The organism is Trichocoleus sp. Lan (genome assembly GCF_039961855.1).
In the GTDB taxonomy this organism is placed as follows: Bacteria; Cyanobacteriota; Cyanobacteriia; order Cyanobacteriales; family FACHB-T130; genus FACHB-T130.
Genome location: NZ_JAMPKA010000017.1, coordinates 1 through 57,671, shown reverse-complemented (window position 1 = coordinate 57,671; position 57,671 = coordinate 1). Strand labels below are relative to the sequence as shown.

At 47.6% G+C, this 57,671-nt stretch carries 44 protein-coding genes and 2 pseudogenes (1 of these 46 running past the window's edge); 25 read left to right on the top strand and 21 right to left on the bottom strand.

Annotated features, from left to right (window positions below):
* Positions 1-1,089, top strand: partial view of a bifunctional aconitate hydratase 2/2-methylisocitrate dehydratase gene (gene acnB, locus NDA03_RS16205; protein WP_348238587.1) — the end only. The gene continues 1,521 nt to the left of window position 1, outside the view; the window shows 1,089 of its 2,610 coding nt (coding positions 1,522-2,610); its start codon lies beyond the left edge, outside the window; its stop codon occupies positions 1,087-1,089.
* A 66-nt stretch (positions 1,090-1,155) separates the two neighbouring features.
* Positions 1,156-1,803, top strand: a complete 648-nt coding sequence (locus tag NDA03_RS16200; RefSeq protein WP_348238586.1) for a Uma2 family endonuclease — start codon at positions 1,156-1,158, stop codon at positions 1,801-1,803.
* A 377-nt stretch (positions 1,804-2,180) separates the two neighbouring features.
* On the opposite strand, the gene NDA03_RS16195 is transcribed toward NDA03_RS16200, so the two are convergent.
* Complete coding sequence (locus NDA03_RS16195; protein ID WP_190413787.1) at positions 2,181-2,510, bottom strand: phosphomannose isomerase type II C-terminal cupin domain; 330 nt, start codon at positions 2,508-2,510, stop codon at positions 2,181-2,183.
* A gap of 277 nt (positions 2,511-2,787) precedes the next feature.
* On the opposite strand from NDA03_RS16195, the gene NDA03_RS16190 reads away from it, so the two are divergent.
* Both NDA03_RS16190 and NDA03_RS16185 read left to right on the top strand, forming a co-directional pair.
* Positions 2,788-3,219 (top strand): nuclear transport factor 2 family protein, encoded by a 432-nt coding sequence (locus NDA03_RS16190; RefSeq protein ID WP_348238585.1) that lies wholly within the window; start codon positions 2,788-2,790, stop codon positions 3,217-3,219.
* A gap of 161 nt (positions 3,220-3,380) precedes the next feature.
* Positions 3,381-3,599 carry a hypothetical protein gene (locus tag NDA03_RS16185; RefSeq protein ID WP_190536968.1) on the top strand — a complete coding sequence of 73 codons (219 nt, stop codon included), beginning with the start codon at positions 3,381-3,383 and terminating at the stop codon, positions 3,597-3,599.
* Between the two features lie 451 nt (positions 3,600-4,050).
* Here NDA03_RS16185 and NDA03_RS16180 read toward each other — a convergent pair whose 3' ends face one another.
* Positions 4,051-4,584, bottom strand: coding sequence for a hypothetical protein (locus tag NDA03_RS16180; protein ID WP_348238584.1), 534 nt, complete (start codon positions 4,582-4,584; stop codon positions 4,051-4,053).
* Between the two features lie 95 nt (positions 4,585-4,679).
* On the opposite strand from NDA03_RS16180, the gene NDA03_RS16175 reads away from it, so the two are divergent.
* Together NDA03_RS16175 and NDA03_RS16170 are read left to right on the top strand one after the other, a co-directional pair.
* Positions 4,680-4,913: a Nif11-like leader peptide family natural product precursor gene (locus tag NDA03_RS16175; protein ID WP_190413669.1), complete on the top strand. Its 234-nt coding sequence runs from the start codon at positions 4,680-4,682 to the stop codon at positions 4,911-4,913.
* Between the two features lie 450 nt (positions 4,914-5,363).
* The gene (locus NDA03_RS16170; RefSeq protein WP_190413671.1) at positions 5,364-5,687 is read left to right on the top strand and encodes a hypothetical protein; all 324 of its coding nucleotides are present in this window, start codon (positions 5,364-5,366) and stop codon (positions 5,685-5,687) included.
* 356 nt (positions 5,688-6,043) lie between these two features.
* On the opposite strand, the gene NDA03_RS16165 is transcribed toward NDA03_RS16170, so the two are convergent.
* Positions 6,044-6,928: a tetratricopeptide repeat protein gene (locus NDA03_RS16165; RefSeq protein ID WP_348238583.1), complete on the bottom strand. Its 885-nt coding sequence runs from the start codon at positions 6,926-6,928 to the stop codon at positions 6,044-6,046.
* 314 nt (positions 6,929-7,242) lie between these two features.
* Between NDA03_RS16165 and NDA03_RS16160 the strand changes: the two genes are divergently transcribed.
* The 3 genes from NDA03_RS16160 to NDA03_RS16150 all read left to right on the top strand — a co-directional run bounded on the left by NDA03_RS16160 (position 7,243) and on the right by NDA03_RS16150 (position 10,974).
* Positions 7,243-8,829 (top strand): efflux RND transporter periplasmic adaptor subunit, encoded by a 1,587-nt coding sequence (locus NDA03_RS16160; protein ID WP_348238582.1) that lies wholly within the window; start codon positions 7,243-7,245, stop codon positions 8,827-8,829.
* A gap of 87 nt (positions 8,830-8,916) precedes the next feature.
* The gene (locus NDA03_RS16155; protein WP_190413675.1) at positions 8,917-10,134 is read left to right on the top strand and encodes an ABC transporter permease; all 1,218 of its coding nucleotides are present in this window, start codon (positions 8,917-8,919) and stop codon (positions 10,132-10,134) included.
* 75 nt (positions 10,135-10,209) lie between these two features.
* Positions 10,210-10,974, top strand: a complete 765-nt coding sequence (locus NDA03_RS16150) for an ABC transporter ATP-binding protein (protein WP_348238581.1) — start codon at positions 10,210-10,212, stop codon at positions 10,972-10,974.
* A gap of 108 nt (positions 10,975-11,082) precedes the next feature.
* On the opposite strand, the gene NDA03_RS16145 is transcribed toward NDA03_RS16150, so the two are convergent.
* Complete coding sequence (locus NDA03_RS16145) at positions 11,083-11,604, bottom strand: orange carotenoid protein N-terminal domain-containing protein (protein ID WP_348238580.1); 522 nt, start codon at positions 11,602-11,604, stop codon at positions 11,083-11,085.
* Positions 11,605-11,811: 207 nt separating this feature from the next.
* Between NDA03_RS16145 and NDA03_RS16140 the strand changes: the two genes are divergently transcribed.
* Together NDA03_RS16140 and aspS are read left to right on the top strand one after the other, a co-directional pair.
* Positions 11,812-12,117: a hypothetical protein gene (locus NDA03_RS16140; RefSeq protein ID WP_348238579.1), complete on the top strand. Its 306-nt coding sequence runs from the start codon at positions 11,812-11,814 to the stop codon at positions 12,115-12,117.
* Positions 12,118-12,491: 374 nt separating this feature from the next.
* Positions 12,492-14,297 (top strand): aspartate--tRNA ligase, encoded by a 1,806-nt coding sequence (gene aspS / locus NDA03_RS16135; protein ID WP_348238578.1) that lies wholly within the window; start codon positions 12,492-12,494, stop codon positions 14,295-14,297.
* A 134-nt stretch (positions 14,298-14,431) separates the two neighbouring features.
* Here the strand turns inward: aspS and NDA03_RS16130 are convergent, their stop codons facing one another.
* Positions 14,432-14,734: a Dabb family protein gene (locus tag NDA03_RS16130; protein ID WP_348238577.1), complete on the bottom strand. Its 303-nt coding sequence runs from the start codon at positions 14,732-14,734 to the stop codon at positions 14,432-14,434.
* A 382-nt stretch (positions 14,735-15,116) separates the two neighbouring features.
* On the opposite strand from NDA03_RS16130, the gene NDA03_RS16125 reads away from it, so the two are divergent.
* Positions 15,117-16,766 (top strand): alpha/beta hydrolase, encoded by a 1,650-nt coding sequence (locus NDA03_RS16125; protein WP_348238576.1) that lies wholly within the window; start codon positions 15,117-15,119, stop codon positions 16,764-16,766.
* 75 nt (positions 16,767-16,841) lie between these two features.
* Here the strand turns inward: NDA03_RS16125 and NDA03_RS16120 are convergent, their stop codons facing one another.
* Positions 16,842-18,404: a hypothetical protein gene (locus NDA03_RS16120; protein ID WP_348238575.1), complete on the bottom strand. Its 1,563-nt coding sequence runs from the start codon at positions 18,402-18,404 to the stop codon at positions 16,842-16,844.
* Positions 18,405-18,923: 519 nt separating this feature from the next.
* Between NDA03_RS16120 and NDA03_RS16115 the strand changes: the two genes are divergently transcribed.
* The 4 genes from NDA03_RS16115 (at position 18,924) to NDA03_RS16100 (ending at position 22,609) form a co-directional block, all read left to right on the top strand.
* Positions 18,924-19,607 (top strand): general stress protein, encoded by a 684-nt coding sequence (locus NDA03_RS16115; protein WP_242028870.1) that lies wholly within the window; start codon positions 18,924-18,926, stop codon positions 19,605-19,607.
* A 78-nt stretch (positions 19,608-19,685) separates the two neighbouring features.
* Complete coding sequence (locus tag NDA03_RS16110; RefSeq protein WP_348238574.1) at positions 19,686-20,204, top strand: BON domain-containing protein; 519 nt, start codon at positions 19,686-19,688, stop codon at positions 20,202-20,204.
* A 248-nt stretch (positions 20,205-20,452) separates the two neighbouring features.
* Positions 20,453-21,013, top strand: a complete 561-nt coding sequence (locus NDA03_RS16105) for a DUF1269 domain-containing protein (RefSeq protein WP_348238573.1) — start codon at positions 20,453-20,455, stop codon at positions 21,011-21,013.
* A gap of 198 nt (positions 21,014-21,211) precedes the next feature.
* Positions 21,212-22,609, top strand: coding sequence for a TldD/PmbA family protein (locus NDA03_RS16100; protein ID WP_190434077.1), 1,398 nt, complete (start codon positions 21,212-21,214; stop codon positions 22,607-22,609).
* 142 nt (positions 22,610-22,751) lie between these two features.
* On the opposite strand, the gene coaE is transcribed toward NDA03_RS16100, so the two are convergent.
* The 7 genes and pseudogenes from coaE to NDA03_RS16065 all read right to left on the bottom strand — a co-directional run bounded on the left by coaE (position 22,752) and on the right by NDA03_RS16065 (position 35,363).
* Entirely contained in the window at positions 22,752-23,342 is a 591-nt protein-coding gene (gene coaE, locus NDA03_RS16095) for a dephospho-CoA kinase (RefSeq protein WP_348238572.1), read from the bottom strand.
* Positions 23,339-25,540 carry an EAL domain-containing protein gene (locus NDA03_RS16090; protein WP_190425933.1) on the bottom strand — a complete coding sequence of 734 codons (2,202 nt, stop codon included), beginning with the start codon at positions 25,538-25,540 and terminating at the stop codon, positions 23,339-23,341. The genes coaE and NDA03_RS16090 overlap by 4 nt, the downstream gene beginning before the upstream one ends.
* A 140-nt stretch (positions 25,541-25,680) precedes the next feature.
* Positions 25,681-26,124 (bottom strand): response regulator, encoded by a 444-nt coding sequence (locus tag NDA03_RS16085; RefSeq protein WP_190683236.1) that lies wholly within the window; start codon positions 26,122-26,124, stop codon positions 25,681-25,683.
* The gene (locus tag NDA03_RS16080) at positions 26,117-30,109 is read right to left on the bottom strand and encodes a PAS domain S-box protein (RefSeq protein WP_348238571.1); all 3,993 of its coding nucleotides are present in this window, start codon (positions 30,107-30,109) and stop codon (positions 26,117-26,119) included. Before NDA03_RS16080 ends, NDA03_RS16085 begins: the two co-directional genes overlap by 8 nt.
* Before the next feature lie 942 nt (positions 30,110-31,051).
* Positions 31,052-31,945 (bottom strand): annotated as a pseudogene (locus NDA03_RS16075) (glycosyltransferase family A protein); the annotation flags it as partial.
* A 175-nt stretch (positions 31,946-32,120) separates the two neighbouring features.
* Complete coding sequence (locus tag NDA03_RS16070; protein ID WP_190434088.1) at positions 32,121-33,641, bottom strand: carotenoid oxygenase family protein; 1,521 nt, start codon at positions 33,639-33,641, stop codon at positions 32,121-32,123.
* A 273-nt stretch (positions 33,642-33,914) separates the two neighbouring features.
* Positions 33,915-35,363 carry a folate/biopterin family MFS transporter gene (locus NDA03_RS16065; RefSeq protein ID WP_190429056.1) on the bottom strand — a complete coding sequence of 483 codons (1,449 nt, stop codon included), beginning with the start codon at positions 35,361-35,363 and terminating at the stop codon, positions 33,915-33,917.
* Positions 35,364-35,877: 514 nt separating this feature from the next.
* Between NDA03_RS16065 and NDA03_RS16060 the strand changes: the two genes are divergently transcribed.
* Together NDA03_RS16060 and NDA03_RS16055 are read left to right on the top strand one after the other, a co-directional pair.
* Positions 35,878-37,848: an adenylate/guanylate cyclase domain-containing protein gene (locus NDA03_RS16060; protein ID WP_348238570.1), complete on the top strand. Its 1,971-nt coding sequence runs from the start codon at positions 35,878-35,880 to the stop codon at positions 37,846-37,848.
* 292 nt (positions 37,849-38,140) lie between these two features.
* Positions 38,141-38,986 carry a universal stress protein gene (locus NDA03_RS16055; protein ID WP_190414684.1) on the top strand — a complete coding sequence of 282 codons (846 nt, stop codon included), beginning with the start codon at positions 38,141-38,143 and terminating at the stop codon, positions 38,984-38,986.
* 111 nt (positions 38,987-39,097) lie between these two features.
* Here the strand turns inward: NDA03_RS16055 and psbM are convergent, their stop codons facing one another.
* Complete coding sequence (gene psbM, locus NDA03_RS16050; RefSeq protein WP_190414683.1) at positions 39,098-39,214, bottom strand: photosystem II reaction center protein PsbM; 117 nt, start codon at positions 39,212-39,214, stop codon at positions 39,098-39,100.
* Between the two features lie 70 nt (positions 39,215-39,284).
* Here psbM and NDA03_RS16045 point away from each other — a divergent pair, with 70 nt between their 5' ends.
* A complete protein-coding gene (locus tag NDA03_RS16045; RefSeq protein WP_348238569.1) occupies positions 39,285-39,656 on the top strand; it encodes a hypothetical protein in 372 nt (123 codons plus the stop codon).
* A 284-nt stretch (positions 39,657-39,940) separates the two neighbouring features.
* Here NDA03_RS16045 and NDA03_RS16040 read toward each other — a convergent pair whose 3' ends face one another.
* The 3 genes from NDA03_RS16040 to NDA03_RS16030 form a co-directional block, all read right to left on the bottom strand.
* Positions 39,941-40,240: a 2Fe-2S iron-sulfur cluster-binding protein gene (locus NDA03_RS16040; protein ID WP_190414681.1), complete on the bottom strand. Its 300-nt coding sequence runs from the start codon at positions 40,238-40,240 to the stop codon at positions 39,941-39,943.
* A gap of 127 nt (positions 40,241-40,367) precedes the next feature.
* Entirely contained in the window at positions 40,368-42,059 is a 1,692-nt protein-coding gene (locus tag NDA03_RS16035) for a TolC family protein (protein WP_242029014.1), read from the bottom strand.
* A 259-nt stretch (positions 42,060-42,318) separates the two neighbouring features.
* Positions 42,319-42,885: a PadR family transcriptional regulator gene (locus NDA03_RS16030; protein ID WP_190429054.1), complete on the bottom strand. Its 567-nt coding sequence runs from the start codon at positions 42,883-42,885 to the stop codon at positions 42,319-42,321.
* 228 nt (positions 42,886-43,113) lie between these two features.
* Here NDA03_RS16030 and NDA03_RS16025 point away from each other — a divergent pair, with 228 nt between their 5' ends.
* On the top strand, positions 43,114-44,499 hold the full coding sequence (locus NDA03_RS16025) for an efflux RND transporter periplasmic adaptor subunit (protein ID WP_190434094.1): 1,386 nt from the start codon (positions 43,114-43,116) through the stop codon (positions 44,497-44,499).
* Between the two features lie 109 nt (positions 44,500-44,608).
* Entirely contained in the window at positions 44,609-47,800 is a 3,192-nt protein-coding gene (locus tag NDA03_RS16020) for an efflux RND transporter permease subunit (protein WP_190536531.1), read from the top strand.
* A 154-nt stretch (positions 47,801-47,954) separates the two neighbouring features.
* On the opposite strand, the gene NDA03_RS16015 is transcribed toward NDA03_RS16020, so the two are convergent.
* The 3 genes from NDA03_RS16015 to NDA03_RS16005 all read right to left on the bottom strand — a co-directional run bounded on the left by NDA03_RS16015 (position 47,955) and on the right by NDA03_RS16005 (position 52,023).
* Complete coding sequence (locus NDA03_RS16015; protein ID WP_348238568.1) at positions 47,955-49,784, bottom strand: ribonuclease J; 1,830 nt, start codon at positions 49,782-49,784, stop codon at positions 47,955-47,957.
* A 204-nt stretch (positions 49,785-49,988) separates the two neighbouring features.
* Positions 49,989-50,873: a 4-hydroxy-tetrahydrodipicolinate synthase gene (gene dapA / locus NDA03_RS16010; RefSeq protein ID WP_190683254.1), complete on the bottom strand. Its 885-nt coding sequence runs from the start codon at positions 50,871-50,873 to the stop codon at positions 49,989-49,991.
* 106 nt (positions 50,874-50,979) lie between these two features.
* The gene (locus NDA03_RS16005; RefSeq protein ID WP_190414675.1) at positions 50,980-52,023 is read right to left on the bottom strand and encodes an aspartate-semialdehyde dehydrogenase; all 1,044 of its coding nucleotides are present in this window, start codon (positions 52,021-52,023) and stop codon (positions 50,980-50,982) included.
* A gap of 448 nt (positions 52,024-52,471) precedes the next feature.
* Between NDA03_RS16005 and tig the strand changes: the two genes are divergently transcribed.
* From tig to NDA03_RS15985, 4 genes are all read left to right on the top strand, one after another.
* A complete protein-coding gene (gene tig / locus NDA03_RS16000; RefSeq protein ID WP_348238567.1) occupies positions 52,472-53,926 on the top strand; it encodes a trigger factor in 1,455 nt (484 codons plus the stop codon).
* A gap of 157 nt (positions 53,927-54,083) precedes the next feature.
* Positions 54,084-54,776, top strand: a complete 693-nt coding sequence (clpP, locus tag NDA03_RS15995) for an ATP-dependent Clp endopeptidase proteolytic subunit ClpP (RefSeq protein WP_190414673.1) — start codon at positions 54,084-54,086, stop codon at positions 54,774-54,776.
* 9 nt (positions 54,777-54,785) lie between these two features.
* Positions 54,786-56,126, top strand: coding sequence for an ATP-dependent protease ATP-binding subunit ClpX (gene clpX, locus NDA03_RS15990; RefSeq protein ID WP_190414672.1), 1,341 nt, complete (start codon positions 54,786-54,788; stop codon positions 56,124-56,126).
* Positions 56,127-56,240: 114 nt separating this feature from the next.
* Complete coding sequence (locus tag NDA03_RS15985; protein ID WP_348238566.1) at positions 56,241-57,158, top strand: alpha/beta hydrolase; 918 nt, start codon at positions 56,241-56,243, stop codon at positions 57,156-57,158.
* A gap of 73 nt (positions 57,159-57,231) precedes the next feature.
* Here the strand turns inward: NDA03_RS15985 and NDA03_RS15980 are convergent.
* Positions 57,232-57,453 (bottom strand): annotated as a pseudogene (locus NDA03_RS15980) (glutathione binding-like protein); the annotation flags it as partial.
* Positions 57,454-57,671: the final 218 nt, after the last annotated feature.

Genomic DNA, 57,671 nt, shown 5'->3' with positions numbered 1-57,671 from the left:
GCAGCAGCTTTAGGGGTAATGCCTTTGGATATGCCAGAATCCGTCTTAGTGCGGTTCAAAGGCGAGTTGCAACCGGGTGTGACGCTGCGGGATATCGTGAACGCAATTCCCTACGTGGCAATTCAAAAAGGTTTGCTAACAGCAGAGAAGCAGAATAAGAAAAACATCTTCTCCGGACGAATCATGGAAATTGAAGGCTTGCCAAATTTAAAAGTCGAGCAAGCTTTTGAACTTACTGATGCGAGTGCTGAACGTTCTTGTGCAGGCTGCACAATTAAGTTAAGTATCGAGACAGTTTCTGAATATCTGCGTTCTAACGTAGCGCTGATGAAAAATATGGTAGCGCGGGGTTATCAAGATGCCCGTACCATCATGCGCCGCGTCGCAAAAATGGAAGAATGGTTGGCAAATCCCGTATTAATGGAAGCCGATTCAGATGCAGAATATGCGGAAATTATCGAGATTGACTTGAACGAAATCAAGGAACCAATCGTCGCCGCACCCAATGACCCAGATAATGTTAAGTTGCTGTCCGAGGTTCAGAATGACCCCGTACAAGAAGTATTCGTCGGTTCTTGTATGACGAATATTGGTCATTATCGCGCTACTGCAAAGGTACTGGAAGGGGAAGCAGCAGTTAAAACCCGCCTCTGGATTTGTCCTCCAACCCGCATGGACGAACACCAACTCAAGGAAGAAGGTGTTTATAGCGTATTTGATGCCGCAGGTGCGCGTACAGAAATGCCGGGATGTAGTCTCTGCATGGGAAATCAGGCGCGTGTGGATGACGGTACAACCGTATTTTCAACTTCCACTCGCAACTTCAATAATCGCATGGGCAAAGATGCGCGAGTTTATCTCGGTTCGGCTGAATTAGCTGCTGTTTGTGCGATGTTAGGACGCATTCCCACAGTGCAAGAATACATGGACATTGTGGCGAAGAAAATTCATCCTTTTGCAGGTGATTTGTATCGCTATCTCAACTTCGACCAAATTGCTAATTTTGAGGATGAAGGTCGCGTAATTTCCCTGGAAGATATGCCTAAAATTGAGGATATTTTGGGTATTCCCTCTGGTGCGTTGCGCTAGTCGATAATTAAAGTAGGGTGGGCATTCCCCACCTTACTTTCCTAATAGTGAAGATGAGGCTTAAAGATGCTGTTGGAATTAAAGCGATTTAATATCCCGCCTGGTCATAAAGTTTTTCTAGAAGATATAACCTGGCAAGAATTTGAAACCATTTTAGAAGAGTTAGGCGAACATCGGGCGTCAAGAGTAGCCTATGACAATGGAATATTAGAAATCATGACACCCTTGTCAGAGCATGAAACCAATAAACTGTTTATCAGCAACTTTATTGAAATTATTTTAGAAGAACTAGATATTGATTTTTATCCTCTTCGTTCTACTACTTTTAAAAACCGGGATATGCTGAAAGGGATAGAACCCGATAACTGTTTTTATATTCAAAATGAAGCAGCACTAAGAGGAAAAGAAAGATTAGATTTATCCATCGACCCACCTCCAGATTTAGCCTTAGAGATAGATATAACTTCTCGCACTCATCCGAGTATTTATGAAGCATTAGAAGTGCCTGAGCTTTGGCGATTTGAAAAAGGGAAGTTACAAATTAATATATTACGAGACGGTAAGTATATCGAGTCAGATTTTAGTCTGATTTTTCCTAATTTACCACTGGCTCATGTAATTCCCCAATATTTAAGTCAGGTAAAAGCTATTGGTAGGAATAAGACAATGAGAGCTTTTAGAACTTGGATACGAGAACAAATTACAGTATCGTAAAATTTCAGGTTTTACTTTAACTAAATACTTGATTTTTTTAAAGATTAAATTCCCATAATTTCGTTAAAATGAATGCCTCAAATTTAATAGATTTTGGCTATCTTTACTAGGGCAGGACGGCAGGGCTAGATCAAATCAAGTTACGATTCGTGATAGACCTTTTGGTTTATAGGAGGGATTCCACTCTTGTAAAGCTGCAATTGCAAGGGTAATGTTCATCCGGATTTTTCGTCACTTTTGAAGAACCTTCAAGAAGTATTTCTATATTTCTGTGTTTGTATAAAACCCCTAGCCCCTTCCCTTATAGAGAATAGGCTAGGGGTTCGCTCTTGTATTTGATTCAAGTGAGAACCACGATATCCTTTGATTTTGCGATGTTAGGTTTCCGCGTCGTCGAAACGGATGATGTCATCTTCTCCAAGGTATTCTCCATTTTGGACTTCAATCATCACGAGAGGAATACACCCTGGATTTTCAACCCGGTGAGCTGTAGACATCGGCACGTAGGTTGACTGTTTTTGAATTAAGGTTGTCTCTTTACCATCACAAATCACTTTGGCGGTGCCAGATACAACGATCCAGTGTTCGCTTCGGTGATAGTGCATTTGGGTACTAATGTGATGACCTGGGTTGAGTTCAATGCGATTAATCCGGTAGCGTTGCCCTTCTTCTAAAACAGTGACTGTGCCCCAAGGTCGTATCCGCATTGTGTCACTATCTTCAGGTAAGGGCAGAATCGAAGCCTGCCCCTCATTTTGGTTGCTATTCATCCCTGCTTGTCTCCGAAGATTCGCATCTCAATTTTGCCGCATTTTTGAAAGTTCCTCTGCACTAATTATCGGTGGGACAATATATCGAGGGTGCTAGTAGCTGGTAGCGGCATCCGAAGCGTGCAAGCAGGCATCCTGCGGTTCCGATGAGATTTCTACGGCTTCTCTCCGCTTGTTTTTGCCACAATTGATTTAGTTGCAGCAGCTTACAAACATGGCACAAACACAACAAAGCACGATGGAAACTGCCCAGCGTGCATTTGGGCACTTCACTCAGGGGATGGGAACCGGCAAGTGGGAACCGTTTTTGGAAATGCTTGCGGATGACTTTAGCTTCTGGTTTCCAGTGGGGCAATATCAGGGGGAAAATGTCGGTAAAGCACGGGCAGCTGCTTTCTTTGAGTATGCGTCTGAAGCTTTCAACAATGAGCTGGTGGTGACGCTAGATGGCGTCACCAGTAACGAGACGACCGTTGTGTTCGAGATTCGCTCTCAAGGGCATCTGCGGGGGAAGCCTTATCAGAACCGAGGGGCAATCTCTTTCGATGTTCGCGGCGACAAGATTTGTCGTTACCGCGAGTATCTTTCGGTTGTGGTTCAGCCCAAGGTAGAATCGCACCCAGATCGGTCTCAGCCGATTGGCTAGTTGTGTGATTTATATCACTCAGCAATTAGCGGCTCATCACCTTTTCTTAAACCTGCGATCGCATGATTATCTAGGGTATCGTCACATTTTTTACAGTGGTTAATCACTTAGTAAACCGGGCAAAAGCGTGATATTAGAAGTATCGAGTTAATGTCCGTAAGATGCCTGTTCAAATCTGCCCTCTCGACTCTGCGATCGCTGAACTATTTGCTCAAGCTACCTACACTGGTAGCATTACCCTGGCTGACCGATATGGGCTGATGGCTGCACTGTTGCAAGATGCAATCAGCGAAGAAGACCAGCGAGCAATTGATCGGCTACTTTACGCTGTCCGCAAGAACCGGCTGAAAGTTGTAGATGAAATTTCTGCCCTAATATAAATAGTGCCGGTGATTAAAATTTACTATTACTTTATTGTTAATTTTTTTAGTATTTTGCTGCGCTTTGATTCTACAAATATACAACATTGAATATTTAGAGCAGCCATTAAATTTTACCAGAATTTTTTATAAACTAAAAATAAATTCTATAAAAATAATAATTTGATATTTATCCTATAAATCTCCTGCTAATTAAATCCATAGTAATCCTATTGGATTTGCGAGATGCTACCCTTCATATCCCCAGCTTCTCTAAGAAGTTGAGGTCTCATAATTCACGAATTATTTAGGACGGCTATAGCCGTTATCGTACTCTAGTTTGTGCTTTTCATCTACCAATCAAAATAATTACTAAGTATTATTAATATAAATTCCTGGCTTTAAGATGTGAATACGCTGCCATAATTCATCTACTCACATACTTTTACCTTTCAAGAACTGCCGCTAAATTTTAATCACTTTGAGGTTTTAATTCCCAATTAAGAAGCCGGGGAATCTGCGACAAGTGTACGCCGTAATTAAAAATCCAAAGGACAATTTCCAGCACTAATAATCTCTGTATCCAGATTGTCCCACTCTCACAATTCAGAAGCGTCAATCCACTATATAATTGCCAAACGCGATAAGGAAGGTATAAGCAAGGAACCATCACGAACGTACAGGATTGAAACCGTCTCGTTGTCACGCTTTCGGATAAAATTTGTAACCCCAAAATGACAAAGTACGGCACCAGTACCTGAAATACGCTGGGATGATTCCACCATATGCCCCACAGAACCATTGCTACTAGGGGAAGCGCCACTCCCACTAGCAGTACAACAAATAACCACGCTCTAAACCAAGGCGGAAGTGGTTGAGGAATCGTGAAGGGAGGTGAATGTCTCCAAAGCCAACCCGCAAAGAGAAGAAAAGACGTAACAATTACTAGGAAAAGGAGGTTTTCTAAAAGAATATTCAGGTTGGTAGATGCGGCTGTCTGTAACATAGGATTAAAAAAGAATTTCAGCAGTATAGCGCACGATTAAAATGGCTATAGTGCATGAACTAAAAAAGACACAGTAGAGTAGGGGGATTGTCAAAATGTCTAAAGAAAGTGCCTGTCAATTTCTGGAAGCTGCTACCTACGATCCAGGTTTACGCGAAAAATTCCAAGAAGTAGCTAGTCCAGAGGAATTCGTAAAAGTTGCTCGTGAATTAGGCTACGCCTTGACCACTGAAGAATTGAAGGATGTCGTCAAAGAACATAGTGAAGGTGTCATCTTGAGAAGGCAGACGGGCGTTTGGCCTTGGCTGCGGAGGGTTAAATGGATTTAGTGCATTGTGAACTAGCTAATGGTTAAAAGCTATCGTGAGCTTAGCTATTAGAGTTTGGGGTGGGCATTGCCCACCCTATTTTATACAGCTTCAAAGCAAAATTGAATCTATTACACAATCAACAATTTTTTTGTAGATATAGTGAAAAAATCACCTATTTTATGGCTTATGTAGTAACCACGGCGGATTAATATAACAGGAATTTTACACTTGTTCTAGATAGCGATCGCTTTTATATATATTTTTTTTGAGTTACGATAGTGTGCTATTTAACACATGAATCGTAAGAATTTACAGGTAGAGACAGAGCAAATGTACTTTCTTTGCTTGCCTGCCTAAAATTTTTTAACTAAATTTTTTCTAATTTGCTCTAGTCAGTTGCGAGGTTCCGAGGTTAAAATTGACGCTAATAATCACACACTTTTATAAGCCTATACAGTATAAACACTTATGAATTATCCAGACAATAAAGATAACGAACTTCAACGCAGGGAACGAGAGCTTCAGGAGCGCAAAAGAGCTAATCGACTCCGAGAGATAGAGGCAGAAATTAATCAACCGCCGCTGCATCAAACTACTAAGCATCAAGACTCTCAGCGTTCACCCCAGCCGTGGTACAAGAAACTGGCGAACCTTGGAAAGTTTGTAGCCATCGTTGTTACCATCGTTGTCAGCATTCAGCTAGCAGGAACCCTTTCTTATGTGATTATAGTTGGGGCAGTGGTTTGGGTTGCTTATAAACTCTTTTTTGAGAGCGATCACTCCAAAAAATAAGGCAGAATTTTCACTTCGTCTGTGCTATCGAATCTGAACAATTTAGACCAAGGTCTCAAGTTCTTAGGGTAAAGGTATCCGTTGCACGATTACGGATTATGGTCAGTCAGCTCAAAACCCGATCAAAATAGTAAGCGGTTGACCATCTTGATGCACCTGGCGTAGATCCTACACCCTATCTGGTGTCTGTGCGTCAGTCTTGAGTTTGTAAAAGACTTGCAGTTATGGCGTTTGGAGCAGAGCAGCCGGAAAATAGTAATTACCCATTACCTACCTGCCCTAATTTGTAAAACTACCCGCAAAAAAATAAAGCACGAAGGATAAAATCTTATCCTTCGTGCTTTATTCTTCATGCTTCACTCAGGGGCGTTTTGCGGTTGTCGAGGTTCGTTGTCATTTTGGGCAATTGTTTCCTGAATTCTGGGAGTTAACAGGAACTTTTTCGTTTCTGTGAGCAAGCGATCGCCCCAAAGATTTTCTTGGAGAAATTTTACATCGGCGTAGCGACTGTCTAACCGAATCGCTGCTTCTCCCAAAGACAAACCCTGTTCGCGATCGCCCTTCGCATACAGGGCTACCGCCATCGCCAACCGGGGTTCTGCCGCCTCCTTATCGAGAGAGCTAGCGGAACGCCAGTGACCAAGCGCCCCATCTATATCGCCCATTTCGTACTTAACTAGCCCAATATTATTAATTGCAGGCCAGAATTTCTTTTCCTTAGCAACCGCCTTTTGGTACTGAGCGATCGCATCGGGATACCGTCTCAATTTATAGTAAGCATTGCCTAAATCAAACAAAGCTTCTGGGACATCGGGTTTGATCTTTAACCCAGCTTGCAAAACACTAACAGCTTCCTGATACTTTTCCTGCTGAAAGTGCCCGCTTCCCAGAGCAAATAGAATCCCCGGTTCGTTGGGTTGAAGGGTTCTCGCTCGTTGCAAGGCATCAATAGCGTTATTAACCTCCTGCGCTTGCAAAAACAAACTTCCTAGTAAAAACCAGGTTTGATAACTGTCGGGAGCCAGCTGAGTCGCCAATCGCGCTCTGGGCAATGCTAGATCGTATTGTTGGAATCGCGCTAGCTGAGCCGCATCTTGTGCCAGGTTCAAACCCTGCTGCTCTAGCTCTTTTGACTCCATTTGTAGCGTATAGGGCACGAGTGCTTGCCCAGAGGCGGGGAGAGCAACGCTCCCTAAACCAAGGAAAACAAGAAGCGGGAATATTGAAAAACGTTTAGGCACGGTGCAGCCTCAAAGAAATAAGCGAAGAAATGTTCAGCAACCTTACCAATAATTTAACTGACCCTAGCAGAAATCGAGAGCAAAGCCACACGTTAATTTGGGGATCGCTGTAACGGATTGACGGGAAACACTAAACAAGGTTCAATCCGTCAGGAAGTTCAAACTCGCTAAAATAGGGAAACAATAAGCAACTTGCTGTAGATCGATACAGGTGAGTGTGACTCCTTGGTGCTAAAGCTGAATCCCATCGTCATTAAAATTACCCTCATTAAGCAATCTGTTCATTCGTACTACCGGACTTAAAAACTACGCGAATGCAACTTCCACTAATAAGCAAAGTCAAGAACCCTTCTCGGTGGGTCATTGGGCTGATAGCGTCTAGCATCTTGGTAGTTGGCTCTACCACTTATTTCATCCTGGGTCGGGCAACACCCAAACTAGATATCGAGAGCCTGACCGTACCTGTTAAATCGCAAACCTTGAAAGTACGGATTACCGCTAGCGGTACCGTCGTGCCCGTTCAAAGCGTCAATCTCAGCCCTCCCACATCTGGGCGTTTGGCAAAGTTATACGTCGAGCAGGGAGATAGAGTCCAGCAAGGGCAAAAAATCGCCCAAATGGAGAATTCCCAGCTTCAGGCTCAATTTTTTCAAGCCAAAGCCAATCTGGCGCAAGCTCAAGCCAAACTGCAACAAGCTCAAGCGGGGAGCCGTCCCGAAGAAATCAATCAGGCAAAAGCCCGTCTAGAGCAAGCGAAAGCTCGTTTAGCAGCGGCGCGGGTGGGTCGTCCTGAAGAAATTGCCCAATTCAAAGCCCGTCTGGATCAAGCCGAAGCGAATCTAGCATCGGTGCAAATTGGTCGTCCTGAAGAAATTGCCCAGACCGAAGCTCAAATCTCTGCCGCCGAAGCGCGGGTAGAGTTGGCACAAAAACGAGCCAATCGCAATCAACAGCTAGCTTCTCAAGGAGCCATTTCTAAAGACCAGTTGGATGAGGTGCTGACAGAGTACCGCAATGCCAGCGCCAACCTGAGAGAAGCCCAACGACGGTTGGAGCAACTCAAAAACCGCACTAGCCAAGAAATCCAGCAGCGTCAAGCGGCAGTAGCAGAAGCGCGATCTGCCTTACAGCAAAGCCAAAAGGGTGGTCGCAGCGAGGAAATTTCTCAGCGAGAAGCGGATGTCGCAGAAGCGCAGGCGGCTCTACGACAGTTAGAAAATGGGACGCGCCGAGAGGAGATTGCTGGGTTAAAAGCAGCCGCTGACGCTGCCAGAGCTTCGATGCAGGCGGTGCAAGTCCAGCTCTCCGACACGGTAATCATCGCTCCCTTTTCGGGGATTGTGACGCAGAAATACGCCACAGAAGGCGCTTTCGTCACTCCCACAACTTCTGCTTCCACTACGGCTTCCGCCACTTCAACTTCAATTGTTGCTATTGCCAGAGATTTAGAAATTCTGGCGAAAGTCCCAGAGGTAGATGTTGGGCAGATTACCCAGGGACAGCCGGTTGAGATTGTGGCAGATGCCTATCCCGACCAAGTGTTTAAAGGCAAGGTCAAGCTGATTGCGCCGGAAGCGGTGGTCGAGCAAAATGTCACGTCTTTTCAGGTGCGGGTCGCTCTGGAAACGGGTAAGGAACAACTGCGGTCGGGAATGAATGTTGACCTGACTTTTTTGGGGAAACCTGCGAATAATGCCTTGGTCGTTCCCACCGTGGCAATTGTCACCGAGAAAGGAAAGACGGGTGTGTTAGTCCCTAATGAAGAGAACAAACCGCAGTTTAAAGCGGTGACGATTGGCCCATCGATTGAAAACCAAACGCAGATTTTAGATGGTATCAACGAAGGCGATCGCGTATTCATCGATTTGCCCAAAGATAGCAAACCCAAGCCAGAGGAATAAGGAGAGTTGGTAATGGGTAATAGCTAATTAGTCATTAGTCAGGTTTCTGATTACCCCTTCTCGATTACCAATTACCGATTACCGAATATGGATATTGTAGAAAGCGTCAAAATGGCTGCCACGACGCTGGTAGCAAACAAACTGCGTAGCAGTCTCACCATGCTGGGCATTATGATTGGCAATGCCTCGGTGATTGCGATGGTGGGAATTGGACAAGGAGCGCAAAGGTTAGCCGCCGAACAGTTTGAGTCGTTGGGGCCAAACGTGCTGTTTGTGGTTCCTGGTTCCCAGAAAACTCGGAATACGACCTTTGAGGTGCCGAAAACGCTAGTTCTTGAAGATGCCAGAGCGATCGCGTCTCAGGTTCCTTCCATCCAAGATGTCGCTCCCCAGATCAATTCCAGACAATTAGTTACCTACCGCAGCAAAAACACCACTACCTTGGTTCTCGGGACAACGCCAGAGTATCTCTCAGCGAGAAGTTTTGATGTGGATCGAGGACGATTTATTACCGATCTTGATATTAAGCGGAGTAATCAAATTGTCATCCTGGGGTCAGAATTAGCAGATAAATTATTTGACAATCAAGATCCGATCGGGCAACAACTGCGGATTAAAAATATCAGCTTTCAAATTGTTGGCGTGATGAAACCCAAAGGTTCGGCGCTGGGAGATAATCCGGATGAAGCGGCTTATTTACCTATCACCACCCTAGCGAATCGGATCGTGGGAAATACGTCTCCCTATGGTCTTGAAGTGACAGCAATCTCTATCTCCGCCAAAGACGAAGCCAGCATTGGAGCCGCTCAATTTCAGGTGGCAAATCTGCTGCGGCTACGGCACAAAATCAACGGTGAAGATGACTTTACCGTTCGCAGTCAAAAAGACCTTTTGGGCATTGTAAACACGATTACTAGCGGCTTGACCTTCATGTTAGCTGCGATCGCTGCTATTTCCCTGTTTGTCGGAGGCATTGGCGTCATGAACATTATGCTCGTCTCCGTCACCGAACGCACCCAAGAAATCGGGCTTCGCAAGGCGATTGGCGCACGAGAGCAAGATATCCTGATTCAATTCATCATCGAAGCGGTAATTCTCTCAGCGGCGGGTGGCTTATTAGGGACTCTGATTGGCGTTGGCGGGATCTCGCTCGTCAGCGCTTTCACCCCTCTGAAAGCTGGCATTTCACCCGTGGCAATTGTTATTGCTGTCAGTGTCTCCGGCGGTATTGGGCTATTCTTTGGCGTCGTCCCGGCGCGACGAGCCGCTAAACTTGACCCAATTGTGGCTTTGCGGAGTGCTTAAAATGGACGAACAATGTTTAGGATTCCTCATTCATCGCTAAAGCTTTTAAACAATTAGCAATTATTCGATTCTTCAATGAGCAATCAACAACTCACTCCTGAGTCCTCAGCCTTCAATCCTTCAAAAAAGCCTGTCGTCATTCGTATGGAGGATGTCACCAAGGTTTACGGGATTGGCGATACAGAAGTTCGTGCCCTTGGTGGTGTGAGCTTAATTGTCGAGGAAGGCGAATATTGCGCGATTATGGGGGCGTCTGGATCGGGCAAATCTACTGCCATGAATATTATCGGTTGTCTCGACCGACCCACCGACGGACGATATTACCTAGATAACGTGGATGTGTCCTCTCTAGAAGATGCTGACTTAGCGGGAATTCGCAATCGAAAGATTGGTTTTGTGTTTCAACAATTCCATCTTTTGCCACAACTAACCGCGTTAGAAAATGTTATGTTGCCGATGGTTTATGCTGGGATTCATAGCGCTGAAAGACGCCAGAGAGCAACCGTTGCTTTGACTCGCGTCGGTTTAGAACATCGACTGAATAACCGACCGAATCAACTATCTGGGGGACAACAGCAGCGGGTCGCGATCGCGCGTGCGATTGTCAACAAACCCGTCTTACTACTTGCGGATGAACCCACTGGCGCACTGGATTCCAAAACGACTGAAGAAGTGATGGATATCTTCACAGAACTCAATACCAGTGGCATCACTGTGGTTATGGTAACTCACGAGCCTGAAGTCGCTCGTCTCACCAAACGCATCGTCTGGTTCCGCGATGGAGAAGTACTGCATTCCCATCTCACCCCAGCAGAGATTGGAAAAGTCGCCGTTTCTTAATTTCTAAAAAAGAGCGTTCAATCCCAAGAACGCTCTTTTTTTATGGCATTTCGGCTCAAATTGTGGGACGCATGGCTGTGCGCCCCTGCGATCGCGTAAGGAAATAATTTACAGGCTGGCAGTCTTACCAGTTTCAGCTTGAGAGGGAATTGGCTTCACGTCTGTATAGCCCATGTTGCTAACGATTGTCCGGAACATGGAAATTTGTCCCTCAAAGTCAAGACCTTCTATTTGACCCATCAGGTCGTTAACGGGGTTATTTGCTTGGTAGTCCGAGGGCACGTCTACGACCGTATCACCCATACCCTGTGCCCAGGCGTACCAAACCATTAACTGATTATTCTCTTTCAAAGCCCCATAAGCATGGGAATATTCTGTGTTTTCGCGATTGACAATTTCTCGCATAATTGCCAACTGGCGATCGTCATCCAAATCAAAAAATTCTCCTAACAGCTTCGGAGCTAGTTCTGGATCGGTTGCAGTTGGGGCAGCGGGAGTAATCGAATCTCCCATTTTTTCATAAACGTAATAAAACCATGCTAGTTTGTCATCCGTGTTCAACGCTTCAAAAGCCTCAACCACTTTTTGAGTTTCATTGGAAAGAGCTTGAGATTTTTGGTTTGTAGTCATAAATTTTATCCAAGAATGAGGTTAATATTTCCAAGAGTTACAAACTTAGTGGGTTAAAATCGCCCTCCAAGAGAGAGAGTTTGACTAACTCAGTTTTGTAGATTGAGAGTCGGGTAAGGATCTATCTCAAGAGGGTCAAAGGAACGGGGATCGCTCCTTTAAAATCTAAATTGCAGATAAAAAAGTCTAAATAAATAGGAGTTACTTATGACTGAAGAAGTGAAACCCGATCCGCAACAAGCGACAACTCAAGATGCCCAGCTAGCTGCCGAACGCATGGCTGCGGGTGAAGAAGCAACGCAAAGTGTCGATTTCGACGCTGACTACGCAGCATCAAAAGAACTTAGCGTCAGTGAAGTTGACCAAAGTGGTGGTGGTTCTCAAGCGGCTGAAGCGGCAACAGGTGCTGCTCGGAAAATGCCCCAGCCAACAGAGATGAAATCCTCACCAGAGGCCCATAGCAATCCGGACGACTACCGGGAAATGGCAAAGGATGTCAATCCCAGGGTTTAAGAAAAAAGCAGCCAATAAAAGCGATAAATCGTGGAAAAAGCGATAGAACTGGATAAACCAGGGAAGTAAAGCCGTATTCACTTAAAAAAAATCAGGATAGCGATCGCGTAGACGATGCCGCAATGATTCGGCTCTAGGCTAGTTTAGGGTCACTGCGACGTATCCCAATCGCTCAAAATGCAAAAATATGGCTCAACCAACGCTTGGTTGAGCTTTAGTTATTTTGGTGCCAATGTCAGGAATTGTTAGGGGTTCCGTAGGTTCAGCCCCTAGCAGTTTGAACAGAATTACAAAGAATGCAGGATAATGGGCAAAGCTTTCACATTTTGTTACCTTTAAATCCCAATCTTTCAGCAAGCATTCGATCGGCAACCATGCGAACCCATTACTGCGGCGAACCTAGAAGCGAACATATTGGACAAACTGTCACCTTGTGTGGATGGGTAGACCGTCGCCGCGACCACGGGGGGGTGATATTTTTAGATTTGCGCGATCGCACCGGCATCGTTCAAATTATCAGCGACCCAGTGCGGACGCCTGACTCTTACGCAGAGGCAGCAAACCAGCGCAACGAATACGTCCTCAGAATTACAGGTCGAGTCAGCAAACGTCCCGAAGACTCACTCAATCCCCGCCTTCCGACTGGCGAGATTGAAATTTACGCAGATAAAATTGAACTGCTCAATCAGGTATACAAGCAGCTGCCCTTCCAAGTAGGGGCAGGAGACACAGAATCTCTGCGCGAAGACTTGCGACTGAAGTATCGCTATTTGGACTTAAGACGCGATCGCATGACTCGCAACCTCCAGTTGCGTCACCAAGTCGTCAAAGCCATCCGTCGCTACCTGGAAGATACCGAAAACTTCATCGAAATCGAAACGCCGATTCTCACCAAATCGACTCCCGAAGGCGCACGGGATTACCTCGTACCCAGCCGCGTCAATCCCAGCGAGTGGTATGCGCTGCCTCAGTCGCCGCAGTTATTTAAGCAAATGCTGATGGTATCCGGCTATGACCGCTATTACCAGATTGCTCGTTGCTTCCGAGATGAAGATTTACGCGCAGACAGACAGCCAGAATTTACTCAGTTAGACATGGAGATGAGCTTCATGTCTCAAGAAGAGATTCTCCAGCTCAACGAAAGTTTAGTTTGCCATATCTTCAAAACCGTAAAAAACATCGACCTACCCCGTCCCTTCCCGCGTCTGACTTATGCAGAAGCGATGGACCGCTACGGGTGCGATAAACCAGACACCCGCTTTGGCTTAGAACTTGTCAACGTTTCCGATTTGCTGAAAGATTCTGGGTTTAAGGTATTTTCCGGCGCTGTCGCCTCTGGCGGTATCGTCAAAGTATTGCCCGTTCCCGGCGGAAACGACGCCTTCTCCAACGTGCGGATTAAACCAGGCGGCGACCTATTTAAAGAAGCTAGCGAAGCTGGTGCTAAGGGTCTTGCCTATATTCGCGTGCGAGATGACGGCGAACTCGACACCATTGGCGCAATTAAAGACAACCTCACCGAAGCGCAAAAACAAGAATTGCTAAGTCGCACAGGTGCGAAACCCGGTCATCTTTTGCTATTTGGTGCGGGCGATACGAATACGGTTAATAAAACCCTCGACAGATTGCGCCAAGTGATTGGTCGCGAACTCGGACTTATCGATCCTGACAAAAACAACCTGCTTTGGGTGACAGACTTCCCCATGTTTGAGTGGAATGCTGATGAGAAGCGCCTAGAAGCGCTGCATCATCCGTTTACCGCTCCCCATCCCGATGATTTGCACGACCTGAAGACAGCACGGGCGCAAGCTTATGACCTGATTCTCAACGGCGTGGAAGTTGGCGGTGGAAGTCGGCGGATTTACCAGCGCGAGGTTCAAGAGCAGGTGTTTGAAGCTATTGGCTTGTCTAAAGAGGAAGCTTATGGCAAGTTTGGATTTCTCCTAGAGGCATTTGAATACGGCACGCCGCCACACGGCGGAATTGCCTACGGTTTAGACCGCTTGGTGATGCTCTTAGCAGGGGAAGAATCGATTCGGGATGTGATTGCTTTCCCGAAGACACAGCAGGCTCGTTGTTTATTGACCGATGCTCCCTCTAGTGTCGATGGAAAGCAGTTGAAGGACTTGCACGTTGCTTCGACATACAAGCCGAAATCCAGCGAAAAAGACAAGCAGTAACTCGCGCGATCGCGACAAAGGTTTAGAGGCGCACAATGAGAATTGTGCGCCTTCAAAATGCTTGGAAAGTAAAACAGAGGCGTGAGGAAAAGATAGCGATCGCTTCCCTATCTTCCCAATTTCTCCAAAGACTATTAAGCTTCAAAATCAAAGATGATGAAATCGTCTAAGCATTCTAATATCGCAGACTTCACTCGTTCGTGTTCCGGATGTGGCAGATAGAAATCGCGGGCATCTGCGCTCTCAAATGTCATCAAAAATCCGTGGTTGTAGCCCTGGTTCAGCCCCTCGTGACTAGAGTAGGCTCCCCCTGCATAGTAGGTAATGCCTGGAATTAATTGCTGAAGTTCACCCAGTTGGTTTAACAAATCTGCAATCTTTTCCTGCGTTATTTCTGGTTTAAATTTGAGCAGAACCATGTGTTGAATCTGAGGCATTTGCTTAGGTTACTGATAGCAGAGTCTCTAAAAGCTTAGCTGGGAACAGAAAGAACATACAGCCAGACGCGATCGCTCTCAATAAAATTCTGTCACAAGCGCTCGCCCCTTAACCCTGCTTCTTTGGGTGCTTGCTGTCTTCAACAAATTCACTCGCAAGACCAAATGGTTCTCAATTATTCTGCGGCTTGTGAGCTGCTTGCTGCACTTGCTCTATGGTTGAAAGTCGCGGCTGTACAGACAAAGGCTACAACCTAACGTCATCCGCTTCGTGCCTGTGAAGAATAAATTGCACGGTATACATCTATAGGGGCGTACAGCCGTGCGCCCCTACAATAATTGCAAGTAGATAGCCAAAAAGCACAAACAAGGAGAAATATTCATGCGATCGCGCTTGAGATGGCTGTTGTCAGTTATCAGCGTCCTCAGTGGTTGCGCCTACATCAGCGGCGCGACCCCTTCTGTACAAGCCGCTCAAACCATCGTGGTTCGGAAAGGCTCCTCTACTGAATCCATTAATATCGCGGATCTCCGCCAGCTTGCGGAAACGGGAACGACCCCATCGTCTCTGAGAAGTTTTGCAAGAAACCTGTCTTCGCAACAAAGAAGCCAAATTCTGTCAGCGCTGAGGGCAAAATTTGATATTGATGTTGTGCAAGTGAGTCGGTTACTCGATACTCAGATTGGCAGCGCGATCGCATCTTCTTTGGCTAGCACAACATCGCGTCAGGATAATGTCGGAGTGCTAGATGTGCGATCGGGACTCGTATTAGGGGCTAGGGCACCAGAAGGACTGTCTTTACTCAGTTTTATCGAAGCTTATCCCCGTCAAACGCTTGATATAGACTTAAGTCGGGCGTTTAAAGTTGTCGAAAATTTTAACAGCGCTTTTTGGCAAACTCAGTGGTTTATGGCAGAGATTGCCCCCCAACTGACTGTCAAGCGCCCCCAACTTAATTTACCTTTCGATCCCACGCTACCGGGAACGGCATCCGTGCAGGTGCTGAACTTGAAACTCAATGATACCCAGCGCCGCCGGGAAATTCCCCTTGATGTTTACTGGTCGGAAGCGGCTTCTCCGGCTAAACCGATAATTGTTCTATCGCATGGCTTAGGTTCGGTTCGCACCGATATGCGCTACCTGGCAGAGCATTTGGCATCCTATGGCTATGTAGTGGCAGCCTTAGAACATCCTGGGAGTAACGAAAGTCATGTGAAGCAGGTAGTTAGAGGCAAAGCTCCCTTATTAGATGCTCAGGAGTTTTTGAATCGTCCCAAGGATATCAGTTTTGTTATCGACGAACTAGAAAAGCTGAATCAAGCCGGGGAACTTCAGGGGAAACTGGCACCCGATCGCGTCATGGTAATCGGGTATTCTCTGGGGGGTAGTACAGCTTTATCGGTTGCGGGTGCCGAATTGCAATTGGCGTCTTTAAAAGAGCGCTGTAAAGGGAATGTAATTTCCTTTAATCTTGGGGAAGCTTCCCAGTGTTTTGCCAGCGGACTTCCAGAAGACCGCTATCAACTGCGAGATCCCAGAGTCAAAGCAGCGATCGCGTTCAATCCCACCACGTCTTTGCTCTTTGGCGAAACAGGTTTAAGCGCTGTGCAAGTCCCCACTTTAATTGAAGCCGCTTCCGCCGATAAGACGACTCCGGCTTTAACCGAACAAATTATTGGATTTTCTAAAATACCCGCTCCAAAATGGCTGGTGGGTGTAGTGGGAAGCACCCATTTAAGTGTGAAAGATCCTAGCACTACCCAAGATCAAGCGAGACAACCAAATACACTTTACACGGGCGGGGAAATCGTCGGCGAACAAGCAGTTGCCATCCGCAGCTACATGAAAGCGATCGCGCTGGCAATGGCAGGACAACTCACCGATGATGCTGCCAAGTACGCAATTTTCCTCACCCCAGAATATGCTCAGTTGGCTTCAACCGATGCTTTCCCGATTCGTCTCGTCACTGAGATTCCACCGGAAGCACAAGCCGTGGTGGACGATTTTCTTGAGAATCAATCCAAGAGATAATTTCGCGCCAAGACGCAAAGACGCTAAGAATAACTTCTTTGCACCTTGGCTCGAAATAAAATCACCGATTACCCACTACTGCAACTTGATGTACTTTTCCACATCTTCAATCTGGGGATCTGGAAACTGAGTTAGCACTTGCCATAAAACCGTGTAACTGCCATCAGCGCGGCGGCTGACGGGACGGAAGGCGACCAGGACATCGCTACTGGGCAATTCTAAAATTTGGTCAAGATAGCGGCGTTGTTCCCTAGAAACGGTACCTCCCGTCTGAACCACTTCCGGCACCTGGAATTGGACTAATCGCATTAAGTAGGTGTGGTTCAGCATCGCTGGTGCATTTGGAGAGAGGCGGTCGATCGAGGATGCGATCGCTCTCGTCTGTTGCACGGGTTCGCTGAAAGCCACCTGACCCAGCTTTCCCGTGATAAACCGCTGTCGATCTACCTGAATCGATGCCAACTGATTCGGCGGACGATAATTCAGGAAAAACTGGCGTGTTTGCGGCGATAAGGCGCGGACTTTCTTCAAGGTGGGATCGAGGTTTTCTAAGGGGACTTCTCCCAAATCCACCATGAAGCCATAATCTAGCCCTTGCTGGGCAATCTCAAAGTTGCCCCCTTCCATCCGAACCGCAAAGCGTGGAGTAAATTCCTCCCCAGGACCAATTCGCACCGATGAGGGAGTAGATTCCTCATCGCTACCGCCGCCAACTCCCCGCAGCAAGGCTGGAAATGGGAAACGCTCTGCTACGCTGGGCGAGAGCCGATTTCCTAGCGGATTCAGTTGTTGACGGTAAGCCTCAGATGGTAAAACGCGGGCAATGCCGGTGTTGGGCTGAGAAAGAAATTCGGTATACAGGCTTGGCTCTTGCCGATACAGGGCGTAGGTGTTGCGTTCGTTTAATTGGTACGTTTCCGCAATATCAGTAAAACGGGCGGAGGGGGGAAATGCTGCCACAGCTTGCCCCAAGAACTTTTTGGCAGTTTGTAGGGTTGTCGCAGTTTGTTGGGAAGGCGCGATCGCTGGCTGAATTGGCGGCTGATAGCCAGAAATCGGTGTCTTTGCCGCTACACCAACGACTGGCGGTTCCGGAGCGGGAAATCTGGGCACTGGAACCGCCAAACGCTGAGGAGGTACGGTCAAAATCGACGGTTGACCAATTGCCAAAGGATTTCCTCTGGTAGGAGCGAGAATGGACTGTCGCCGTTCTAGCACCGGACGCAGGGGCAATAATTGCTGCGTCGAAGCATAGAGAGCGCAGTACACCTGCGCCTGCTCTAAGGTTAAATTAGAGCCTGCCGGGGTAACGCCGTTCGTGCGCGTACACAGCAAAGCAGGATTGGGATATTGGCTCTTGAGAAAGCGGTCTACTTCTCCCTGGTGGAGGAGGATTTGCCCCTCCGCCGCAAAAGCCGGGTAGGGTTCGGGAGACGCACTCGCTCTTTCGATTCGATTAATTAAATTGATTTGAGTTTGTACCAATCGCTGAGCTTGGGTCCAGAAACTTTGATCCGAAGCTGAACTCGAAGGGATTTGGCGGCTTACACCCAGCCTTTGGGACTCTGCCTGCGCGATCGCCTGTCCGGACACCAAGCTTAGTAGGGAAGACACAAAAATTAATAATAAGTACCGCATCTGAAACTCCTCAATCTGACAACTTGATAAAACAACCCAGTAGACCTTATTTATACTTCCCTGTTTTGACCCAAAAATTAAAGTCCTCTGTTTTTAATAAAATCATTGAATAGGAGAAAAATTTTTTTGTCTATCACTTCTTGCGCTTCCTATTTAACAGTCTACAGAACTCTAACTATTTGTTTTCTTTTTACTAGCGTTTCCTAATATATGTTTTTTTGTTAAGAAAATAAGCTTTTGTTTCTCAAACTCTTACTGTGCTTGCTAGTTGAAGGCCCCTAAAAAGATTGTTAATAAAGAGCAGACGGTCAAAGTGCAACTCCCTCAATTAGTAACGATCTAATTCCTAAGGAAGATGGGGAATTGCAAAAAACTAGAAAATTGGAGATTGAAGTTATATCTGAAGATTGATGGCTTCGGTCAAATAAAAAGCAAGAATTGAACTGTTACTGACAGACTAATGCTGCTGTGTTAGTAACACAATTTGGTTAGGTTCAGTGGCAATCGGAGAAAACACTGATGTTAGGACAACATAAGCGTGCTGTTGGCGTATTTTCAAACTATCGAGACGCCGAAGTAGCACTGACTGAACTAAAAAATTCTGGTTTTTCTATGGACAACGTGTCCGTAGTAGCTCGTGACGCGGACAAAGGAAACGACATTGCTGGTGCCGATGTAAGCGATCGCGTTGGCAATAAAGCCGACGAAGGTGCGAAAGCAGGTGCCGTCACCGGCGGTACTTTGGGCGGTCTAACAGGCTTGCTCGTTGGTCTGGGAGCCTTGGCAATTCCGGGACTTGGCCCTGTCATGCTAGCGGGAGCAGCAGGTACCGCTATTGCTACAACCCTTTCTGGCGGTGCCATTGGTGCAGCCGCAGGAAGTCTTTTAGGTGCATTAATCGGTTTGGGAATTCCTGAAGAAAGAGCCAGACACTATAGCGATCGAGTATCCCGTGGGGATTATTTAGTAATGGTAGACGGCAGCGACGACGATATCCGTCGTGCCGAAGCGATTCTCAGTCATCGGGGAATTCAAGATTGGGGTATCTACGATGCTCCTGCCACCAATACAACCACTACAACGACAACTCGCACATCTGATATTGCCGATCCCAGTGGTACTTATCAAACTCCAGTAGTTGATACAACTCCACGCACGGATACCCCGGTTCAAATTATCGACCGTCGGGAACAGACTCTTTAGGCTGATTTGAGAACGATTGAATGGGGTGGAAGGAAAAATACTTCCACCTCTTATCTGCTCGAAGTGAGGAATTGAAAAATGAACAAGTTTTTAACATTACTGTTTAGTGGCGTCTTGTTAGTGAGTGTTGCGGCTTGCGATAACAACGAGAAAACGTCTCCTGGAGCGGATTCTGATTCAAGTCAGACTTCTTCGCCTGCTGCAACCGGAGCCGCCAGTCCAAATGCCAGTGCCCCAGCATCACCCTCGGCTGATGCTTCAGCACAACCCGATCAAGGCGCGAAGAATGATGCATCGAGTGATGTCCGCAAAAGACAGCTAGAATCTGATATTCGGGCACGCGAGCAACGCAATAATGCTGCTGGCGACCCCCTAAAAAGAGCTGATAGCGACTTGGAAAGCGAGGTTCGTAGCAAGTTAGAAGCGAACTTGCCCAGCAGCAAATTAGAAATTGATGCTAAAGACGGAGCTGTAACAGTTGTAGGAACTGTAGAAAAGCCAGATCAAGTGGCAAAAATAGAACCGTTGGCGAAGGAAATCAAGGGTGTTAAGACAGTAGCTGTTCAAGCGAAAGTTGCCCCAGCGCAGAAACAGTAACTTTACTAGAACTTACGGACTGGAAACCAGGAAATCAATTTCCTGGCTGAAAGCCTAAGTCAGTTTAAACTGACTAAAAAAACTCAAACCAATCCATTTCATGGCTTTGAGCGATGAAGCTGGAACTTTAGTGGGCTTTAGTTCACGGCAACTGGATAAGTCCTGTGTAATAACGGTGAAACTGTAATTTGATTTCGCTTGTGGCAAAATCACGAATAGATTCCTAAAGAGTTAGAGAGGAAAGGGTAATGGTGCTTACTCAGCCAAAACGAGCTTTTGGCGTGTTCTCAAGCTTGCAAGATGCAGAAGGCGCAATTCAGGAATTAAAAGCCGGTGGGTTTCCAATGAATCAGGTTTCTGCAATCAACAAAGAGCCTGAGCCAGTATCCCCGCCACCGGCTTCTAAAGCGCAAGAAGGCACGACCATTGGCGCGATCGCGGGTGGTGCAGCCGGAGGCGTCTTGGGTTTGGCGCTGGGACTAGGCACCATTGCCGCCATTCCCGTATTAGGGCCAATTAGCATTATTGGGGTGGCAGCCACGGCTTTAGCGACTACTTTAACCAGTGGTGTGATTGGTGCAACCGCAGGCGGCTTATTAGGTGCCTTGACTGGCTACGGGATTCCTGATGAGCAAGCCGCAATTTACAACGATCGCATTCATCATGGGGACTATTTCTTGATCGTTGAGGGCACAGAAGCAGAGGTGCGTCAAGCTGAAGCAATTCTCAACCGTTGGAACGTCCAAGAATTAAGAATTTACGATGCTGCGGCATCACCACCGCCATCCATCAATGAAATGCCTCTTTAATATTAGAGATTCTTGTCCAGGTAGTAACAGGTGCATCTGGCTTTAAAAACCTCTTTTCCTAGCGAAAAGGGGTTTTCGTATTTTGTATCTCTATTGATTACCATAACCTCCCCCGCTCCACGTTTCCTGCTTCCAGTGGCAAGGTGCGACCAAATAATTGCACAATGGAAGCAGTTTATTAATGTTGCTGCAAGACAAATGCCGACCTTACTGGCTGATGCCAAAAACTTGCTCGCCGACTTAATCGCTCGTTACTCACCTCAAGTCGATTATTTGGCAGTTCGGATAGAAGAAGCCGAAGGAACTGATATCTTTTTGCGCGGCGATAAGGTCGAAACCCTCACTGAAGGCATCTCCATTGGTGGACAAGTCCGGGCTTGTTACCAGGGCGGCTGGGGCTTTGCCAGCTTTAATCAGCTTTCTACCTTAGCAGACCGAATTGAAGAAGCGATCGCTGCCGCTCGGATTATTGGCGATGAAGAAACCCTGTTGGCTCCGATTGAGCCAGTACAGGCGACTTGCCAACTTCCCCTAGAAGGCAGCGATCCGCGAGAGATATCGCTGGAAACCAAGAAGCAATTGTGCGATCGCTACACTGAAATCCTCAAAAGCGCTAGCCCTTCAATCACCACCACCTCTGTGCGCTACAGCGACAGTTCCCAGCGAATTATCCTCGCCACCTCAGACGGAACGCTGATTGAGCAGTCTTGGGTAGATATGGAAATGCGCTTTGCCGCCACTGCGCGGAATGGCGAAACCGTGCAAACTGGACGCGAAACGACTGGCTCCCGCAAAGCCTACGAAGACTTAACAAATTTGGACGATCAGGTTCGGAGTGCTGCTCTCCGTGCCGTGAACGCCCTCTCTCTGCCTCCTGTGAAAGGCAATACCTACACGGTCGTCATCGACCCCATTCTCAGCGGTTTATTTGTCCATGAAGCTTTTGGGCACCTTTCAGAAGCAGACATGGCTTATGAAAACCCGGATATCTTAGAAGTGATGACCCTGGGACGCCGATTTGGACCCAAAGAACTGCAAATCTTTGACGGTGCTGCTCCTCCCGGTCATCGTGGCAGCTACTTATACGATGATGAAGGGACGCCTGCTACCACGACTCAGCTAATTAAGGATGGCATCTTAGTTGGACGCCTCCACTCCCGCGAAACTGCTGGAAAGCTGAGCGAAGCCCCCACTGGCAACGCCCGTTGTCTGAATTACCACTATCCCCCCCTTGTTCGGATGACGAATACTTGGATTGAGCGGGGTACAACGCCCGTGGAGGATTTATTTGCAGGGATCAAAGAAGGTGTCTACGCTCGTAACTGGCTGGGTGGTATGACAAATGGGGAAATGTTTACTTTCTCCGCCGCTGAAGCTTGGATGATCCGCGACGGCAAGATTGCCGAACCCGTTCGGGATGTGACGCTTTCGGGGAATGTTTTCAGCACCTTGGCGGATATTGAAGCAATTGGGGATGATTTCTACTGGGATGAATCCGGCGGCTGCGGGAAGGGAGGTCAGAACGGCTTGCCAGTCGGTTGTGGCGGGCCAAGTCTCCGCATTCGCAATGTCATTGTGGGAGGCGATGCAGAATAGTTAAAAATTAGAAATTTCGTCAGTGTCATGAAGTTTTCACGATTGGAATGACCTAAACCTCGGCATTCTTCCTTTCAAGAGACAGAGAAGAAGTCAAGATATAGACGATAAAAAACTCATGACACTAACAACTCCCACATTTTTAATTTTTAATTTTTAAGTGCGTATCTACCTGTTTGAGCAAATCTTCAAGCGTAGAAGAATTATCTAAAACTACATCAGCGCGATCGCATTTCTCCTGAATGGGCATTTGGCTAGTAATCCTGGCTTGCGCTTGTTCTAAAGTTAAGCGATCTCGCTTGATTAATCTCTGAAGTTGATGTTGTTCGGAACAGTATACGACCCAAGTTTCCGTACACAGAGTCGTCATCCCCACTTCAAACAGCAAAGGCACCACCAACACTACAGTCGGATGCGAGTTGAGTGCTTGCATTTTTTCAATCATGCGATCGCGCACGTAAGGATGAATCTGTTGCTCTAGCCAACGCCGCTCTTCGGGCGAATTAAAGACAATATTGCCCAGCTTTCGGCGGTCAAGCGTTCCATCCGGTAGCAGAATATCGGCTCCGTAACGCTTAACAATTTCGCCGAGAATCGGCGAACCCACTTTTACAGCTTCTCTAGCATAAATATCCGCATCCAAAACCGGCAAATTGTAGTGACTGGCAAGATAATTTGAGACAGTTGTTTTGCCAGTACCAATGCCTCCCGTCAGACCAATAACGCGCATCATGAATTAACTTGCAACTGTGCCAAAATCAACTGTCCCGCAGCCCCATTATCTAAAGGTTTCGAGAAAAAATATCCCTGTCCTCGTTCGCATTGCAATGCCTTGAGTTGTGCCAACTGTTGAGCCGTTTCTATCCCCTCCGCCGTCACACTCATTCCTAAATTATGAGCCAACGCCACGATTGCCTTGACAATCTCTGCATCCTTGCCACCCGCTCCCATCCGGTTCACAAAAGAACGGTCAATTTTCAATGTATTAACGGGAAAGCGGTGCAGATAATTCAAGGATGAATAACCCGTACCAAAATCATCAATCGATAATTGAATATTTCGATCTCGCAATTGCCAAAGCAGGATGGCGGCAGCTTCAGCATTTTCCAGCAAGCAGCTTTCAGTAATTTCCAACTTTAAATAGTGTCCATCTAAGCCAGTCTCCCCCAAAATACGGTCAATCTGCTCAATCAAATTTGGTTGCGAAAACTGCTTACCAGAGAGATTCACGCTAATTGCCAAACCCTGAGTCGTAGAATACTGCTGCTGCCAAACTTTTAGCTGACGGCAAGCTTCGTTCAATACCCAAGTACCCAAGGGAATAATCAGACCCGTATCTTCTGCCACAGGGATAAACTCGCTTGGGGGAACCATGCCACGAGTCGGGTGATTCCAACGCACCAGAGCCTCAAAAGCCTTAATTTTACCCGTCGCCAGCTCGACGATTGGCTGGTAGTAAAGTTGAAATTCCGTAGCGATAATCGCTCGTCGCAGATCCGTTTCTAACTGCAAATGTGCCACGGCAAGGGTATGCATGGCCCGATGGAAGACAACATAGCGACCTTTACCCTCTAACCGGGCATGATACATAGCCGTGTCGGCTGCCCGCAGCAGGTCTTGCGGACGAGGCAAGAGGTTATTGTGAGAGGATGCAGAAGGACAAAGCGGCATAGGGGCAGATTCTTTCCGAACCGGCTCCCATCCCTCTTGTCCCTTTCCGGCAAAGGCAATCCCGATGCTAGTCGTGGTGAATACTTCGCGCCCATCCAAGTTAAAAGGCGAATTGAGTTCCCGCTGGATCTGCTCGACAACGCGAATCGCATCGCTAACATCGTGAATATCCTCCAGCAGAATTGCAAATTCGTCTGTGCCAATCCGAGCTAGGGTGTCCGTGGGACGGAGACAGGTCATTAGTTTGCGAGCTGTAGCGATGAGCAGTTGGTCGCTTACCAAGTGTCCTAGACTATATTTGACCATCTCGAAGCGATCCAAATCCAGAAACAGAACAGCAAATAAACTATCTTTGTATCGTTGGGAATGCTTAATCTGGCTGGCAAGACGTTCGAGAAATAAGGTCCGATTTGGCAAACCGCAAAGCGAATCGTAGAACGCATGGTGTCGCAGTTGCTCCTCGGCTTGCTTGCGCTCAGTAATGTCGTGGCAGTTGACGACAATCCCCTGCACCGCCGGATCGTTCAGGAGGTTAGTGGTGACTGCCTCGAAGATCCCCCAAGAGCCATTGCGATGCTGCACGCGATACTCACCGAGTCGCTGAGTCACATTGGGATTTTGAATCGAATTTTTCAGCCTTTGCTTAACCAGTAGCACATCCTCTGGATGAATAAATGTCAAAGCATTTTTGCCTATGAGTCCATCGGGTGCGTATCCTAGAATCCGATTGACAGAGGGACTCACATAAGTCACTTGACCGCTGGCGTTAACAATGATGATGATGTCGGTCGCATTTTCGATCAGCGCTCGAAATCGTTGCTCGCTCTCTTGTGAAGCGGCGATTAATCTGGTTTTTTCCACCTCAGTCTGCCGCTTTTGGTCGCGCATTTGTTTGGCTTGTAGGGCTTGCGCTACTGCCGATCCTAGCCGCATCAGACGGTCTTTCAGTAGATAATCCGCTGCCCCTTGCTTCATGCACTCCACTACCACTTCTTCGCTCACCGTGCCCGTGATCACGATGAACGGAATATCTAAGCCGCGCTCTTGCAAAAGTTGTAGCGCTCTGAGGGCGTTAAACTGAGGCAAGCTATAGTCAGCCAAAATCAGCTCGATACCGGGATGCAGTTGGGCGAGGTAGTCGGCTTCTGTCTCTACACGCTGCCAGTCGGGTTTAAAGCCAGCCAAACGTAGTTCGTGCAAAGTTAATTCAGCATCAGCCAGGGAATCCTCAAGCAGTAAAATCTGGAGCGGAGCGGACATGATGACCTTCTTGTAAGCAAGGGAATTGAGCCGTGGGCGGGGTTACACCACTGTTCGCTTTTAGAGAGCGTGCAGTCTGAATTATGAGGTGTTGAGCGTAAATTTAATTGCGGTTTTTAGAATTTTTAGCCTGAAGAATGCTAGCGGCTTGGCAGCTGGTTTAACAGCAGCCAGTACAAGCCTAATTGCTGCACTGCTTCGGTAAACTGTTCAAAGTTCACCGGCTTAACGATATAACTATTGACGCCCAACTGGTAACTTTCTACGATGTCGCGTTCTTCGTTTGACGAGGTGAGGATGACGACTGGAATCATGCGGGTTTGGGGGTCAGATTTGAGGCGTTGCAAGACTTCCAAGCCGTCTACTCTGGGGAGTTTGAGGTCGAGGAGAATGACTTTGGGGTAGTTTTCCGGATAGCGATCGCGATAGGCACCTGTCCGGAAAATGTAGTCTAAGGCTTCCGCACCGTCGCGGGCAACTTGAATGCGATCGCCAAGGTTGTGCTTTCGCAAAGCATAAAGTGCTAATTCTAGGTCGTTGGGATTGTCTTCGACCAGCAAACAGTCTGCTGTGCGCTCACTCATGAATATTTCCCTCTGCCAGGGTAAAGTAAAATGTTGTGCCTTGGTTAACGCCTGACTCAGCCCAAATACGTCCGCCGTGGCGATGGATGATGCGCTGCACGATCGCGAGTCCGACTCCGGTTCCTTCGTAATCTTCCGCACGATGCAGCCGTTGGAAGACGCCAAAGAGTTTATGAGCGTATCGCATATCAAAGCCTGCGCCGTTGTCTTTGACGAAATAAACGACAGTGGTTGAAAAGTCATTTGTCTCTAGTTCTGGGTCATTCGTAAATGACTGATGACGATAGCCAATTTCAATCTGGGCGACTTCCCGACCGCGCGTGAATTTTAGAGCGTTTGTCAGCAAGTTGACAACTACTTGCTTAAGTAAAGCAGGATCGCCTTCGCAGGCGGGTAAATTGCCGATATTTATTTCAAATTGGCGATTTTGCTGTTCGTGCCATAAGTCTGCCAGTACTTGACGTACCAAATCAGCGATCGCTACAGTTTGTTTTCTCAGTGGCTGGCGCGAAAGGCGCGAAAATGTCAGCAAGTCATCAATCAGCTGTCCCATTTGCTGAGCATTATCCCGCACCAGTTTCTGGTAGCGTTGGGCTTCCGGATCGAGTTGTTCTAGATATTCTTCCAGCAAAATCCGCGAAAATCCGTTGATAGCACGCAAGGGCGATCGCAAGTCGTGAGAGATGGAATAACAGAAAGCTTCTAACTCTTGATTTGCAGCTTCCAGTTGCGCGGTTCGTTTGATGACTCGTTGTTCAAGTTCCGCGTTCAACTGTCGAATTGCTTCCTCTGCCTGGACTTTTTCGGTAATGTCGGTGCAGGTGCCGATCCACTCTCGCACATCGCCGTCTTTTGATAATACTGGAACCCCACGGACATTGAAGTAGCGGTAAATACCATCAGCACGCCGCAGCCGAAACTCAGTGTCATAGAGGCTTTTCGTTTGGATAGCGTTAGACCACTGCTCGGCAATGCGATCGCGATCGTCTGGATGGATGGCATCTAGCCAGTGCCAGCTTAGTATTTCTGCCTCGCTTTGACCCGTATAGGCTCTCCAATCCGGTTGATCCGTCACAACCTCACCTTGGGGGTTGGAAGTCCAAACCATCTGTGAGGTCGCCCGTGCCAAAGAACGATATCGTTCCTCACTCTGCCGCAACGCTTCCTCAGCCACTTTTCGTTCGGTGATGTTGCTGACTAAGGCAATAAATCCTTTGACTTCACCGTGTTCCCCAAAATGTGGCAGGTAAGTAGCATTGACCCAACGCATCCCTCCATATTCATAGGATATAGGGCTTTCGTAGGTTACTTCCTGCCCGGACAATGCTGCCTCGACATACGGCTGAATTGCCTGATAAGCCGAGTCCCCTAAAATTTTTCTAATGGGCTGTCCGATGACTTCCGCCTGAGATTTGCCGAACCATTGTTCGTAAGCCCGATTGTTAAAGTGATAGCACTGTTCCGAATCGACATAGGCAATCAGCACCGGCAAAGCATCTGTAATCAAGCGCAGTTGATCTTCACTCTGTTGCAATGCTGCCTCTGCTTGCTGGCGTTCCAGAGCAATTCCCGCAATTTGGGTCGCAATCTCGGTCAGATATAACTCATCCTGATTCGGTCGCCTCGCGTCGGGATGATACATTACAAAAACGCCTAATACCTTACCGTTACTGGAAAAAATAGGCGTAGACCAACAGCTTTGCAGTTGATGGCTTAATGCCAAATCTCGGAAATCCGCCCAAAGGCGATCGCTCTCAATATCTGAGACAATCACGGGTTTACCGAAATACGCTGCCTTACTACAGCAACCAAAACCAGGACCAATCGCGATACCATCAATCGCCTGAGTGTAGCTTTCGGGAAGGCTAGGAGCGACTCCATGCCGTAACTTGTTCTCTTTTTCGTCAACTAGCAGAATCGAACAAAAGCCCTCACCGGATTGGGTCTCGATAAACCGAGCCAAAACATCCAGAACATCACCCAGTGCTGCGCCGGTGGCAATCATTTCGAGTACCTGTTTTTGCCCTGCGATCAGCGCCTCAGCTTGCTTGCGTAGCGTAGCGTGCCGCAGGCTTTCGCTGATGTCTATCATCGCGCCGATCATCCGCACTGGATTCCCCTTATCGTCATGGGCGATAAATCCCCGATCGATCGCTAAGGCATAAGAGTTGTCGGCGCGACGGTAGCGGTATTCATCCGACCAGATTTGTCTTCCACTGTCAATTGCAGCATGAATCCCACTGACAACCCGCTCTCTGTCTTCTGGATGTATATTTTCGTACCACCAACTGGCATCAAAACCTACTTCAGTTTCCGCATAGCCGAAGAGTTTTTGCAAGGATTCGTTCCACTCTACGCGGTTTGTCAGTAAATCCCAGTCCCAGATTGCATCGTTGCTGGCTTTAGCGACGAGGCGGTAACGGGTTTCGCTTTCCCGCAGCGCTTCCAGAGCGCGATTGCGTAGCGTAGCGTGCCGCAGGCTTTCGCTAATATTGGCGAGGATGCCAATGCTGCCGCTCATCTTGCCATTGACATCTTGCAGCAGGGCTGTCCAGAGGCTAACGTCAATCAAGGTGCCGTCTTTCTTTTGGCTGCAAAATTCCCTGCCACCGCTACCACGATGTCCCTCGCCCTGCAAGTCAGCCTGAAGCAAAGCATGGAACGCTTCCTGTTGATCTGGGGGGAAAATCGGCAGCGGATAGCCGACAACTTCTGCTGATTTCCACTCAAAAAGACGCTCAGCCTCTGGATTCCACAGGGTGACGTTCCGATTAACATCGAGCGTTACGATCGCTAACGGTGAAGTTTCAATCAGGGTTTGCAGCGTTTGATTTGTGGTTAATAGGGCTTCTTGTGCCTGTTTTTGCTCCGTAATGTCGCTCAGGGTGCCGGACGTACCGATAATTGTCCCGTCGGGAGCCAATGTTAATTTGGCGTGTCCTTCCAGCCAGCGATAGTCGCCGTTTGCACTCAGATATCTCGCCTGATACCGATAAAATTCTTGCTGGCGTTCAATGAGGGAGCGAAATTCTTCGCGGTGTTGTGGGCGATCGCTTGGATGAACAAAATCGATTAAATTCTTACCGATACTTTCTTCGAGGGCGAAGCCGGTAATTTCTTTCCAGGCGGGATTGAGAAATGTCCAATATCCAGCTTCATCAGTCTGGAATAGCACCTGTGGCAGGCTGTTCACCAAGGAGCGATATTTTTCCTCTTGCTCTTGCAAGGAGGTTTCTGCCGACTGGCGATCGCGCTCAGAACGTTCTAGCGACGCCGCCATCGTGTCAAAAGCACCCGCCAATTCCCTGACTCCGAAACCGTGAGTCACCCCGCTACGAACGCTCAAATCGCCTTCTGAGAGCTGCTGCATTGCCTTCAGGAGCGCCTTCACCCGACGCAACATCAACACCTCGCTACCCACCCAAGTGGCAGCGATCGCTAACACGGCGACTAATCCTATGCCTGCTAAGTTGCGGTACAACTGCCGATCCGCAGCAGCAACGGCGACGGTTTCGGGGATGCCCGCTGACACGTAGAGGTTGCAGCGATCACCCTGATTCCTACAAGTGCCCTCCAAGGGCGCGATCGCATACATGCGCGTTACACCATCCACGCCGGAAGCCTCCACCGTGCCTGCCCTTTTTTGCGTCAGCATCGTTTTAACCAAAGGTGCTTCCGGTGCGGCTTGCCCGACCCAGGTTTCGGGGTTAGGATAGCGAGCTAAAATTATCCCTTTGCTGCCAATCAAGCGCTCTTGGTTAGCGGTAGCTACCCTAGCCATCTGTAGCACCTCTGCCTGAATTTGAGTTGTTTGGTGTCGGCGTTCCTCAAAGTTTGTGTATATCAACGCCAATACCAGGACGACAACCAGCAATACCAAGCCGATGAGGCGCGATCGCAGTGAAACTGCGTATGTTTTTGCTTTTCGCAAATTCGGTTCAACAGAGTTCGGTAATTTTGATTGCGATCGCTTAGGCCAGCCCATTCTTCAACAATTTCCTTTTGTGCAGGAGCAAGGCTATACCCCGGTGAATGGCTGCCGCTTCGCTAAGGGCTTTTTAAAGCTTGGGGTGAGATGAAACATAATATAGCAATCCTATTTTAGTTTTGAGATGCTAGTGTTTCAGCTACCCAATTTTTTTACAAAAGTCGGGTATCTCGCTTCACAAATTATTTAAAACGACAACATCTCAACATCAAAGAGTGATTCAAGCAATATTATTTAGAAGTTAAAAAAGGCGATTGAGGTAGAGGGACAGAGAAACAATATTTTTCCAAATCTTGAAATGTACTACTTCCCTATTCAATCCTTAGTTTTGCCTTCTGGTAATCTGTATAGCACTAACCTGCGAATCAAGGGTTCTTTATGATGACGCTGCCGCAATAAGATAACTTTTACTAATAATTTCCAGGCAGCAAAGGAAAATATAGCCGGGAATGCCATTTGAGACGCGATCGCCAATTTTCCTTGCCGAATCGCTAAAAACCCTGCACGCAGTTTGAAATAAGCTTGCCAGTCTTGAAGGTTGGAAATAGTAGATTGGTGTTTTTCGCTAACTAAAGCATAGATTTTTTCCATCACTAGAATATTTTTATCTAGTAACCGATTTTGAATCGGGGGTTTCTTACTAAGAGATTGAGGAAAATCCGTTATCCCGAAAATCTTCCATGCACCTAGCGAAACGACACCATTTACAGCCATTTTAATAGCGCTGAAAAATTCTCCTTGCTTGAAAGCAATCCGGCTACAGCGGAATTTTAGAGAAATGCGTAATTCTTGAAGTTGTGCTGTTTTAAACCGATTCTTTGGAACGATGGAGCCATGAATAGATTCCGAATAAGGAATCGATTTAGACAGCGAACTATTGGCATCAACTTGCTTTTGAGCCAAGAAGACTTGCCGAGGATTCGATAGATTATTAATTACTAAAATCTTCCATGCACTTAGTGAAAAAACTGAGGGAAATGCCATTTTAATAGCACTCAATATTTTTCCTTGCTTGAGAGCTACCAGACTCCAATGTAGTTTAAGATAAGCTTGAATATTTTTAATTGGTGGAGTTTCAGCACGGTGAGTTTCACTCACCAAAGCATAGATTTTTTCCTTCATCAAAATATTAGTATCCATCCTCGTTTTAAGAGGAAACTTTTGATTGTAAGCTCCAGGCCAAATTGTGCGATAAGCAAGGCACTGATTTACAAAAACAGCATCTCCAAACTGGGCAATTTTGATCCAAGAATCAATGTCATCAAAGTTCGCATCTAAGCTAGAATCCCAGCCGCCGGATTTCAGAAAAGCCCAACGAGCGAAGACAACTTGAATGGGAGTGCCAAAAGGGATAAGTTCTAGTAGCATCCCAAAATGAAGGTCTTCTTGGGGAATAGAGAAAGCTTTGCCGGGACCAATTTGTCGGGTTCTGTAAAGTTCGACCTCGTTGACATCAACCTGCGCCGCCTGACAAGAGGCAATGACAGCGTTTGGACACAGCGCGATCGCCCGATTCATTTCCTCTAGAAAATTCGGTGCTAAATAGTCATCATCATCAACCGGCTTAATCCACTCGCCTTTAGCAAGCTGCACTCCAGCATTCATCGTCGCCGAGTGACCCAGGTTAATCTGATTGCGGTGATAAACGAGGCGTTCGTCACCTTTGGCACGAAGCGCTGCCACTAAACCGCTTACATAGGCTTGGGTGCCATCCGAGGAGCAGTCATCCGCAACAATGACTTCACAGGGGAATGTTTGGGCAAGAGAAGTGTCAATTGCCCGTTTTAGCAAGGAAAGGCGATTATAAGTCGTAATAACGATGCTGAATTTCATCCCAGCTCCGCTTGGGATACTTCAGCCAAAGGTATCCTATCTTGATGCAAAAGAGAAGGTGGAGATTACTAGGTTTGCAAAGATTTATAGTACAACGGTCAGCCAATTTTAGCTTTTAGAGCAGCGATCGCTCCTCCATAACCGCTTTAAAATCCAAAATTGGCTGACTAGATATCTAGTGGCTGGGCGCAAAGCAGTGGGACGTAAAGTTGCCATGCAACCCATAAGGGATATGATGCTTCAAGTGCAATCGCGCCACCGGGCCTCGATCGACGTGGGCGGCATCTAAAATAACGACATCAGAGCGGTGGTGAGAAGAGTCGTAAACTAACGTCAGCACCCAACCCTCATCTTCACGGGTAGCACCCGGACGAGGGACAAAGATCGGTTCGCTAACATAGCCTTGGGGTGCTGCACTCCAGAGTTGGCGACAATCTGATTCTAAATCCACCTTGAGGATAGCTTGGAGAGGCGCATTGCCCTCGGCAGCATGAGCTGCACCCAGATATAGATACTGATAAGGGCGTCCGACTCGTTCGGGATGAACGAAGGGAAACTCGCAGCAACGGCTTTCTAAAAGCCTCCGCCGTACCGTTTTATCTTTATCCTTTAAATTAAACTGGAACCGCCACATTTGTCCGGGGGATAGTGCCTGAAAGTCTACCTCCCGATAGTCTGATTCCGGCTCAACTTCTGGAAAAGACTCATAGCAAATTGAGTCAATACAAATTTCGTCCCCTTGCTCAAAGGCATTGGCATGGTGGAAGACAAAACCCGACTGAGTTTCAAAAATTTGCATTTTTTCCCCTGGTTGGGGGTTGCGGGGAATCACCACAATCCGGGTGAGTTGCTCCGCCTGGAACTTGACACACTCACCCGCACCGCGAAATCCCAGCAGGAAAGGCACCGGGTTGAAGGAAACCGGATTTTGGAAGAAGATGCAGTAATTGGGCGTAATCGCAAAATCGTGAATGAAGGCGAAGCCAGGAACGCTGTGAGAGTTCTGCTGCACAACTTTGCCAGCCGCGTCTAATTCATAGATGATGATGGTGCTGGAAAGACCCGGTTTAATGGCAAAGTTCACCAGGCAAGGGGCACCAGCCTGGCGATCGCATCTAGGATCAATGCGAGGATGGGCGGCAAAGGCGTCACCATTTTGCAAAACCCCGTCCAAATATTCTTTCCCCAGGGTTTCCAAGGTGTTGGGGTCTAAAAGATGAGGTTCGGCAGCTTCCCAAAGCGCCAGGAGTTTGCCCCCCCAGTAAATGACGTTGGTGTTGGCAATATTTTTGAGTTTCACATCAAAAGCATTGGCTAGCCAACCACCGGGCTTCTGGGTGCCAAAGACGCCGCGATAGAGAATTTTACCGGCTTTCTGTTCTTCCACATAGCCCTGTGTGCGGACAAAGCGATTGCGAAAGTGGGCGCGACCTTCTGAAAAGGCGATCTTGGCAATCATGCCATCTCCATCAAATGGGTGATGGATGCGTTGACCCTTGACATCCAGCAACCCGGGGCCATTCCGAAACAGCGTTCCTTCTAGTTCTGCGGGAATCTCCCCTTCAATATCATCAATCCAATAATCGAATTCTTGCGGCAAAGATTCATAGCCCTTTTGCCACTTTTTAATGTGGTAGGGAAGTTGATCGGGCACCTCTGTGGGCACCGGAAAGCGTTCTGGTGTGGGTATTTGCATATTAAGCGGTTCGGCTTAGAAAAACTCGTAACGCGATCGTGAACTAGGACAGACGTGTTAGCGCCGCTGCACGTTAAGTCGCACGGATGAATGATTTGTCGGATGGGATGGCGATCGCTACCCTATGCAGGTGTTGGGTTTCCTGGCGTCCCAACCGACGAAAATCTTCAATTTCATTGCATCCGCCTAGTGAGTGCAGCAGCTTTCTGATTTTCGTTTCCAGTCTGAAACGGGAAGCGGAATCAGCACTGCCTACTCTCGATCCTTCCTCTTTTAGTCGGCGGGTTCTTCTACTGTGGGGATGAGTTCTGGAAGAAAGTCAGGAACAAAAGACCGTTCCCGATGCTGAATGGGGGCTGACTGAATATGTATGGCTGATGACGGTTGCAAGCTTGGCATCTCGCCAGATGGCTCGGTTTCCGGTTTGCCTGCGGGTAGCCAACCAATCAGTGGCAGCGGCAAAAGGGTTGATAGATTCGTAATCACGACCAACTGCCAGAGATGGTCAAAATTCCTTTCGGTGATGCCCAGCCAATAGGTGAGGACGGCTCCCAGTTCGTGGGACAATAACCCTGCCATATTTGTCACCGACATCAGCAGCGCAAACAAGGTTGCTTCTACTCCAGGCGGACATAGCCGCGCCGCGAGTACCAACAAGGGCATATAGGCAATCTGTCCCATAACGGTCAGAATCAGACTGTCTCCCAGGCTGAACCAGCGATCGTCGATGCCTAAAGAGCGGTTGGTATGAGTCACCAGCAGCAGCGTGGTCATTCCGAGTGCCGCTGCGATGATCGTTGTCCAGGTGAAAATGGTACGAAAGGGGACGGCTTTGAGAAATCGTTGAAAAATTGCAATTCCGAGCAGGGAGGCGAGACTGGTGACGAGACGTACCCGTCCCAAAAATTCTGGCTCAAACCCTAGTTCGTTGGTAGTGAAGTAGAAAAAGGCGCTATCTGCGGTCGGTGTGGCTTGCAAAAGGAACAGAAAGGCGGTTGGTAGCCAGATTGATTTTTGGCTAACCGCTTTTCCCAGTTGTTTGATCTGGTTGGCAACGGTGGAGACATCTGGGCGATCGCTAATTGGCTCTTCTGCAATTAACCAAGCAACCGCTGACACAATTAAGGGGAAACCAGCGGTAATGGCAAAAATAGTATGGCTCCCGAAGTGTTGCAAAAGGAAACCGCTAAAATAAGCAGTTACTAAGCCTCCCAGCGATGAGGCACCCCAGGAGAGGGATTGCAGGGAACCGGCATCACTCTGAGACTCTGCCCTGGCTCGTTCTACCACCAGCGAGTCTACAATTACATCGCTAACCGCTACCGAGAGGGACGAAAGCGCGATCGCCACTGTCGCCGCCCAAGCTGTATGCACAATCGTTGCCAGACTAAACCAGGAAATCGCTCCCAATAGTCCAGATAAAATCAGATAGGGTCGCCGCCGGTAGCCAAACAACGGTAGACCATCTGACAGAAAACCAAATAACGGCTTTACCACCCAAGGAATGGCAGCAATGCCCATCAAAGCCGAAACTTGAGCCGGACTTAGCGACAGTTCATCTTTGAGAAAAAAGCTGACTGCTAGACGCGCTAAACCCAAGATTCCCTGCACCAAATAGACCGTTAGAATGGCGCATAACTCAGGAGTCGGCTCATGACCAAAGAACACCTTTTTGATCGCGGAGTTCTTGATTTCGGACATACCAGAGGGGGAAAACTGCATTGATAACTTTTTTTAAGAAATATCAACATTCACCCTATGATAACCTCCCACTTTGGATGTGTTGTCAGTCCAAAGCCGGGATGATTCAGTGGTTGGTAGCCCTTAATTCCTTCCTCTCAAGAGAGTACAAATTAGGCAGGATAGGAACTTCAGAGGCTTCTAGGGAGAATGTGGAAATAACTGCATTCGGTAATCTTGTTGTGGGAAAGAAGTCGTCTATAAAGATTGACTTGTATAGGGTTGGCGATATTTGTAAGTCGCTTTCCTCTCTCGATCGAACCTATTTCTAGAAATTAGCGATTTTTTCTTTTTCCATGATTCCTGACTGTTTACCCAGAATGAGGGGTGTAGCCCGTCACTATCCAAGTGCCATAATGTGGTAATGCCAAATCAGCAGTCGGTAAATTTACCAGTTTTCAATTCCCGAAATTAGCCCAAAAGCTACAGTAGAAAATGCTATGGCTCTGTCTTTGCCTCTGTTTCTCCCCATGTTAGCTCCACTAAGGCTAGGGCGATGATGAAAGGCTTTTTTAAGTCCCAGACATCCACGCTATTGGATCTAAGCGATCGCCTCAAGATTGCGTTGTCGGAATTCACGGGTGTGCGAGTGGTAGCGATCGCTAGTCTTGTTGTGAGCGGGTTCGTTTTAGGAGTGCGTCATTTGGGCGGTCTACAACCTCTAGAACTCGTCGCTTTAGACCAACTGGTGCGGTTACATTCCGATCCAGGTCCCGACCCTCGGCTCTTAGTTGTGGGCATTACAGAAGGCGACATTCGCACTCAGAAACAATGGCCTTTATCCGACCGGACAATGGCGCAGCTATTGGCAAAGTTGCAATCATTGCAGCCTCAAGTAATTGGCTTAGATGTGTATCGGGAAATCCCGCAACAGCCAGGAAATGCCGAACTTAAGGTGCAACTCCGGGAAAAAAATATCTTTGCCATTAAAAAATTTGGCGATACGGAGCTGGAACTGGTGTCGCCGCCGCCGGGATTTCCAGAGGATCGAGTTGGTTTTAACGATTTGCTGCTCGATCCGGATGGCGTTGTCCGTCGCAATCTATTGTTTGTCTCGGATGATACAAGCACTTATTTCTCGTTTTCCCTGCGGCTAGCGATCGCTTACTTAGAAAGTGTAGGCATCACACCAGAGTCCAGCCAACAAAATCCCGATTATATTCAACTGGCAAAAGCGGTATTTGTCCCGCTCCAACAAAACTCTGGCGGGTATCACAACATCGATCCGCGGGGATACCAAGTTCTGCTAAGTTACCGATCCTCAAACGTGGCGCGGCAAGTTACGCTCACCCAAGTATTAAAGGGACAGATTGACCCGAATTGGGTGAAAAACAAGATTGTGCTGATTGGCACAACGGCACCCAGCGCCAAAGATACTTTCTCAACCCCCTACAGCCCAGCCGAAAAGACAATCGCCAAGATGCCCGGTGTCTTGGTTCATGCCCAGATGGTCAGCCAATTCCTTGACGCTGCCACGGGGGAGCGACCCCTATTTTGGTTCTGGGATGAACGGATAGAGGTGTTATGGATTGTCGGATGGACGCTGCTGGGAGCGATCGCGGCTTGGTGGTTGCGGCATCCCGTTGTCTTAATTTTGGGCTGCGGCGTTGGGTTGGGGGTTTTGTTGGGCACCTGCTTCTATCTGTTTACTCTGCAAGGATGGGTGCCTCTGTCGGCTCCCGTACTGGGATTTATCCTCACCAGCGGGGTAGTTATCACCTACCGCTCTTATGATGCACAGCAGCAGCAACAAATTATCATGAAGCTTTTGGGACAGAATACTTCACCGGAAGTTGCCAAAGCTCTCTGGAAAGGACGCGATCGCTTGATCAAATCTGGGAAATTACCAGGAATTAAGCTAATCGCAACCATGATGTTTGCAGATATCAAAGATTTCAGTACCATTGCCGAACAAATGCCTCCGGAAGCTTTGCTGGAATGGTTAAATGAAATGCTGGATGTCGTCACCCACGAAATCATCGGCCATGAAGGCATTATCAACAAGTTTACCGGGGATGGCTTCATGGCTGTGTTTGGCGTGCCGATGGATCGCATCCACAAGGAGGAAGTCGCTCTTGATGCCCAGCGCTCGATAGAATGCGCTCTAGCAATCGGCGAAATTCTGGAGGAATTGAACCAAAACTGGAAAACTCGTGGCTTGCCAGTCATCCAGATGCGAATTGGAATTTTTACGGGTCCCGTCGTCGTTGGCAGTTTAGGAGGCAAAGACCGCCTAGAATATGGCGTCATTGGGGACAGCGTTAATACTGCCGCTCGCTTGGAAAGTTGCGAGAAACACCGCCAACCAAGCAACTGCCGCGTCCTGATCGGCAAGGAAACCCTGGTTCATCTTGATAACCAGTTTCTGGTTGAATCTTGGGGACCATTGCCACTGAAGGGCAAACAGCAAATGGTTGATGTCTATCTTGTGGTGGGGCGTCAAAGGGAAAGAGCGTCAGAAGTTTGATGACTAGCAAATTTTCTAAGATACAGCGAGTGTAGATGCTCCTTTGACGTGTTCCGATTAATTAGGTTACAAAAATTAATGAATATTTTTTGCGCTTATTAAAGCAGTGTCATAAATCGTTAAAAATTAACGGCACTATCAGAAGTATGCTGAATGATGAAAAACTCACTTCCCAGATAAATCGGTTACTGTTGTTAGCAGTTATCACACTTTCATCAACATCTACTTCCCGATTCATTGGGTCAGAAAGCAATAAAAACAGAGCGATTTTTTCTGATAAAGAGGCATTTCGATGATTGAAAAAATTTTGTTAGCAGACTCTGGAACTGGACATTCTGAAGAGATGCTCAAGGCTTTGATAGAACTGCCTTCGATCCAACGGGCAGCAGTCACTATCTTGCACGTCGTTCCTTCTCAAATTACCACTGAGTCCATGACTTCAAAGTGGGAAGAGGGAGGCAGGATTCTCGCTACAGCCATCCAGACTCTGAACCTAGACCCAAATCACGTTAACACCATGCTGAGGCAGGGCGATCCGAAGGATACGGTTTGCCAGGTAGCAGAAGAAATAAATGCTGATTTGATTATTATGGGTTCGCGGGGTCTGAAGCGTCTGGAATCCATTTTAGAAAATTCGGTCAGCCAATATGTTTTCCAATTGTCTTCCCGCCCAATGTTGTTGGTGAAAGACGATATTTACGTCAAGAAAATCAACCGCATCATGGTTGCAATGGACGGCTCAGAATCGGCACAACAATGCTTAAATCTGGCTTTGTTTCTGTTGCGAGATAAAAAGGGTGGGCAGTTGGTTCTGGTTCACGTCAACAAAGCTCGGACAGGTTTTGAAGAAGCCGCTAACGCTGAAAAAGATCCTGTACTTGCTCCTGCGATCGCTGCCGCTAAAAAACAAGGCATCTCTTATAAGTGTGTCACCGGAAATGGGAAGGCAGGCCCAGAAATCTGTCGTTTGGCAGAGGAATCAAATGTTGATTTGTTGATGTTGGGTTCTCCCGATCGCCGTCCTTCGATTGCCAAAGGTTTACCAGATTTGGATCGCTTGCTGGGAACCTCGCTATCCGACTACGTGCGAGTCTATGCAAATTGTCCCGTTCTCTTAGGACGCACAGCGACTACCTAAGAAACGCCAAACCTAAGCCAAGCCTAACCATAAAAAAATTCCCCTCGCCAGAAGGACATGGCAAGAGCCTTGTCCGTACTACAGCGGGGGGATTTTGTTCGATACAGATGATTAAGGATTCTTGTTGCTTTCGCGGCTAGCAGTTTGGATGTACAGAATCAACAAGAAAACTGTGGGAACCAGCACAAACAGGATGCTGGCGACAAAACCAAGATCGTTAACTTGCATTGAACCCAGCCTCTAATTAACTTTAAAGCACCACCCTTAAGCATATCATCCGGTGTCTGTCTTGAGGAGAGTGCGATCCCAAGAAGCCAAAATAGCGATCGCATTTTCCCATGCAAGCGCGATCGCTCTCCTGGAGCAGACATTGAGGCGATCGCGCTCTCACCAATATAAAAAGCGAACCGACAGGTCGGCCCTTCGCGATCGCGCTTTATTCTTAAAGGAAAGAGAAAAGCGATCGCATATTTTACGCAACAACCTTACTCAGACTCGTCACCCAAATAAGCTTGGCGACTGTGCCGAACATGAAGAACGGCTACGACATCTTGTTCGACCACAAATAGAATGGGATATTTCCTTGGTTTTCCGACCCATAATTGCCGAATTGCACGACCAATCATCGGCGCTTCTGGTGCTGCTGTGCATCGGTTGGGTAAAGTTCTGAAACGATGCGATGCGATCTCAAGATGTTCCCTTATTTTTAGGTACGACTTTTTAGGTACGACCGGGTATGCTCACATCCAACCGGGGAAGATTCTAATTTATCAAAAGATCAAGCAAAAATTTTTCAAGCTAGTGCCTCTAGGAGGATGGTTTTAGGCAGTAGAGCGAGAAAACTTAAACGCAGAGGATGCAAAGGAATCGCAGAGTCCGGCAGAGAATTTATCATTGCCTTTGCGTAACTTTGCGAAATCCTTGCGATCTTTGCGTTAATAAACCTTCAATTTTTTATCGCGGCTTTGTTTTCACACTTGTTGGGCCATTTACAAGAGTTTGACAAGCTAAGCGATAGGTTTCTGGCTTTTTCTTCAGTTTGCGATTTTCCACCTCAGTGCGAGGCGAAAGATTTTCCATACCTTCCACAATTTCCACAATGCAGGTACCGCATTGACCGTAGCCCCCGCAGTTCATCATCTTTCCCCTAAAGGTATAGATATCAATGCCGTTCTGGAGGGCTTTTTCTCTTAAGTTAGCCCCATCCGCTGCGATCGCTTCTTGATTTTCATTGACAAATGTAATATTAGCCATCCGCCTTTTAACTCACCTCGCTTCTATTAAAAAATCTTAAGAAATTATACAAATTTAGCAAAGCCCATCTCTACTGAAATGCCAGTGGTGTTTTGAGACACCGTAGGATCGATTTACTTTGATCACCCTATTGGGGCTGATCGAAAAGTTGACTATCTGGGAGATTGCTGATCGCCCGTTCGAGAGCTGCCAGAGAGCGATTGTAATCCAGAACCGCTGTAAGACGGTTTACTCTAGCACGAGTTAGCTCGGTTTGAGCGCTAATGACATCTGTCTGGGTGCCAACGCCGGATCTAAATCGTAACTCTGCTAGACGCAAGCTTTCTTCTGCCTGGGTAACGGCAAAAAAGGCAGTTTGAATATTCTCAGCATTCGACCTTAAGTTGAAATAAGCTTGTTCCACCTCCAAGCGGATTTGGTTGCGCTGGTCGGCAAATTGAGTTTCAGCGATCGCTATGTTTGTTTCTTCCTGACTGGCTCTCGCTCTGGCGGCTCCCCCATCGTAAAAATCCCATCGGAATTGCGCCCCCAGGGTTAAACCATCGGCTGGACCGATATCGTCATTTAATACCCCTAAAACGCTGTAGTTGGCAACGAGGTTGACTTGCGGTCTGGTTGCCGCCAGGGCAATGCGCCTTTGCTCTTGGCTGATGTTCCGTCGAGCCAAGAGCTGTTCTAGCTCGGCGCGATTTTTCACGGCGAGGATAATACTCTGTTCTAGTGTTAGATTCCATTCACCAGCGACCTCAATTTCATCTGCTGCCGCCACCTCAACGGTTTCCCCTAGACTCAACAGCCTCGTTAATTGCCTGCGGGCAATGCTCTGCTGACTCCGGCTGCGAGTGAGATCCTGCACGGCATTTGCCAGCTGCACCTGCGCCCGCAGTACGTCAAATCGCGTTCCAAGTCCAGCTTGTTCTAGCAATTGAGCATCCCGGAGACTCCTGGCGGCATCTGTCACTGCTGCTTGGGAAATCTCAGTTTGGGAATCGGCTTCTTGCAGATCGTAGTAAGCATTGCTGACATCCAGGCGTAGTTGCTCGGACTGGCGTTCTACTTCTAACTGATCGAATCGCAGCTGTTCTTCTGCCGCCCGGATACGTGCCCCGCGCCGCCCGGAGGTGTAGAGTTCGTAACTCACTTGCAGGCCGGTGTCAAAGGATGTCGAAACAGTATTATCGTCGTCATTCCCCAAGAATGGGTTTAATGGCGATGACTGTTGTCGCCGATTTTGTAGCTCAGCATTCGGGGAATCTGACCTAGTAAAATTTGATTCTACGCCGATTGTTGGAAACTCAGCCGCCCGAAATTCTCGCACGGATGCCCGCGATCGCTCTAGGGTAAGAATTGCCACTTGTAAATCCCGATTGTTGCGCCGTGCCAGCTCCAGAGCTTGTTGTAGGGTAATTCGTTGGAAGTTTTGAATTTGCACTTCCTCAGATCTGGTCGGAAATTGTAGGGGATTAGCGCTGGGGTTGAGATATTCAGGGGGTAGGCTTTCCAGCGTGGCGGGTGCTTGTGGCGATTGTGCTGGAGCCGACTGGGAAACACTTGTCTTGGCTCCCGTTGAGTCTGGAGGGTTAGCTCCATCTCGGCTAACGGCTTCCTTTAGCGTCTGGGAAGAGATTGCGGGAAGCGCTGGGGTAGGGGCAACCGACGGGGTTCCCTTACTTTCAGCGGAAGTAGGATTTGGCTGAGTAAGCGGAGGCTTTTCTTGTGCAACACTGACTTTTGCACAGCTCATGGCGATCGCTGCACTCGCACCCACAGCCATGAAACCAGTTCCTACCCAGTGAAACGGATGACTAGAATTTGGCATAAGTTTTTGAATTTGGTCTGCGCTGTTAGAAAAACTTCTTTTCTTTAGCTCAAGCACCTTAAGAAGGATACTGGGTTGCGAATGTGCTTGGCAAACGAATTTTTGTGAATTGGGGCAAGAACCTGAAAATGCAGAACCCTAAGCCTGATATTGGTGCATTCTGCCAGAAATAATTGATTTCCTTAGCCCTAAAGCAGATAGCCCCTGTATTTCCCTTGACATGGCTTTGCCATTATTTGATTGCAGTATTCGATGTCTCTCAAGTGGCGATGATTTCCGCCTCTACGTGGCTTTGCCCCGAACTTCCCAGAGAGGGTTCGCTTCGTTCAGACGCCAGTCGTTCGTTCAACCATTCGATTTCGCTTTGAATCACTGCTTTACATCTGTGCCAAACTTCTGCCTGGTAAGGTTCTGCTGGCAGCGATTCTCTTTCTTGGCTTTCCAGGCGCAGCCGACAAACCATCAAGCGATGCTCCAGCAACTTAATCCGTTTGGCAGGTTCTAAGTGACCAAAAAAGAAAAACTTGATCGTGAAGCGAGAGCGAGCATTCACCCAGCTTTCATGGGGATATTCCATCATTTTGTGCATCCATCGCTCGCGCCCTCGATCCGTAATGCTGTAAATCTTGCGAATCGAACCCGCTTCTCCTTCCTCCTCTACCAGCACTGATATTGCACCCCGTTCTTCCAGGCGCTTCAAGAGCGGATAAATAGCTCCATAGTTGACGCTGATACAACCACTCATGAACAGCTCTAGTTGCTGTTTTAGGCGGTAGCCATGTAGCGGTTCGCGTTGTAGTAAACCTAAAGTAGCTAATTCCAGCATTTATATCAATCTGATACAATTAATAGTTGCATTTGATTTTAATATATGTAGATGTTATCTGCTGTCTCTCTTTCGCAATCATCCGGCTGAGGTGGGGTGGCGATGAGCGCAAGCCGATTAAGAAAACTATATAAGCCAATCGCGACGTTGTTAAAAGTCGTTTAAGTACCGCTTTGTAAGCGTAGAGCGGTTTGCTATCAAACTTAAGTAAAAGGAGAGGAAACGACAATGCCCGATCCTGATTCCCCGTCTCCAGTTCCAATTGACGCAGAACCGTCTGCGATCGCAGACGATCGTCAGGCTCTTGAAAGCGATGAGTCTGCGTATCAACCAAGAAAAAGACAGCGTTGGTCTGTGGCGCTGGGAATTATCCTTTTAATTGTCGGTGCAGGTTTTGGTTGGCGGTGGTGGCATAGCCGTGCTAATGATGCACCGAATGCGACTGCGGCGGCGGCGGGTCAACCTCAAGGAGTTCCTGTCAAGCTATCAACGATAGAGACAGCGACAATTCAGGAAAGTTCCGAGTTTGTCGGCGCTTTAGAAGCGCAACGTTCAGTGGTATTAAAGCCTGAAATTGACGGACGAGTCAGTCAGATTTTTGTTGCTGAAGGCGATCGCGTTCCGGCTGGGAAGCCCTTAGTCCAACTCAGCCGCGAAAAGAGACAAGCAGAATTAGCTGGCGTCCTCCAGGCTGTTAACGCCGCCCGCGCCACCCGTGCCAATGCCGCCTCGCAAATTAAAGCCTTAGAAGCAGAACGGGCTTCTCGTGTCGCTGAAGTGGAACTACAACAGGAAAACCTCCGCCGCACTTCTACCCTCGTACAGCAAGGCGCGTTGCCCAGAGCGCAACTAGACCAAGTTACCCGCGATATCCGCGCCGCCCAAGCCGCCTTAAATGCTAGCAACCAAGGCATTCAGGCAGCTCAAGCCAGCCTTTCCGAAGCGCAAGCAGGGGTACGGCAAGCTGAAGCCAACGCCAATCTTTCCAATGAAGAACTGAAAGATGCCACAATTATCGCCCCCATCGCTGGCGTTGTCGGACTTATCCCAGTCAAGTTAGGGGACTACGTTAAGAGTGGCGATACGATTGCCACGGTTACTCAAAACCAAGCGCTAGACCTGCGGTTATCTATCCCGCTAGAACGAGGGCCAGATTTACGCTTGGGGCAGAGAGTTGAAGGGAAGGATTCTCAAGGAAAGGTGCTAGGTACAGGTCAAATTAGCTTCATTTCGCCTAGAGTAACGAGCAATTCTCAAAGCATCCAAGCAAAAGCTAGCTTTGACAATTCACAAGGACAACTGCGGGATGGACAATTTATCAAAGCTAATCTGATTTGGCAAGAACGGCCGGGAGTTTTAATCCCAACTAGCGCTATTTCTCGCTTGGGTGGAGCAACTTTTGTTTTTGTGGCGCAAACACAACAACCTCAACCAGGACAACCAGAACAATCAGGACAACCCAAACTTGTGGCTAAGCAAAAGCCCGTGAAATTGGGTCAGATCCAGAAAAATAACTATCAAGTGCTAGAAGGATTAGAACCAGGAGAAAAAGTTATCATCTCAGGCCTTCAAAATTTGTCGGATGGCGCTCCCATTCTTCCTGAGTCTAAGTAATCAGTAATGGGTAATAGGTAATGGGTAGGATAATGGAGAATCTTCTCCACAAATCTCTAATATCTAATACTTAATACCCACTAATTACCAATTACCAATTACCAACAATATGTTTGCCGATTTCTTCATTAAGCGACCAGTCTTTGCTACAGTCTGCGCCATAGTTATTTTGCTAGTGGGAGGAATTAGTATTCCCACTCTACCTATCGCCCAGTTTCCAGAAATTAGCCCGACTCAAATCAACGTTACGGCTAACTACAGCGGAGCTAGTGCTGAAGTCGTAGAAAACGCTGTGACCAACATTTTAGAAAGGCAAATTAATGGAGTCGAGGGATTAAAATATCTGAGTTCGAGCAGCAGTAACGATGGCACCAGTACAATTACAGCTACCTTTGACTCATCCCGGAACAAAGATATCGCCGCAGTCGATATTCAAAATAGAGTTTCCGTCGCCCAACCGCAGCTACCACAAGCCGTACAACAAACTGGGGTCACGGTAACAAAACAGTCCAGCAACATCCTCTTAGCAATTGGTTTGTACGCCGAAAATAAAGAGTACGACAACATATTTTTAAGCAATTACGCAGACCTCTATTTAACAGATTCTCTGAAAAGATTAAAGGGCGTTGGTGACGTGCAAATTTTCGGCGAACGCCGATATTCTATGCGTTTATGGCTAGACCCGAATCGGCTTGCTAGTCGTAGTTTAACGGCTCAAGATGTAGTCAACGCACTCCAAGAACAGAACTTACAAGTCGGTGCTGGGCGAATCGGTCAGGAACCTGCTCCAGAAGGGCAAATGTATCAAATTGACCTGCGTGCAGTCAGCCGGCTGACAGAAGCTTCTGAATTTGAGGAAATTGTCTTAAAAACGGATACTGACGGCACGCTTGTCAAACTTAAGGATGTGGGGAGAGCAGAATTAGGAGCGGAAAATTACAGCTCTTTTCTGCGATTTCGAGGCAATGATGCTGTAGGTTTGGGTATCTTTCAGCTTCCCGGTAGTAATGCTTTGGATGTTGCTAGAGCAGTGAAAGCAGAAATGGCAAAACTGGCTACTCGCTTTCCGCCTGGTTTGCAATATCGGGTGGCGTTTGACACAACTTTGTATGTTGAACAATCGCTCAAAGAAGTAGTTAAAACACTATTTGAAGCGATTGTTTTGGTCGTCTTGGTTATCTTTGTCTTCTTGCAAGATTGGCGAACAACTCTGATTCCAGCGGTGACAATTCCCATTTCCTTGATAGGAACTTTTGCTTTTATTAAGGTATTCGGGTTTTCGATTAATAGCTTGTCTCTGTTTGGTATTACATTAGCTACTGGCTTGGTGGTTGATGATGCGATCGTTGTAGTTGAGGATATCGATCGCTTGATACAGCAAAAGGGGATGACTCCTCGTGCAGCTGCAAGTGAAGCGATGCGGGAACTTTTTAGCGCCTTAATTGCAACTTCACTGGTGCTAATGGCGGTGTTTGTTCCAGTTGCATTTTTTCCCGGAACAACGGGAGCGCTGTACAAGCAATTTGCCTTAACAATTGCTTTTTCAGTTGCTATTTCTACCTTTATTGCTATTACACTGACTCCATCTCTTTCAGCTTTGTTATTGCGTCAGGGACAAAAGCCTGGAGGATGGCTTGGCTGGATTTTTGACCGAATTAATGGAGCCATCGACTGGACGCGGCGAGGATACAAGCGATCGCTTAACTTCCTGACACGCTTTCGAGGCTTTGTCGTCGGGTTGTTTATCGTTTCTTTGGGAATAACTGCTTGGCTTTATCTGAGCGTACCTACAGCGTTTCTTCCCGAAGAAGATCAGGGTTATTTCATCACGCTTGTCCAAGGGCCAGAAGGCGTTTCCCTGCAATATACAGGCGAAGTTATGGACAAGGTAGAAAAAGAAATTCTTAAAAACCCTGAAGTAGTCGGAACTTTCGTAGTAGGTGGCTTTAGTTTTAGCGGTAATACTTCTAACAATGGGATTATATTTACTACTCTCAAACCTTGGGAAGAACGCCATAAAAAAGAGCAGTCAGTGCAAGCGATTATTGGCAGTTTATTTGGTACGCTATCAGGTATCACCGAAGCAAGAGTCTTCCCCGTTAATCCTCCATCAATTCAAGGTTTGGGCAGTTTTGGCGGCTTCCAATATCAGTTGCAAGACCAACGCGGTAATAGTCCCCTAGAGTCTTTGGTTCAGTCAATGGGTCAACTATTAGGTCGTGCTAACCAGACACCTGGATTGCAACAAGTATTTAGCACTTTTGCTGCAAATACGCCACAGCTACTAATCGAAGTTGACCGCAACAAAGCTAAGGCGTTGCAAGTTTCGGTAGACGATATTTTTAATACACTGCAAACATTCTTGGGTTCGCAATATGTAAATGATTTCAATTTACAGCAAAGAAATTATCGGGTGTACGTGCAAGCAGACAAACAGTTTCGCTCTAACCCGGAAAATATTGGTAATCTGTACGTCCGCTCCCAACAAAATCAGATGATTCCTTTGAGCAATTTGGTAAAAGTTACTCCAACGACTGGAGCGCAAACTATTAATCACTACAATCTATATCGCTCCATTGAAATCACTGGTTCTGCTGCTCCTGGCTATAGCTCAGGACAAGCAATTAAGACAATGGAGCAGGTATCCAAAGAGGTTTTACCAGCTGGCTTAGGTTATGAATGGTCGGGGACTTCACTAGAAGAAATTGAGTCTGGCGGTCAAGCACCAATAATTTTTGGTTTGGGACTTATTTTTGTGTTCTTGGTGCTGGCTGCTCAGTATGAAAATTATGTTGACCCCTTCATTATTCTGCTTTCAGTTCCGCTGGCAATTTTAGGGGCATTGTTAGCTCAATCGATGCGCGGGTTGTCTAATGATGTTTATTGCCAAATTGGTCTAGTAATGTTGATTGGTTTAGCGAGTAAAAATGCAATTTTAATTGTAGAATTTGCCAACCAACTCCGAGAAAGCGGAATGTCAGCAACCAAGGCGGTGGTTGAAGCTTCCCAAGAGCGTTTGCGACCAATTCTGATGACTACTTTCGCCTTTGTCTTGGGTATTGCTCCTCTGGTAAATCCCGAAGGAGCAGGAGCCGCCAGCCGACGTTCTCTAGGAACTGCGATCGCAGGCGGTACCATTGTCTCCACTGTCTTAAGTTTATTCATTGTGCCAGTTCTGTATATCGTAATTGTGACGGCACGCGATCGCTTAAAAGGTGGTGGGAAAAAACCCGGTGGAAAGTCTAAACTGACTAAAAAACCAGAACCGAGTCGAGAAGCTGATATTTTGCACCATCACTAAGCGCACAAATTCAAACTGGCGATCCAGAAAGGATCGCCAGTTCTGAGGGAATTTTATTCCCAACTCCAATTTTGCACTGTTATCTGTTCTAGCGTTAGGGAAGCTTTGCGCGCTCGCCCTACATTAACGATCCTCAAGCTCCCTATCTGCCTGATTAGGATGCGACCTTCGCAGTCGAACGGCGGCGGCGTCTTCCCGCAGCCTTCGCAGGTGGCTCTTCTTCCGGAGTTTGCAGTAAGAAGACGAGCAACGGGCGAGAAGACTGGAATTCGCGGCGGATCAATCGCTGGAGGGCAGACTCCATTTGAGTTTGCAGCCCTATCCAGTCAACTTCTAAAAGTTCATCATCCAAGGTGCGGGCGAATTCTGACCAGCGATCGCTCAAAAGAGATTCTAGGGTTTCGCGGACAATTCCCTGTAGGCGATCGCGTTCCATTGATGTCACAACACCGCGCAGGTGAACTTCCGGCTTAGCACTCAGTTTGCCTTCCCAGTTCACTGCCGCTGCAATCGTGACAATTCCGTCCTCAGCCAACTGCTGCCGTTCCTTCAGCACATTGGCTTTCACCACGCCAGAATTATCTACCAGCTCAATGCCAGAAGGAACTTTACCTTTGACGCGGATGCCATCTTCCGACACCTCCACGACATCCCCATTGTCAATAATTACCATATTTTCCGCAGGGATGCTCATGCTCTGGGCAGTCTTGGAGTGCTGAATCAACATCCGATGCTCGCCGTGAACTGGCAAGAAGAATTTCGGACGAGTCAAAGCAATCATTAGCTTTTGGTCTTCCTGACAGCCGTGACCGGAAACGTGAATCCCCTTATCACGACCATAGATGACATTCGCACCTTGCATCATCAGCTTATCAATGGTGTTAACCACTGCAACGGTATTTCCCGGAATCGGGTTTGCCGAGAAGATCACCGTATCACCCTTACGGACTTTAATTTGTCGGTGTTCGCCGTTGGCAATCCGCGTCATTGCTGACATTGGCTCCCCCTGCGAACCTGTAGTTAGAACGAGCACTTTGTCTTCAGGCAGCTGATGAATCGACTGCAAAGGTTGAAATAAATTGTCCGAACACTTGATATAACCCAAATTGCGTGCTTGGGCAATCACATTCAGCATCGAACGACCCACAACGGATACCACCCGTCCCTGTTTTTGGGCGATTTCCAAAACCATATTGATCCGGTGTACAGACGAAGCGAAAGTCGTCAATAGCACCCGTCCCTTTGCTTGACTGATAAAGCGCTCGAGATTGGGATACACTGAGCGCTCAGAAGGGGTGAACCCTGGTACTTCCGAGTTTGTAGAATCGCTAATCAGGCATAAAACGCCTTTTTCGCCGTATTCAGCCAGCCTCTGTAAATCAAAAAACTCCCCATCTACGGGTGTGTGGTCAATCTTAAAGTCACCCGTATGGATGACGACGCCAGCTGGAGTATGGATAGCGACGGTGAAGCTATCCGCGATGGAGTGAGTGTTGCGAATAAATTCGACGAAGAAGGAAGCGCCTATTCGCACCATGTCGCGGGGCCCTACCCGTTTGAGCGTGGTGCGGTTTAAAACGCCCGCTTCTTCTAACTTGCCTTCTAGCAACGCCATTGCAAGGCGGGGACCATAGATGACTGGAATATCAAATTGTTTGAGGTGATATGCAATTCCCCCAATGTGGTCTTCATGACCGTGGGTGACGATCATGCCCTTAATCTTGTGGCGATTTTCTCGCAGATAAGTCATATCGGGCAGGACGATATTGACGCCGTGCATTGAATCGCTAGGGAAAGCCAATCCAGCATCTAATAGAACAATTTCGTCGTTGTATTCAAAAACACAAGTATTCTTTCCAATTTCATGCAGCCCGCCCAGGGGAATCACTTTCAGGGCGGGGGCAGATGATTCGTTCTTATTTAGGATGGGTGCGGATGATTCGTTCTTATTCAGGATGGGTGCAGATACTTCGTTCTTAGTCATTTGTTTCCTTCTATTAAGTCAATCAATGTCAATCAATACAAAATCGTTGAAAATTTGCATAAGATAGGGCAGCTTTGGCACGTAAAAAGCCCCAAGTAAAAAGAGAAGGTTGTGTCTTTGGTCTTTTTACTTTGTCTTTTTTTGCCGCTTGCCTTTTTACTCTTGCCTTTGTGGACGTATTCAGTTTTCCAAAAAACCGTCGCCTTACATCAAAGCCATCTGAGTCATTACAGCCTCTACCATTTGCCTATCTGACTCTGAGAGATGGCACAGTGGTGGACGAGTGGCCCCTACATCCCAACCTTGCAGTTGTAGAGCCGCTTTGACCGGAATAGGATTGGTTGAACAAAACAAAACTTTAAATAAGGGAAAAAGTTTCAGGTGAATCTCGGTTGCTACCTGAGGTTGACCGTTTTCAAAGGCTTGGATCATCTGTTGGAGCTGAGTCCCTACCAGATGGCTGGCAACGCTAATAACTCCAGCAGCCCCAATGGCTAATAAAGGCAGCGTTAGGGAATCATCCCCAGCGTATATCTGAAACTCTGCGGGGGTGGTGCGTCGAATTTGACTCGCTTGGTCTAAGTTGCCACTGGCCTCCTTGATTGCCACAATATTCGGAATCTCTGCTAAACGAGTCACGGTTTCTGGCTGGAGATTCTGTCCGGTGCGACCGGGTATGTTGTAGAGGATCAGGGGCAGGTCTGGGCAGGATTGGGCGACGCGGAGGAAGTGCTGATACAACCCTTCTTGCGGGGGCTTGTTGTAGTAGGGAACAACTTGTAAAGATCCATCTAATCCTAGTTTAGCGGCTTTTTCGGTGGCTGCGATCGCTTCTTTGGTTGAATTTGACCCCGTACCTGCGATTACCTTCGCTTTGCCAGCTACCGCCCGCTGCACTACCTGAAATAACTCGTATTCCTCATCCCAAGTCAGCGTCGGAGATTCCCCCGTCGTGCCGCATACTACTAAGGCATCGCTGCCATTTTGAGCCAAATGAGCCGCCAGTTGCTCTGCAACAGCGTAATTCACACTGCCATCTTCTTTAAACGGCGTCACCATTGCGGTGAGAACGCGCCCAAAATTTACCACACTCTTTGAACTCCTCCCTGTTTTCGTGATTGGTTTTGTGATGGGTTGTTTGTTGGTAAGGGTACACAACGACTGTGCCCCCTACTGTTGTAAATCGCTTAAAAAACTATTTAGAAAAAGCTGGGGTTGTCGGTTTCAGTAGATGCCGTTCTACCAATAATTCGGCAATCTGGATGGCATTAAGAGCCGCTCCCTTGCGAATTTGGTCTCCACTCAGCCACAGTTCTAACCCACAGGGATGAGAAATATCTTGCCGAATCCGACCCACTAACACTTCATCCCGACCGCTGGCTTCAATAGGCATCGGGAAATAATTGGTCTGCCAGTTTTCGACCAACTTAACGCCAGGAGCATTCGCTAACACTTCCTTTGCCTTTGCTACCGGGAAGGGTTGCTCAAATTCTAGGTTAATCGCTTCTGAATGGGCGCGGAGTACGGGAACCCGCACGCAGGTTGCTGTCACTCGCAGATCGGGCGCACCGAAAATTTTGCGCGTCTCGTTAAGCATTTTCAGCTCTTCCTCACAATAACCCAGATCGGTCATGGGGGAATTATGGGGAAACAAATTAAACGCTAAGGTGTAAGGAAAAATGCCTGGTTTCGGGTCTTCTCCCCGTAAAATTGCTGAAGTGTGGGTTTTTACTTCTTCCATTGCCCTCGCCCCCGCACCGCTTGCCGATTGGTACGTAGCGGCAACAATGCGTTTGACTGGCTGCACTTGATGCAGGGGCCAAACCGCCACTGCCAACAAAATCGTCGTGCAGTTGGGATTGGCAATGATTCCTTGATGAGTTGCTGCTGCTTCTGGATTTACCTCTGGAACCACGAGAGGCACCCCAGGATCGAGTCGAAAGGCGCTGGAGTTATCAATCACCACTGCCCCAGCGTCTACTGCTTTCGATGCCCAAGCTTTAGAAGTAGACCCACCGGCAGAAGCTAGCACGACATCCACATTATCAAACGAGCGATCGCCCACTGCCTCTACAGGCAAATCTTCGCCTAAAAATTGCAAAGTTCGACCGGCGGAACGGGGAGATGCCAAGAGTTTCAACTCAGCAACCGGAAAGTTACGGGATTCTAGGAGTTCTAGCAACTCCGTACCCACCGCACCCGTTGCTCCCAGAATGGCAACGCGATAGGAATCAGACAAAGATGGTTCCTCCTCTTGAATACATAGTAGGTGTCAAAAGTTTTAATGAGAGTGAGCCAAAACAGTTAAATATTTTTTTTCGTGAAATTTGAGCTTGTACGGAAAGATGCTTTTTATTGACTGTTGCTTGTTATATAACGAATATCTCTAAAGAAATTTTACACAGCTTAGCACCGACTTCGTCGAAGTTTCCAGTCCCGAACAAGCTAAATTGAATTCGCAACAGAGCGATGGCTTAGTCAATGTACTATCATCAAATATGTCAACGAGAGGGATAGGTAAGGTTTTATTTACCAAAGCTCCAACTGTTGCAAAACTAGGATATCACGGGGTTGAGACAGAAATTGTATCCATTTGGCTTGAACCGACCGTCCGAAAACGTCTGCAATACCCGCCCTCTCGAATTGTTATCAACCTTGTCGCTCTGAGTTTTGAGAGAAGTTAACTGATGAAAGTTACCCAGGAAAAGCTTCCCGCCAGCAAGATTGGCTTGGAAATTGAAATTCCAGCCGATATGTCAAAAAATGCCTACGAGCAGGTGATTCAAAAGCTCGCACGCTCAGCCAATATTCCTGGGTTTCGCAAAGGAAAGGTGCCTCGCCAGATCCTGCTACAGCAACTGGGAACGACCCGAATTAAAGCAACTGCTTTGGAAGAACTGATTCAAGATGGTCTCCAGCAGGCTCTCAAGCAAGAAGCAATTGAGGCGCTTGGTAACTATGAGCTGCGTTCTGACTTCGAGGAATTAGTCAGCCAGTTTAAACCTGGAGAACCTATCACTTTCTTAGCTGCGGTAGATGTCCAACCGCAGGTGCAGCTAAGCGATTACAACAACCTCTCTATCACAGCCGAAGAAGTCCCCTATGACTCCAGTGCGATAGAGAAGTTTTTAGAAGAGCGTCGCGTCGAGCAAGCTACGTTAATTCCAGTGGCAGGTCGTCCGGCACAGATGGGAGATGTGGCGGTAGTCGATTATACCAGCCGCTTTGTCAGCGAACAAGAAGATGAAGCACAGGAAGAAATTAGTGGGGGTCAGGCAGAAGACGCTCAAATAGAGCTGTTAGAAGGGCGGTTCTTGAGGGAATTTATCGATGGGATTGTGGGAATGAATCCCGGAGACAGCAAAGAAGTAGAAGTAAAGTTTCCGGAAGATTATCGCCAAGATTTAGCCGGTCGCACAGCGATGTTTACCATCACGCTCAAAGACCTCAAGGAAAAAGAGTTACCGGCGGTGGATGATGACTTTGCCCAAGAAGTCAGCGAGTTTGAAACCCTGGCTGAATTGCAAGCTGACTTAGAGAAGAAATTCCGAGAGAAGGCCGATCAAGAAATGTCAGCCAATAAAGAGCAAGCGCTTGTCAAGGAACTTTTGAAAAGAGTTGAAATTGACCTGCCGGAAACCCTGATTCAGCGGGAAGTTGAAACCATGCTTCGTCAAACCATCATCCAGATGGGGCAGATGGGGATGGATGTCAAGAAAGTGTTTACTCCCGACATGGTAAAACAAATGGGCGTGCGATCGCGTCCGGAAGCCATCGAGCGGATCAAACAAACTCTGGCACTTGAGGAGATTGCTCAGCGTGAATCCCTCAAAACCGAGCCGCAAGAGGTGACAGACAGAGTCAATGAGCTACTCCAGCAGTTCCCCGATCAAGAGATCGACCTAGAACGGTTGCGTACCATTGTCGAAGGCGATTTGCTCAAAGAAAAGGCGATTAAGTGGCTGGAAGAACACGCCACGATTGAACTGGTTCCCCAAGGCTCTCTCGCACCTGAGGAGACGGAGCAACAGGCTGAAACAAACACTCCAGAAGCAATAGAAGCGGCACAAGCGGAAGATTCGGAAGTAGAAGCAACCGCTACTGAATCCGTACTAGAAGCTGAGGTGTCTGAGGTTGAATAAACCTTGTGTCGGGGCAATTTAAAAATTGCCCCAACATCTGCACACGCAGTCCTGAATGGTCAAATACAGCGGATTCGGATATAACGGAAGTATGTGGTGACAAGCCACTCGCCAGTTCACCTGATAGTGCAGCGTTTAAATATAAGTTTCGCTCGTTATGGATTTATCTCTGTCCCGGAATTACGAAATCACAAACCTGAGGAAGAGTAATATTTACTCGCAACTCCCCAGCAACGTCGTCCCTATGGTGGTGGAACAGTCCGGAATGGGGGAACGGGCGTTTGATATCTACTCGCGGCTATTGCGAGAGCGCATCGTTTTCTTGGGAACGCCGGTTGATGATAATGTGGCTGACTCGATTGTGGCTCAGATGCTCTTTTTAGACGCCGAAGACCCAGAAAAAGATATTCAGCTATACATCAACTCCCCCGGTGGCTCAGTGACAGCTGGGATGGCGATCTATGACACGATGCAACAAATACGCCCTGATGTTGCTACCATATGCTATGGTTTAGCAGCCAGTATGGGTGCGTTTTTGCTAGCAGGTGGAGCGCAGGGTAAGCGTATGGCTTTGCCCAGTTCCAGGATTATGATTCACCAGCCCCTGGGAGGCGCTCAGGGACAAGCGGTTGATATAGAAATTCAAGCAAGAGAAATTCTATATCATAAGCAAAAGCTGAACGAGCTACTAGCTCAAAATACTGGTCAGCCGTTTGATAAAATTTCGGCAGATACCGAACGCGACTTCTTCATGTCATCTGCTGAAGCAAAAGATTACGGTTTGATCGATCAGGTCATCTCCAGACAGAACCTTCCCCACTCGGAAGCAACTGTTACTTCACTCAGGTAAGAGGCAAGTATGTCTAAGTACGACTCCCATCTAAAATGCTCATTTTGCGGCAAGTCTCAAGAACAGGTACGCAAGTTAATTGCAGGGCCGGGAGTCTACATCTGTGATGAATGCGTTGACCTATGTAATGAAATTTTAGATGAGGAGTTGCTGGACTCTGGGGCACCCGCACCTCAACCAGTACCTCGCGCCGAACCTCCCCAGAAGCGTCGAACCCGTTCGGGGAATATTTCTTTAAGTCAAATTCCCAAACCGAGAGAACTGAAAAAGTATCTCGATGAACACGTCATTGGTCAGGATGAAGCCAAAAAAGTGCTTTCTGTAGCGGTCTACAACCACTACAAGCGCCTGAGTTTTATCCAGTCTAAAGGTAGTGGCAAAGGTGGGCAGGAAGATCAAGTAGAGCTGCAAAAATCTAACATTCTTCTGATTGGCCCGACGGGATGCGGGAAAACTCTGCTGGCGCAAACGCTGGCGAGTATTCTGGATGTGCCCTTTGCAGTAGCAGATGCTACCACGCTTACAGAAGCGGGGTATGTGGGGGAAGATGTAGAAAATATCCTACTGCGACTGCTACAGGTGGCAGACCTCGACGTTGAGGAAGCCCAGCGGGGGATTATTTACATAGATGAAATTGATAAGATTGCCCGAAAGAGCGAGAACCCCTCAATTACGCGGGATGTTTCCGGTGAGGGCGTTCAGCAAGCTTTGCTGAAGATGTTGGAAGGGACGATTGCGAATGTGCCGCCGCAGGGTGGACGCAAGCATCCCTACCAGGACTGCATCCAGATTGACACCAGCAACATCATGTTTATTTGTGGTGGTGCTTTTGTCGGTCTGGAAAAAGTAGTAGAGCAGAGAACTGGGAAAAAGTCAATAGGCTTTGTCCAAGGTGGCGAAGGGCAACCGCGAGAAAAGCGGACAGCAGATATTGTGCGGAACCTGGAGCCGGACGACTTGGTGAAGTTTGGGATGATCCCAGAGTTTATCGGTCGGGTGCCCGTGGTGGCGGTCGTCGATCCGCTGGATGAAGAGGCGCTGATGGCAATTCTGACAGAGCCTCGGAATGCTTTGGCGAAGCAGTATCAGAAGCTGCTGAAGATGGATAACGTGCAACTGGAGTTTAAGCCGGATGCGCTGCGAGCGATCGCCCAAGAAGCGTATCGGCGGAAAACAGGCGCACGGGCACTGCGCGGCATTGTTGAAGAACTGATGCTGGATGTGATGTATGAGTTGCCGTCCCGCAAGGATGTGACTCGCTGCATGATTACGCGGGAGATGGTCGAGAAGCGATCGACTGCCGAACTCATCGTACATCCCTCCTCGATGCCAAAGCCCGAATCTGCCTAAAGCTTGTATTCGCCCTAGGGACAAAAAAGCTGAAAATAATATAGAAACCCGTTTTCTTTCTCGAAGACGGGTTTTTTACATAATAAGCATCACTCAAAACTCAAAAATTTCAACATGGCTCATATTCAAGTTCGCGGCATCGCCCATTATTACGAGTGGATTAAGACACCCAGCGAGGAAGGTAAAAACAAGCCGGTGATGGTCTTCGTGCATGGATGGGGGGGATCTTCTCGATACTGGGAAAGCCCCGCAAAGGCCCTTTCAGATACGTTTGACTGCTTGCTGTACGATATGCGAGGATTCGGGCGATCGCGTAAACTTTCGCCTGTGGGAAACGGTAGCGCCTTAGCAGAAGAAATCTCGTCTCCACTAGCAGACGAACCTGCGACAGCGGAAGAGTTTACTTACGAAATGGAAGAATACGCAGATGACCTAGCAGGCTTATTAGATGCCTTAGAACTGGAGCGCGTATACATCAATGCTCATTCTATGGGCGCATCTGTCGGGGTCTTTTTTCTAAACAGCTACCCAGAACGAGTATTTAAGGCAATCTTAACCTGTAGCGGCGTTTTTGAATACGACGAAAAATCATTTAAAGCCTTTCATAAATTTGGCGGTTACGTCGTCAAATTCCGTCCCCGTTGGCTGTATCAACTTCCGTTTGTTGACCGAATGTTTATGGCGCGATTCTTGCATCGCCCGCTACCCGGTGCTATCAGTCGTGCTTTCTTAGATGACTTTCTCATGGCAGATTACCAAGCTGCTGTAGGCACCATGATTACCTCAGTTAGCGAAAAAGCTTCTGAAGTGATGCCTAATGAGTTCGTCAAGCTTACCGTTCCAACACTTTTAGTTGCTGGCGAATACGACATTATCATTCCCGCAGCAATGGGGCGACAAGCAGCAGGATTAAGTGAGAAAGTCGAGTATGTTGAGATTCCCGATACCGCTCACTTCCCCATGCTAGAGGCACCGGAAGCTTACCTGAAGGTAGTGCGAGAGTTTCTGGGAACCCCAGCTTTAAATGAATAGAACACGCATTCTGTCTTTTTGGCGATCGCAGGAGATGATTTTGAACAGTTTACCTTAATTTTCAAACTGCATTCTACTGTGCCATTCGCTCTGCCATGCGAGACTTGAACGCTTCCATTAGCTCTGGTGTAGCCTCAGTCGCTTGCCACGTCTCTCGTGCGATTAGGCGATCGCACCAAGCACTCAGCTTTGGATAGTCACTCAAGGATACGCCCCCTCTCGGCAACCAGGGTATTACACTTCCAGCAACAACCTCGGCTAGAGTTAGGTTTGGACTACCAAAGTAAGAGCGATCGCCAGCATGAGAAAACCTCACAGCTTTATGAGTAGGGCTGGCATTGCCAATCTTACACCCTATCGCTCTTTTGTCACTTTAGGGAGAGGATAATAGGCTAAAACGGGTTCAAAGCCAGAATTTACCTATGACAGAACCACGTCCAGCCCAAGCCACCGTGAAATTTGTGGATGATTACTGCCAATGGTATCAATCCCTATTTCCAGAAGTGAGAAGCT

Bases quoted from the DNA above. Each gene is read 5' to 3' on its own strand.
- NDA03_RS16200 (WP_348238586.1), top strand. From the start codon at position 1,156: ATGCTGTTGGAATTAAAGCGATTTAATATCCCGCCTGGTCATAAAGTT.
- NDA03_RS16195 (WP_190413787.1), bottom strand. From the start codon at position 2,510: ATGCGGATACGACCTTGGGGCACAGTCACTGTTTTAGAAGAAGGGCAA.
- NDA03_RS16190 (WP_348238585.1), top strand. From the start codon at position 2,788: ATGGCACAAACACAACAAAGCACGATGGAAACTGCCCAGCGTGCATTT.
- NDA03_RS16185 (WP_190536968.1), top strand. From the start codon at position 3,381: ATGCCTGTTCAAATCTGCCCTCTCGACTCTGCGATCGCTGAACTATTT.
- NDA03_RS16180 (WP_348238584.1), bottom strand. From the start codon at position 4,584: ATGTTACAGACAGCCGCATCTACCAACCTGAATATTCTTTTAGAAAAC.
- NDA03_RS16175 (WP_190413669.1), top strand. From the start codon at position 4,680: ATGTCTAAAGAAAGTGCCTGTCAATTTCTGGAAGCTGCTACCTACGAT.
- NDA03_RS16170 (WP_190413671.1), top strand. From the start codon at position 5,364: ATGAATTATCCAGACAATAAAGATAACGAACTTCAACGCAGGGAACGA.
- NDA03_RS16160 (WP_348238582.1), top strand. From the start codon at position 7,243: ATGCAACTTCCACTAATAAGCAAAGTCAAGAACCCTTCTCGGTGGGTC.
- NDA03_RS16155 (WP_190413675.1), top strand. From the start codon at position 8,917: ATGGATATTGTAGAAAGCGTCAAAATGGCTGCCACGACGCTGGTAGCA.
- NDA03_RS16150 (WP_348238581.1), top strand. From the start codon at position 10,210: ATGAGCAATCAACAACTCACTCCTGAGTCCTCAGCCTTCAATCCTTCA.
- NDA03_RS16145 (WP_348238580.1), bottom strand. From the start codon at position 11,604: ATGACTACAAACCAAAAATCTCAAGCTCTTTCCAATGAAACTCAAAAA.
- NDA03_RS16140 (WP_348238579.1), top strand. From the start codon at position 11,812: ATGACTGAAGAAGTGAAACCCGATCCGCAACAAGCGACAACTCAAGAT.
- aspS (WP_348238578.1), top strand. From the start codon at position 12,492: ATGCGAACCCATTACTGCGGCGAACCTAGAAGCGAACATATTGGACAA.
- NDA03_RS16130 (WP_348238577.1), bottom strand. From the start codon at position 14,734: ATGCCTCAGATTCAACACATGGTTCTGCTCAAATTTAAACCAGAAATA.
- NDA03_RS16125 (WP_348238576.1), top strand. From the start codon at position 15,117: ATGCGATCGCGCTTGAGATGGCTGTTGTCAGTTATCAGCGTCCTCAGT.
- NDA03_RS16120 (WP_348238575.1), bottom strand. From the start codon at position 18,404: ATGCGGTACTTATTATTAATTTTTGTGTCTTCCCTACTAAGCTTGGTG.
- NDA03_RS16115 (WP_242028870.1), top strand. From the start codon at position 18,924: ATGTTAGGACAACATAAGCGTGCTGTTGGCGTATTTTCAAACTATCGA.
- NDA03_RS16110 (WP_348238574.1), top strand. From the start codon at position 19,686: ATGAACAAGTTTTTAACATTACTGTTTAGTGGCGTCTTGTTAGTGAGT.
- NDA03_RS16105 (WP_348238573.1), top strand. From the start codon at position 20,453: ATGGTGCTTACTCAGCCAAAACGAGCTTTTGGCGTGTTCTCAAGCTTG.
- NDA03_RS16100 (WP_190434077.1), top strand. From the start codon at position 21,212: ATGCCGACCTTACTGGCTGATGCCAAAAACTTGCTCGCCGACTTAATC.
- coaE (WP_348238572.1), bottom strand. From the start codon at position 23,342: ATGATGCGCGTTATTGGTCTGACGGGAGGCATTGGTACTGGCAAAACA.
- NDA03_RS16090 (WP_190425933.1), bottom strand. From the start codon at position 25,540: ATGTCCGCTCCGCTCCAGATTTTACTGCTTGAGGATTCCCTGGCTGAT.
- NDA03_RS16085 (WP_190683236.1), bottom strand. From the start codon at position 26,124: ATGAGTGAGCGCACAGCAGACTGTTTGCTGGTCGAAGACAATCCCAAC.
- NDA03_RS16080 (WP_348238571.1), bottom strand. From the start codon at position 30,109: ATGGGCTGGCCTAAGCGATCGCAATCAAAATTACCGAACTCTGTTGAA.
- NDA03_RS16070 (WP_190434088.1), bottom strand. From the start codon at position 33,641: ATGCAAATACCCACACCAGAACGCTTTCCGGTGCCCACAGAGGTGCCC.
- NDA03_RS16065 (WP_190429056.1), bottom strand. From the start codon at position 35,363: ATGCAGTTTTCCCCCTCTGGTATGTCCGAAATCAAGAACTCCGCGATC.
- NDA03_RS16060 (WP_348238570.1), top strand. From the start codon at position 35,878: ATGATGAAAGGCTTTTTTAAGTCCCAGACATCCACGCTATTGGATCTA.
- NDA03_RS16055 (WP_190414684.1), top strand. From the start codon at position 38,141: ATGATTGAAAAAATTTTGTTAGCAGACTCTGGAACTGGACATTCTGAA.
- psbM (WP_190414683.1), bottom strand. From the start codon at position 39,214: ATGCAAGTTAACGATCTTGGTTTTGTCGCCAGCATCCTGTTTGTGCTG.
- NDA03_RS16040 (WP_190414681.1), bottom strand. From the start codon at position 40,240: ATGGCTAATATTACATTTGTCAATGAAAATCAAGAAGCGATCGCAGCG.
- NDA03_RS16035 (WP_242029014.1), bottom strand. From the start codon at position 42,059: ATGCCAAATTCTAGTCATCCGTTTCACTGGGTAGGAACTGGTTTCATG.
- NDA03_RS16030 (WP_190429054.1), bottom strand. From the start codon at position 42,885: ATGCTGGAATTAGCTACTTTAGGTTTACTACAACGCGAACCGCTACAT.
- NDA03_RS16025 (WP_190434094.1), top strand. From the start codon at position 43,114: ATGCCCGATCCTGATTCCCCGTCTCCAGTTCCAATTGACGCAGAACCG.
- NDA03_RS16020 (WP_190536531.1), top strand. From the start codon at position 44,609: ATGTTTGCCGATTTCTTCATTAAGCGACCAGTCTTTGCTACAGTCTGC.
- NDA03_RS16015 (WP_348238568.1), bottom strand. From the start codon at position 49,784: ATGACTAAGAACGAAGTATCTGCACCCATCCTGAATAAGAACGAATCA.
- tig (WP_348238567.1), top strand. From the start codon at position 52,472: ATGAAAGTTACCCAGGAAAAGCTTCCCGCCAGCAAGATTGGCTTGGAA.
- clpP (WP_190414673.1), top strand. From the start codon at position 54,084: ATGGATTTATCTCTGTCCCGGAATTACGAAATCACAAACCTGAGGAAG.
- clpX (WP_190414672.1), top strand. From the start codon at position 54,786: ATGTCTAAGTACGACTCCCATCTAAAATGCTCATTTTGCGGCAAGTCT.
- NDA03_RS15985 (WP_348238566.1), top strand. From the start codon at position 56,241: ATGGCTCATATTCAAGTTCGCGGCATCGCCCATTATTACGAGTGGATT.